This is a genomic window from Methylobacterium sp. E-016, from assembly GCF_022829745.1.
In the GTDB taxonomy this organism is placed as follows: Bacteria; Pseudomonadota; Alphaproteobacteria; order Rhizobiales; family Beijerinckiaceae; genus Methylobacterium.
The window spans coordinates 52,784-108,000 of sequence record NZ_JAKSYF010000138.1 but is presented as its reverse complement, the minus strand read 5'-3'; the positions used below and the strand labels follow the sequence as shown (position 1 = coordinate 108,000).

General features: G+C 72.7%; 55 protein-coding genes (1 of these 55 cut by a window edge). 23 read left to right on the top strand and 32 right to left on the bottom strand.

Annotated features, from left to right (window positions below):
* Window positions 1–115: 115 nt before the first annotated feature.
* The gene (locus tag MKK68_RS20505) at window positions 116–964 is read right to left on the bottom strand and encodes an acyltransferase family protein (RefSeq protein WP_244032712.1); all 849 of its coding nucleotides are present in this window, start codon (window positions 962–964) and stop codon (window positions 116–118) included.
* A gap of 74 nt (window positions 965–1,038) precedes the next feature.
* Between MKK68_RS20505 and MKK68_RS20500 the strand changes: the two genes are divergently transcribed.
* Together MKK68_RS20500 and MKK68_RS20495 are read left to right on the top strand one after the other, a co-directional pair.
* Entirely contained in the window at window positions 1,039–2,343 is a 1,305-nt protein-coding gene (locus MKK68_RS20500) for a polysaccharide biosynthesis/export family protein (protein ID WP_244032711.1), read from the top strand.
* Window positions 2,344–2,494: 151 nt separating this feature from the next.
* On the top strand, window positions 2,495–4,717 hold the full coding sequence (locus MKK68_RS20495) for a GumC family protein (RefSeq protein WP_244032709.1): 2,223 nt from the start codon (window positions 2,495–2,497) through the stop codon (window positions 4,715–4,717).
* A 304-nt stretch (window positions 4,718–5,021) separates the two neighbouring features.
* Here the strand turns inward: MKK68_RS20495 and MKK68_RS20490 are convergent, their stop codons facing one another.
* Entirely contained in the window at window positions 5,022–5,570 is a 549-nt protein-coding gene (locus MKK68_RS20490; protein ID WP_244032766.1) for a phospholipase A2 family protein, read from the bottom strand.
* Between the two features lie 559 nt (window positions 5,571–6,129).
* On the opposite strand from MKK68_RS20490, the gene MKK68_RS20485 reads away from it, so the two are divergent.
* A complete protein-coding gene (locus MKK68_RS20485) occupies window positions 6,130–7,122 on the top strand; it encodes a helix-turn-helix domain-containing protein (protein WP_244032708.1) in 993 nt (330 codons plus the stop codon).
* A gap of 122 nt (window positions 7,123–7,244) precedes the next feature.
* Window positions 7,245–7,658 (top strand): RNA polymerase sigma factor region1.1 domain-containing protein, encoded by a 414-nt coding sequence (locus MKK68_RS20480; RefSeq protein ID WP_244032707.1) that lies wholly within the window; start codon window positions 7,245–7,247, stop codon window positions 7,656–7,658.
* A gap of 264 nt (window positions 7,659–7,922) precedes the next feature.
* On the opposite strand, the gene MKK68_RS20475 is transcribed toward MKK68_RS20480, so the two are convergent.
* From MKK68_RS20475 to MKK68_RS20440, 8 genes are all read right to left on the bottom strand, one after another.
* Window positions 7,923–8,405 carry a YidB family protein gene (locus MKK68_RS20475; protein WP_244032706.1) on the bottom strand — a complete coding sequence of 161 codons (483 nt, stop codon included), beginning with the start codon at window positions 8,403–8,405 and terminating at the stop codon, window positions 7,923–7,925.
* Between the two features lie 157 nt (window positions 8,406–8,562).
* Entirely contained in the window at window positions 8,563–9,009 is a 447-nt protein-coding gene (locus tag MKK68_RS20470) for a BA14K family protein (protein WP_243937926.1), read from the bottom strand.
* Window positions 9,010–9,181: 172 nt separating this feature from the next.
* A complete protein-coding gene (locus MKK68_RS20465) occupies window positions 9,182–9,565 on the bottom strand; it encodes a CsbD family protein (RefSeq protein WP_147859831.1) in 384 nt (127 codons plus the stop codon).
* A 71-nt stretch (window positions 9,566–9,636) separates the two neighbouring features.
* Window positions 9,637–9,840, bottom strand: a complete 204-nt coding sequence (locus MKK68_RS20460) for a CsbD family protein (RefSeq protein ID WP_244032705.1) — start codon at window positions 9,838–9,840, stop codon at window positions 9,637–9,639.
* Window positions 9,841–9,957: 117 nt separating this feature from the next.
* Window positions 9,958–10,878, bottom strand: coding sequence for a PhnA-like protein (locus MKK68_RS20455; RefSeq protein ID WP_244032704.1), 921 nt, complete (start codon window positions 10,876–10,878; stop codon window positions 9,958–9,960).
* A gap of 105 nt (window positions 10,879–10,983) precedes the next feature.
* Window positions 10,984–11,487, bottom strand: a complete 504-nt coding sequence (locus MKK68_RS20450) for a CsbD family protein (protein WP_244032703.1) — start codon at window positions 11,485–11,487, stop codon at window positions 10,984–10,986.
* A gap of 54 nt (window positions 11,488–11,541) precedes the next feature.
* Window positions 11,542–11,703, bottom strand: a complete 162-nt coding sequence (locus tag MKK68_RS20445) for a CsbD family protein (RefSeq protein ID WP_244032702.1) — start codon at window positions 11,701–11,703, stop codon at window positions 11,542–11,544.
* A gap of 94 nt (window positions 11,704–11,797) precedes the next feature.
* Window positions 11,798–13,258, bottom strand: a complete 1,461-nt coding sequence (locus tag MKK68_RS20440; RefSeq protein WP_243946585.1) for a helix-turn-helix transcriptional regulator — start codon at window positions 13,256–13,258, stop codon at window positions 11,798–11,800.
* Between the two features lie 798 nt (window positions 13,259–14,056).
* Between MKK68_RS20440 and MKK68_RS20435 the strand changes: the two genes are divergently transcribed.
* Both MKK68_RS20435 and MKK68_RS20430 read left to right on the top strand, forming a co-directional pair.
* A complete protein-coding gene (locus tag MKK68_RS20435) occupies window positions 14,057–14,728 on the top strand; it encodes a sigma-70 family RNA polymerase sigma factor (protein ID WP_187274894.1) in 672 nt (223 codons plus the stop codon).
* A 434-nt stretch (window positions 14,729–15,162) separates the two neighbouring features.
* A complete protein-coding gene (locus MKK68_RS20430) occupies window positions 15,163–16,536 on the top strand; it encodes a TAXI family TRAP transporter solute-binding subunit (protein WP_244032700.1) in 1,374 nt (457 codons plus the stop codon).
* A gap of 66 nt (window positions 16,537–16,602) precedes the next feature.
* Here MKK68_RS20430 and MKK68_RS20425 read toward each other — a convergent pair whose 3' ends face one another.
* The 3 genes from MKK68_RS20425 to MKK68_RS20415 all read right to left on the bottom strand — a co-directional run bounded on the left by MKK68_RS20425 (window position 16,603) and on the right by MKK68_RS20415 (window position 18,753).
* Complete coding sequence (locus MKK68_RS20425; protein ID WP_243932855.1) at window positions 16,603–16,977, bottom strand: hypothetical protein; 375 nt, start codon at window positions 16,975–16,977, stop codon at window positions 16,603–16,605.
* Between the two features lie 153 nt (window positions 16,978–17,130).
* On the bottom strand, window positions 17,131–17,757 hold the full coding sequence (locus MKK68_RS20420; protein ID WP_244032697.1) for an alpha/beta hydrolase: 627 nt from the start codon (window positions 17,755–17,757) through the stop codon (window positions 17,131–17,133).
* A gap of 66 nt (window positions 17,758–17,823) precedes the next feature.
* Complete coding sequence (locus MKK68_RS20415; protein WP_244032695.1) at window positions 17,824–18,753, bottom strand: ring-cleaving dioxygenase; 930 nt, start codon at window positions 18,751–18,753, stop codon at window positions 17,824–17,826.
* A 250-nt stretch (window positions 18,754–19,003) separates the two neighbouring features.
* Here MKK68_RS20415 and MKK68_RS20410 point away from each other — a divergent pair, with 250 nt between their 5' ends.
* Both MKK68_RS20410 and chrA read left to right on the top strand, forming a co-directional pair.
* Complete coding sequence (locus tag MKK68_RS20410; protein WP_279593214.1) at window positions 19,004–20,266, top strand: hemolysin family protein; 1,263 nt, start codon at window positions 19,004–19,006, stop codon at window positions 20,264–20,266.
* Between the two features lie 49 nt (window positions 20,267–20,315).
* A complete protein-coding gene (gene chrA / locus MKK68_RS20405) occupies window positions 20,316–21,728 on the top strand; it encodes a chromate efflux transporter (protein WP_409567283.1) in 1,413 nt (470 codons plus the stop codon).
* A 73-nt stretch (window positions 21,729–21,801) separates the two neighbouring features.
* Here the strand turns inward: chrA and MKK68_RS20400 are convergent, their stop codons facing one another.
* The 4 genes from MKK68_RS20400 to MKK68_RS20385 form a co-directional block, all read right to left on the bottom strand.
* A complete protein-coding gene (locus MKK68_RS20400) occupies window positions 21,802–22,140 on the bottom strand; it encodes a GCG_CRPN prefix-to-repeats domain-containing protein (protein WP_147843250.1) in 339 nt (112 codons plus the stop codon).
* Window positions 22,141–22,206: 66 nt separating this feature from the next.
* Window positions 22,207–22,485, bottom strand: a complete 279-nt coding sequence (locus tag MKK68_RS20395) for a GCG_CRPN prefix-to-repeats domain-containing protein (protein ID WP_243932851.1) — start codon at window positions 22,483–22,485, stop codon at window positions 22,207–22,209.
* 79 nt (window positions 22,486–22,564) lie between these two features.
* Window positions 22,565–23,782, bottom strand: a complete 1,218-nt coding sequence (locus MKK68_RS20390) for a DUF1501 domain-containing protein (RefSeq protein ID WP_244032693.1) — start codon at window positions 23,780–23,782, stop codon at window positions 22,565–22,567.
* 4 nt (window positions 23,783–23,786) lie between these two features.
* Entirely contained in the window at window positions 23,787–25,175 is a 1,389-nt protein-coding gene (locus tag MKK68_RS20385; RefSeq protein ID WP_244032691.1) for a DUF1800 family protein, read from the bottom strand.
* A 212-nt stretch (window positions 25,176–25,387) separates the two neighbouring features.
* On the opposite strand from MKK68_RS20385, the gene MKK68_RS20380 reads away from it, so the two are divergent.
* Both MKK68_RS20380 and MKK68_RS29790 read left to right on the top strand, forming a co-directional pair.
* Window positions 25,388–26,107 (top strand): response regulator, encoded by a 720-nt coding sequence (locus tag MKK68_RS20380; RefSeq protein ID WP_147844073.1) that lies wholly within the window; start codon window positions 25,388–25,390, stop codon window positions 26,105–26,107.
* Entirely contained in the window at window positions 26,104–27,471 is a 1,368-nt protein-coding gene (locus MKK68_RS29790; RefSeq protein ID WP_244032690.1) for an ATP-binding protein, read from the top strand. Before MKK68_RS20380 ends, MKK68_RS29790 begins: the two co-directional genes overlap by 4 nt.
* Window positions 27,472–27,486: 15 nt before the next feature.
* On the opposite strand, the gene MKK68_RS20370 is transcribed toward MKK68_RS29790, so the two are convergent.
* The 7 genes from MKK68_RS20370 to MKK68_RS20340 all read right to left on the bottom strand — a co-directional run bounded on the left by MKK68_RS20370 (window position 27,487) and on the right by MKK68_RS20340 (window position 34,437).
* Complete coding sequence (locus MKK68_RS20370; protein ID WP_244032688.1) at window positions 27,487–29,196, bottom strand: IlvD/Edd family dehydratase; 1,710 nt, start codon at window positions 29,194–29,196, stop codon at window positions 27,487–27,489.
* Between the two features lie 230 nt (window positions 29,197–29,426).
* Window positions 29,427–30,389, bottom strand: a complete 963-nt coding sequence (locus tag MKK68_RS20365) for an NAD(P)-dependent oxidoreductase (RefSeq protein ID WP_244032686.1) — start codon at window positions 30,387–30,389, stop codon at window positions 29,427–29,429.
* Between the two features lie 27 nt (window positions 30,390–30,416).
* Window positions 30,417–30,974: a 16S rRNA (guanine(966)-N(2))-methyltransferase RsmD gene (rsmD, locus tag MKK68_RS20360; RefSeq protein WP_244032684.1), complete on the bottom strand. Its 558-nt coding sequence runs from the start codon at window positions 30,972–30,974 to the stop codon at window positions 30,417–30,419.
* Window positions 30,971–33,169, bottom strand: coding sequence for a pseudouridine synthase (locus MKK68_RS20355; protein ID WP_244032679.1), 2,199 nt, complete (start codon window positions 33,167–33,169; stop codon window positions 30,971–30,973). The genes rsmD and MKK68_RS20355 overlap by 4 nt, the downstream gene beginning before the upstream one ends.
* A 49-nt stretch (window positions 33,170–33,218) precedes the next feature.
* Entirely contained in the window at window positions 33,219–33,839 is a 621-nt protein-coding gene (locus tag MKK68_RS20350; protein ID WP_147844614.1) for a LysE family translocator, read from the bottom strand.
* Window positions 33,840–33,965: 126 nt separating this feature from the next.
* A complete protein-coding gene (locus MKK68_RS20345) occupies window positions 33,966–34,142 on the bottom strand; it encodes a DUF1328 domain-containing protein (protein ID WP_147729528.1) in 177 nt (58 codons plus the stop codon).
* A gap of 118 nt (window positions 34,143–34,260) precedes the next feature.
* The gene (locus MKK68_RS20340) at window positions 34,261–34,437 is read right to left on the bottom strand and encodes a CsbD family protein (protein ID WP_147729527.1); all 177 of its coding nucleotides are present in this window, start codon (window positions 34,435–34,437) and stop codon (window positions 34,261–34,263) included.
* A 159-nt stretch (window positions 34,438–34,596) separates the two neighbouring features.
* Between MKK68_RS20340 and MKK68_RS20335 the strand changes: the two genes are divergently transcribed.
* Entirely contained in the window at window positions 34,597–35,064 is a 468-nt protein-coding gene (locus MKK68_RS20335; protein WP_244032677.1) for a nucleoside deaminase, read from the top strand.
* Window positions 35,065–35,137: 73 nt separating this feature from the next.
* Window positions 35,138–35,842 (top strand): SDR family NAD(P)-dependent oxidoreductase, encoded by a 705-nt coding sequence (locus tag MKK68_RS20330; RefSeq protein ID WP_244032675.1) that lies wholly within the window; start codon window positions 35,138–35,140, stop codon window positions 35,840–35,842.
* Between the two features lie 13 nt (window positions 35,843–35,855).
* Here MKK68_RS20330 and MKK68_RS20325 read toward each other — a convergent pair whose 3' ends face one another.
* The 3 genes from MKK68_RS20325 to MKK68_RS20315 all read right to left on the bottom strand — a co-directional run bounded on the left by MKK68_RS20325 (window position 35,856) and on the right by MKK68_RS20315 (window position 37,780).
* Entirely contained in the window at window positions 35,856–36,086 is a 231-nt protein-coding gene (locus MKK68_RS20325; protein ID WP_243946555.1) for a hypothetical protein, read from the bottom strand.
* A gap of 114 nt (window positions 36,087–36,200) precedes the next feature.
* Complete coding sequence (locus tag MKK68_RS20320; protein WP_147729782.1) at window positions 36,201–36,599, bottom strand: RidA family protein; 399 nt, start codon at window positions 36,597–36,599, stop codon at window positions 36,201–36,203.
* An 8-nt stretch (window positions 36,600–36,607) separates the two neighbouring features.
* Window positions 36,608–37,780, bottom strand: a complete 1,173-nt coding sequence (locus MKK68_RS20315; protein WP_244032673.1) for an alanine racemase — start codon at window positions 37,778–37,780, stop codon at window positions 36,608–36,610.
* A 95-nt stretch (window positions 37,781–37,875) separates the two neighbouring features.
* Here MKK68_RS20315 and MKK68_RS20310 point away from each other — a divergent pair, with 95 nt between their 5' ends.
* On the top strand, window positions 37,876–38,856 hold the full coding sequence (locus tag MKK68_RS20310; protein ID WP_244032670.1) for a quinone oxidoreductase family protein: 981 nt from the start codon (window positions 37,876–37,878) through the stop codon (window positions 38,854–38,856).
* A gap of 13 nt (window positions 38,857–38,869) precedes the next feature.
* On the opposite strand, the gene MKK68_RS20305 is transcribed toward MKK68_RS20310, so the two are convergent.
* The 3 genes from MKK68_RS20305 to MKK68_RS20295 all read right to left on the bottom strand — a co-directional run bounded on the left by MKK68_RS20305 (window position 38,870) and on the right by MKK68_RS20295 (window position 42,910).
* Complete coding sequence (locus MKK68_RS20305) at window positions 38,870–40,558, bottom strand: thiamine pyrophosphate-binding protein (protein ID WP_243946549.1); 1,689 nt, start codon at window positions 40,556–40,558, stop codon at window positions 38,870–38,872.
* Between the two features lie 71 nt (window positions 40,559–40,629).
* A complete protein-coding gene (locus tag MKK68_RS20300; protein WP_244032668.1) occupies window positions 40,630–41,817 on the bottom strand; it encodes an FAD-dependent oxidoreductase in 1,188 nt (395 codons plus the stop codon).
* Window positions 41,818–42,013: 196 nt separating this feature from the next.
* Complete coding sequence (locus tag MKK68_RS20295; protein ID WP_244032667.1) at window positions 42,014–42,910, bottom strand: LysR substrate-binding domain-containing protein; 897 nt, start codon at window positions 42,908–42,910, stop codon at window positions 42,014–42,016.
* A 193-nt stretch (window positions 42,911–43,103) separates the two neighbouring features.
* Between MKK68_RS20295 and MKK68_RS20290 the strand changes: the two genes are divergently transcribed.
* The 6 genes from MKK68_RS20290 to MKK68_RS20265 all read left to right on the top strand — a co-directional run bounded on the left by MKK68_RS20290 (window position 43,104) and on the right by MKK68_RS20265 (window position 48,932).
* Window positions 43,104–44,405 carry an SLC13 family permease gene (locus MKK68_RS20290; RefSeq protein ID WP_147843279.1) on the top strand — a complete coding sequence of 434 codons (1,302 nt, stop codon included), beginning with the start codon at window positions 43,104–43,106 and terminating at the stop codon, window positions 44,403–44,405.
* Between the two features lie 187 nt (window positions 44,406–44,592).
* A complete protein-coding gene (gene sdhC / locus MKK68_RS20285) occupies window positions 44,593–44,994 on the top strand; it encodes a succinate dehydrogenase, cytochrome b556 subunit (RefSeq protein ID WP_147843280.1) in 402 nt (133 codons plus the stop codon).
* A 12-nt stretch (window positions 44,995–45,006) separates the two neighbouring features.
* The gene (gene sdhD / locus MKK68_RS20280) at window positions 45,007–45,426 is read left to right on the top strand and encodes a succinate dehydrogenase, hydrophobic membrane anchor protein (RefSeq protein WP_147727560.1); all 420 of its coding nucleotides are present in this window, start codon (window positions 45,007–45,009) and stop codon (window positions 45,424–45,426) included.
* A gap of 31 nt (window positions 45,427–45,457) precedes the next feature.
* Entirely contained in the window at window positions 45,458–47,275 is a 1,818-nt protein-coding gene (gene sdhA / locus MKK68_RS20275; protein ID WP_244032664.1) for a succinate dehydrogenase flavoprotein subunit, read from the top strand.
* 96 nt (window positions 47,276–47,371) lie between these two features.
* Window positions 47,372–48,175 carry a succinate dehydrogenase iron-sulfur subunit gene (locus MKK68_RS20270; RefSeq protein ID WP_244032662.1) on the top strand — a complete coding sequence of 268 codons (804 nt, stop codon included), beginning with the start codon at window positions 47,372–47,374 and terminating at the stop codon, window positions 48,173–48,175.
* A 169-nt stretch (window positions 48,176–48,344) separates the two neighbouring features.
* The gene (locus MKK68_RS20265; RefSeq protein ID WP_244032661.1) at window positions 48,345–48,932 is read left to right on the top strand and encodes an AprI/Inh family metalloprotease inhibitor; all 588 of its coding nucleotides are present in this window, start codon (window positions 48,345–48,347) and stop codon (window positions 48,930–48,932) included.
* 24 nt (window positions 48,933–48,956) lie between these two features.
* Here the strand turns inward: MKK68_RS20265 and MKK68_RS20260 are convergent, their stop codons facing one another.
* Complete coding sequence (locus tag MKK68_RS20260; protein WP_409567285.1) at window positions 48,957–50,786, bottom strand: outer membrane beta-barrel protein; 1,830 nt, start codon at window positions 50,784–50,786, stop codon at window positions 48,957–48,959.
* A gap of 207 nt (window positions 50,787–50,993) precedes the next feature.
* On the opposite strand from MKK68_RS20260, the gene mutL reads away from it, so the two are divergent.
* Window positions 50,994–52,946 carry a DNA mismatch repair endonuclease MutL gene (mutL, locus tag MKK68_RS20255; protein WP_244032655.1) on the top strand — a complete coding sequence of 651 codons (1,953 nt, stop codon included), beginning with the start codon at window positions 50,994–50,996 and terminating at the stop codon, window positions 52,944–52,946.
* Between the two features lie 16 nt (window positions 52,947–52,962).
* On the opposite strand, the gene MKK68_RS20250 is transcribed toward mutL, so the two are convergent.
* Window positions 52,963–53,208: a hypothetical protein gene (locus tag MKK68_RS20250; RefSeq protein WP_147844588.1), complete on the bottom strand. Its 246-nt coding sequence runs from the start codon at window positions 53,206–53,208 to the stop codon at window positions 52,963–52,965.
* Window positions 53,209–53,374: 166 nt separating this feature from the next.
* Here MKK68_RS20250 and MKK68_RS20245 point away from each other — a divergent pair, with 166 nt between their 5' ends.
* The 3 genes in view from MKK68_RS20245 to kdsA are tightly spaced (at most 10 nt apart) and all read left to right on the top strand, a layout consistent with a single transcriptional unit that may run on beyond the window.
* On the top strand, window positions 53,375–54,670 hold the full coding sequence (locus MKK68_RS20245) for an aminotransferase class I/II-fold pyridoxal phosphate-dependent enzyme (RefSeq protein WP_244032652.1): 1,296 nt from the start codon (window positions 53,375–53,377) through the stop codon (window positions 54,668–54,670).
* Window positions 54,667–55,191, top strand: a complete 525-nt coding sequence (locus MKK68_RS20240) for a hypothetical protein (RefSeq protein WP_243933823.1) — start codon at window positions 54,667–54,669, stop codon at window positions 55,189–55,191. The genes MKK68_RS20245 and MKK68_RS20240 overlap by 4 nt, the downstream gene beginning before the upstream one ends.
* A gap of 10 nt (window positions 55,192–55,201) precedes the next feature.
* Window positions 55,202–55,217, top strand: partial view of a 3-deoxy-8-phosphooctulonate synthase gene (gene kdsA / locus MKK68_RS20235; protein ID WP_244032650.1) — the beginning only. Its footprint extends 842 nt past the window's final position; the window shows 16 of its 858 coding nt (coding positions 1–16); the start codon lies at window positions 55,202–55,204; its stop codon lies off the right edge, out of view.

Genomic DNA, 55,217 nt, shown 5'->3' with positions numbered 1-55,217 from the left:
CTGGCCCATGGGGTGCCCATCCACGCGGACGTGAGGATGACGCCGCCAAGATCTCGGATCCAACATGCGACGATACTTGATGAAGAGCCATGCCCCAGCCTTCATCGGCAACCGGCTAAGTGTTGGAACCGCCCGTTGCGACGACATCCGCCCGCGGGATGCGGTCTGCCGATCCTCGCGACAGGCGCCGGCCCAACCGGATCATCGGGCGCTCGATGCGCATGTAGACCATCCAGGAGACGACCAGCGTCGACAGCGTGCAGATCGCCATCGTCAGCGCGTCCGGCATCGATCCCGTCAAAGGCATCAAGCGATAGATGGCGACGTTCACGCTCCCGTGAAGGAGATACATGGCGTAGCTGATCAGCCCGATCCGAGCGAGCAGCATCGAACGCGGGCGACGCGCCCGAACGGCGATCCAGAACGTGGCCACCGCGAGCGCGTAGGCGCTCATGACGGGGATGCGTCCGTCGATGACGAACAGGTCGGCACGCGCGAGCGAGTAGTCGGCCACCAGCAGGACGGCGCCCCCCTGCGCGAGGACGAGGAGGAGTACGGCCTCCATCGCCCCCCGGCGCCGCTCGACCATGCCGAGGCGCAGCAGAAGCCCGACGAACAGCCAGGCGAGGTGAAGCCCGAGATACTGCACGGGCAGGTTCGCCAGCCCGTGGATGCGCAGCGTCACGGGCAGCACGGTGGCGGCGATCAGCCCGAGCGCCACGGCGAGAAGCACGCCGACCCGCCGCAACGCGCCCGCCGAGAAGAGCAGCGCGACGAGGAGGTAGAAGACGAGCTCGACGAACAGCGTCCAGTGGATCGGCGACAGCCAGGGCTGCCCGAGGATCGTCGGCGCCATGGTCATGTTCGCGAGGACGGTCGCCGTCGCCGGCGGCTCACCGGAAACCCACGCCGTCGCCGTGAGGACGGCCAGCGTGAACGCAGACGCGATTTCGAGATGATCCATTCGGGTCTCGACGGGAAGACAGGTCGGTCGCCATGCATGAGCTCTCTCGATGGGTCGGCCGCCTCGGCTCGGTGGTGCTCGCCGTCCTGGCGGTGATCGCGGTGGGATGTTCCGCCCACGCGCAGGACGCGGTCTATCGGATCTCGTCCGGCGACAAGATCACCCTGTCCGTGTTCGGTCAGCCGGAGCTGGCCGGGGACTACGTGGTCGGCGGCGATGGCAGCATTCTGCTTCCCATCGTCGGCGACGTCGCGGTCGCGGATCTGACGCTGCCCGAGCTTCAGAAGCGTGTGACGGAAAGGCTCGCCGACGGCTACTTCCATCAGCCGGTCGTGAGCGCCCGGATTTCCGAGATGCGGCCGATCTACGTGATGGGCGACGTCAAATCCCCGGGAAGCTATCCGTTCCGCTACGGTGCCACCGTCCAGAGTGCCATCGCCCTGGCAGGGGGATATGCGCTGCCCGAGCAGGCGCAGATCGGGCTGCGCACGGAGTTTCTCCTGGCCGAGGAGCGCGTGCGAGCGCTCGAGCTGACCCGCCGTACGCTCCTGGTCCGCCGCGCTCGCCTGTCGGCGCAGCTCAACGACGCGCCGAGCTTCGCGCTTCCCGCCGAGCTGACCGAGGACGATGGGACGCGCGCCCTCCTGAAGGCGGAACGCGAGATGCTGGAGACCCAGCAGAAGGCTCTGAAGGCCGAGGTCTCGCTGCTCGAGGAGCAGAAGCCCCGGCTCGAAGCGGAAATCGTGGGAAACAAGGCCCAGTCGGCTTCCGAGCAGGTGCAATTGAACCTGATCCAGGACCATCTTGGCGACTACAACAAGCTCATGAGCGACGGTCTCGCGCGGCGCTACACCGGGATCGAGCTCAAGCGCGAGGAAGCGCGCAACAAGGGAAACATCGCGCGCCTCTCCTCGGAGCTGGCCCGTCTCGAGCTGGGCATCGGCGATCTCGCCGTGCGCGTGCTCGACACGCGGAACACCTACAAGCGGCGCGTCATCGTCGAGTTGCAGGAGCTGCGCTCTCGCCTGGCCGAGGTCGAGACGAGCCTCCCCACGGCGCGGGAGGTCCGCGAAGCGCGCATCCAGCAGGGCGGCACCCTCGGCATCGCCACGTCGCAGGAATTGAGCCGCAGCGCCTTCGTCACCCGGCGCCAGAACGGGAAGGCGGAGACCGTGCGCGTGACGCTGACAACGGTCCTTGCGCCGGGCGAGATCGTCGAGATCCGCCGGGACGGCGCAGCGTCGGATGCCATGGCGCAAGGCGGCGCAAGCAACGGCGTCGCCGCCAATGCCACGGCCTCTGACCGCGCAGCGCAACGCCCGACCACATGGACCTCCGCGGATCCGACCGACAAGTACCCGGGCGCTCTGCTTCGATAACCGATCGGCGCCGCGGGCATCGTCCGACCGCGTACCCGGCCCGACCGCGAGCGGCGCCCCGGAAGGCGCCACCGATGCCAGACCACCGTGCGGCCGAGCGGAAGCTCTACGCCTCGAAGACCATCCGACAGCCTTCAACGACGAGGACGACATGAACCAGTTGCCGCGGTTCGATCCCCACCTCAGGGAGACGAGCGTCCGTGATCACTACGACGGCGTCGCGCAGTCGGCGATCAAGATGATCTTGCGTCGCCGCCGGCTCATCGGGGTGGCGCTGGTGGCCGGGTTCGTGATGGGCATCGCCGGGCTGATCCTCATCAAGAAGACCTATACCGCAGACGCCTTGATCCAGCTGACCTTCAGCCGCGACGAGCAGACGCGGACGGGATCATCGGCGCAATCGACCGGAACGGCGGTCGAAGCGTCGGCCCTCGTGGAGAGCGAAGCGCGCCTGCTCCGCTCCAGGGCCGTCGCCCGCCGGGTCGTCGCCCGCCTCAACTTGGCGGCAGATCCGGAGTTTGCGCCCGCGACCCCGTTCATCCTTCGTTTCGAAAGCTGGCTGCCCGACAATCTCCGCACCATTCGCCCTTGGCAGACGCCGTCCTCGGACCAGACGTTTCGCGAAGACCTGATCGCGCACGCACTTCTTCAGGGGCTCTCCGTCACCAACGACATTCGGTCCTACATCATCGGCGTTTCTTATGCTTCGGCCGATCCGGAGCGATCAGCGAAGATCGTCAATGCGTTCCTGGACGAATACATCAGCAACAACATGGAGACCGGCGTCAGGGCTGCCCAGCGGACAAGCGACTGGGTCGCCTCGCAGATCCGTCAGACCCGCGCGTCGCTCGACATCGCCGAGTCGGCCGTGAACGCGTATCGGCGCCAGTCGGGATTTCTCGAGCTGTCGACCGACGGCGGAATGCCACAGCAGCAACTGCAGAACCTCTCCGCCCGTCTCGATGCGGCGACCGCTTTGCGCCTGGCCGAGGAGGCGAGGGTCGCACACGCCAAAGAGGTCTTCGTCGCCGGAGGCGTTCCGTCCGCGGAAGACCTCGCCGGTGCTCCGGTGATCCGGGAACTCCTGGAGAACCGCGAGAAGCAGCGGAGGGAACTGGCGGAACTCGCCCTCAACGGACCGAAGCATCCCGGCCTCTCGCGCGCGCGATCCGCGCTCGACGACACGGAGACGCGCCTCCACGCGGAGATCGAGGGAGCGATCAAGGAATTGGACGGCCGCTTGAGATCCGCCGCCGACGCGGAGGCAGCGCTCGCGGCTCACATCAGGCAGACCAAGGACACGGCGATCGACTCCAAGAAGCGCGAGACCCAGCTGAAGAGCCTTCAACTCGACGCGACCTCGTTGCGTGACAGGCTGAAGGTGCTCACCGAAAGTTATGCCCAGGCCATCGCCGCAGCGGGCCTGGCGTCCACCAGCGCGCAGGTCGTGATGCGGGCCGAGGCGATCCCGCTTCCCTCGGGACCGAACCCGGTCGTGATCTTCGCCGTGGCGATGCTGGGCGCGACGGCGATCGGGATCGGCGGCGCCTACCTGCTGGAGAACCGGCACGACGGCCTCCGCTCGGAGGCCGAGCTGTCGGCCGAGACGCAGACGCCGTGCCTCGGCATGATCCCCGACCAGCCGAAGCGCCCGAAGCCGAGCGACAAGCGCCTTTTCGAGGAAGCGATCCGGTTCCTGGCGGCCTCGATCGACGTGCAGACCGCCGCCGCCTTCGGCCGCGTCCTCCTCATCACATCGTCGGTTGCCAAGGAAGGCAAGTCGGACGTCGGCCGCGCCCTGGCGACCGAGGCGGCCAGGAACGGCGGGAGAGCCCTCATCGTCGATGTCGCGTCGCGGTCGACCGAGGAAACAGGCACCCTATCCCTGCCGCTCGATGCGGCGGTGAGCGACCCTGATGCCTTCCTGAGGGATTTCGCCGACGATCCGGTCGTCCGTTTGGCAGCGCCACGCTGGATCGCTTCCGACGATCTCACCTGCATGCGTCTCGCAGCCTTCATCGAACGGGTGAGGTCCTCGTTCGAGATCATCATCCTCGAAGCTCCGCCGGTTCTGCAGTCGCTCGACTTTCTGCCGCTCGCAAGGCTGGCCGATCTGGTGGTTCATCTCGCCCGGTGGGGCACGACGCCTCGGGAGACCATCGCGGCCGCCTTCAAGCGGTTCGATAGCCTTTCGGTTCGCGTCTGCGGGACCTTGATGACCCACGTCGATCCAGCGACGAACCAGAGCGCCGGCAGGAGCGGTCGAGGCGCGTCGTCCTGGGACCGAAGGGACTCTGCCGCGAAAGGGCCCTTCCTCGGCTCCATCCGCTCGGCGATGAAGCGCACACGGGCTTCGCAGCTGCTGAAACACTGAGGATTCCGCGCTGCCCACGCGAAGGACGGCACGGCGTCGACGACCGTTCCGCGAGGCCGGTCGCTCTCCACGCCGCGAACGTCCGCGAGGCGAATGCCCCGGCCCCCCGCACCGTCCCCGTCGCCCTCGACCGCGACGGACCGGGCATCCATGGTGCCGCTTCGACCTCGGGCCTCCACCGGACCGGGCGCTCATCCGCGGCGTCTCGACCGGCCCCGACAGGGCGGATGGCGATGCCGGACCGATCCGACCTGTGCCGTCCCAGGGTCCCGGCCGACGAGGGCGACCGCGTGCCGGGCCCGGCTCAGGGCGCCCGGCAATTCATCGCATCGGCGGCCTCGGCGACGCTGAGCGACCGCCGGCGAACCTCGAGCGGGACGTCCGGTCGTTCCGATACCGCCGTCGCCTCGCGCCTGAGTGCCTGGTCGCACGCGCACGAGCGGTGCCCGGCCGCATCGTAGCAGGCGTCGTGGCGCTGGCAGGCGGCGTCGAGGGCGTCGGTCGGCGGCAGGTCGGCGCCGCGCTGGCCCGCACCGCAATAGTTGCCGTGAAACAGTTCCTTGCCCGTGAGCACGTTCGCGAGGTCGCCCTTCGGCGGCGGCGCCTCCTGCGGCGTGCCGCTCGGGTTCAGGTCGTTCGCCGGTCCGCCGGACTTGCTGGCCGACCCACGCAGCGTCTTGGGAATGCCCGATCGCGCATCGGGCTCTCCGAGACTTTCTCCGGTGCGGGAGTTCGGATCGGACAGGTCCGGAAGCGGCGGCGGCGGCCCCGGCCTCGCCTCCTCAGAGCTCGCCGAACCCGGATCGTCCTGCGTCGTCTGCGCCACGGCACCGTGTGCCAGGAACACCGCCATGGAGAGGACCAGCGCAACCAGGGTTTTCAAGTCCGACTCCCGTGGAGCGAGGCGAGCACGTCGTTCGGCGCGCCTGGCCGGCGCCATCGGCCCTCCGAGACGGATCGCCTCGAAATCGAAGTCTCCGAACGCAAGGACGGTCCTCGCCTGGGTAGGGGCGGGACGCGGACCAGATACGGCGACGTCGAGGAAAGCGTTCCACGCCCTGTGCCGGAAAGCGCGATCGAACGGGACGACGGGGGGATCGCCGTCCCGACGATGTCGCTGCGCGTCGGCATGACCGCGACCGCGTCGAGCCCGCGGTGGATGCCAGAGAGCGGCCAGGCTCACCCGTTCGCCGGCACGGAGGCTGCCGACGACAGCCTGCCTGCGCGACGGATGGGAAGCGGGATGCCGGGCATCAGCCGGCTCGCCGACGCCGATTGCGCAGGCCGCACGTGGCTGCCGGCGAGGAAGCCACGATCAGAGATCACGCAAAGGTGAAGTCAGGCTTATCTAAGGTTGCCGATATCAAGCGGAACAATGCCCGAAGCCGTGCCGTTGCTTGCCGTCTGACGGCATGCCTCGGGCGCGTTGGGGTCTGCAGTTGGACGTCGAGAATTTCGAAGCTTATCACCGCCTCTACGGCGGTGTCGCCGACCTGTCGCGGATCGGCGCCGGCTTCAGCGCGCGCCTCAACGTCATCCGCCTCCCGCGCCTGGTGCTGCATGAACGGCGCGTGGAAGGCGTCTTGTCGAACCGCACCTGGGCGTGCGTCGGCCGCCACGGCTTCGATCACATCACGCTCCATCTCCTGAGATCCGGGGATTTCGTGTCCGGTCCGCCCGGTGCCGAGCGGCGGCTTCAGCCCGGCGAGGTCGTCGTGCTCGACACGAGCCGCCCCCACGTCTCCCGCATGACGACGCGGGCGGACCTGCTCACGATTCAGGTGGCACGCGCCCACGTCGCGGAGGTGATCTCCGATCCGGCCGGGATCCACGGCACCGTCCTGCCGGCCGCGGCTTGCGGCCTGCTCACGGATTTCCTGGCCTCGCTCACGCGGCGATCCGCATCGCTGCAGCCGGATCCGTCGGCCCACGTCGCAGCGGCGGCGATCAACCTGCTGAGCCTAGGCCTCAAGGGCCTGCCGGCCTCGGCCGAGGCGCTTCCGGCCGAGGCGGGGGACGCGCTGCGGCGCCGGCGTGCCGAGGCCTTCATCGCGACGCGCCTGCCGGACCCGAACCTCGATGCGCATGCCGTCGCGGACGGGATCGGGATCTCGCGCTCCGTCCTGTACCGGGTCTTCGGAGTGGATGGCGGGGTGAGGCGGTTCATCCAGCAGCGCCGCCTGGACGAGCTGCGCCGCGCCCTCCTGCGCCCCGGCGAGACGCGCCGTCTCGGAAGCCTCGCCTACGCCCACGGATTCGCCACCGAAAGCCATTGCAGCCGAGCCTTCGCGGCGGCCTTCGGCCTCCCGCCGGGGCAGTTCCGGACCGAGCTGACCCGACCGGATGCCGACGAGGCGATCGATCGCGAGGACAGCCTCATCGGCTTGGCCAGGGCGCTGTACTGACGATCGGCCCCGACGCCAGGATCCGCGCACGCGCCGCATCGAGCCCGCGCGAGCCCGCGAAGGTCCGTGAAACCCGCTTGCCCGGCGCCACTTATCGCAGGGGAAACGGCGGGAGGAAACGGATGGCAGGCACGATCGACCGCGCGACGCTCGACCGTCTGATCGCCCTGGGGCGCGAGCGCGGGGAGCTGACCGCGAGCGAGCTTCAGGCGGCTCTGCCGGTCGAGACCTTCGACGTCGACGCCCTCGTCCTGGTGATGCTGGAATTGGAGGTGGCGGGGGTGAGCGTGGAGCCGGATGCGTTCGGCCCGCGCGCCGAGACCGACGCCGCGCCGCGCCTGACCCTCGCGAGCCCGGAGCCCGGCGTGCCCCGCGTGATCGCAACGACCGGCGAGGGCGAGCCGGTCGCGGCCGCCGCGCCGGCGGCCGAGGCGGCGGAGCCCGAGGCCGACGAGACCGAGCCGGTCGGACGCGTCGTCCTGCTCGCCGGCCTCCTGGTCCTGCTGGTACTCGGGACGATCCTGGTCCTGGCCTGAGATGCGGAGCGAGGCGGCCGGGCTTGTCGATCCGGTCCGCGCGCCATCGCGTTGGCCCCACGGAGCCTGCGCTGCGCCGCGCAGGCCGAGACGTCACGAAAGGCTGCGCTTCGCGGCCACCGAGCCGTTGACGCAGTCGACGCACCCTTCCCGCCGTACATCGGACGGCCCCGATCCCGGGCCGCATGCGCGACGATCCACGAGACGACACGGCGCGCCCTGACGGCCGGCGCCTTCGCGCGCCGGCCGCATCGTCGTTCGGCGTCAGGCGAGCTTGCGACCGTCGGCGGCGTAGCGGTCGATGGCCGAGGGCAGCTCGCGCGAGAGGCGCGACAGGAGCGCGGAGCGGCTCAGGCCGGTCTGCTGGGTCAGGTGGTCGAGGGTCTCCGGGCCGATGGCGCGCTCGAGATCGGCCTCGTGGATGTCGCGGTTGGCGCCCTGGTTGATCCAGGAATTCGCCGTCTCGCCGTGGCCGCCCTTGGTGAAGTGGTCGACGAGCTCGCTCAGGCCGCTGGCGATCAGGCCGCCGACGCCGGCCGAGCCGACGCCACCGAGGAGCCCGCCCAGGCTCGAGAGGCCGCCGTTGCCGGACGAGGTCGTGGAGCGGCTCGACACCGGCGGAATCGTCGCGTGCCCCGGCGTCGCATCATGCCCCTTTAGGAGCTCGGCGAGCTTATCGCGGTTCTGGTAGCCGGCCACGGCCAGAAGGCCCAGCAGCGCGGTCATCGAGGGATAGCCCTTGCTCATCGGTCGTCCTTTTGGGTTGTAAGGTGGAAGGTCCGGCACCAGACCGGTGCTCGAAGGGAGCGGGAGCGCGCGCCGCCCGCCGATCCGCGAGGCGTCCCGCGCGCTCAGGATCGGGGGACCGGACCCGCAGCGTTGGCGAGCCCGGCGGGGTCTGCGATCACGGGCAGGGGTGACGGTCGCCGTCGTTGCCGAGGTAGGTCCCGCTGGCGGCATCGTAGGAGCGGAAGCGGCGCGCGCAGGCGGCGACCGCCTCGGGATCCGGGCCGCCCTGCACCACCACCGGCGCGGCCTGCGCCTGCGCGTTCGCGATGGCGCCGCCGATGATCGCCCCGGCCGCCAGGCCTGCGACGCCCGCGCCCACCGCCGCGCCGACGCCGGGCCCGCGACGATGGCCGTAGCCGCGTCCATAGCCGTAACCCCGGCCGTACCCCCGCCCGCCGCGCCAGCCGTGACGATGACCGAAGCGGCGATACTGCACGTAGCCGGTCGGCAGGTCACCGCGCACCAGCGCCTCGACGGGGGCGCTGGATGCCGGGGCGGCCTGGGCCGGCAGACCGACCAGGGTGGCGGCGACGGTGGCGGCGAGGGCGAGGGTCAGCTTCATCGTGGATCGTCTCCTGATGGGCGGGGGAAGGGGGATGCTTCAGTAGCCGCGGCGGTTCGGCGGGGCGGCGGAGCGGCCGGCGAGGCGGCGGCTGACGTAGGCGATGACCTTCGGGAGCAGAAAGGCGGTGAGCAGCTAGCGGATCATGGAATGCGTCTCCGATGGGATGGGTTCAGGACCTGGAACGGGACAGCCAGCCGACCGCGAAGGCGACGGCGGCGAGGCCGACCAGGGCGGAGACGCGGTTGTCGTCGGCGTAGCGCGCCGCCTGCCGGCCGTAGGACGATCCGCGCTTGCGGGCGTGGCGGGTGAGATCGCGGCCCTCGTCGATCCAGCGGCCGGCTTGGTCCTCGACCGCGTGGGCGAGGGCGCGCCCGTCGTCGAGAAGGTCCTCGGCCCGGTCGCGGGCGCGGCCGTAGGCGTATTGCGCGCCGCCGGCCGCCTGGTTCACGGCGCCGCGGACCTGGCGGCCCGGGTCGCCGGTGAGGCCGCCGAGCGCGCTCTGGGCACGGCCCTTGAGGTGGCGCGATGCGCCGCGGAACTGGTCGCCGTTCATGGATCTCTCCTGGCTTTCGAAGTATCGGGCGGCGGTCGGGCCCCGGTCGGGTCGCCCGCCGCCGTGCCGGATCAGCGCTTGCCGCCGACCTTGTCGACCAGCGACGACACGCCGTCCTTGGCCTCGCCGACGGTGCGCTGGGCCTCGCCCTTGAGCTCCTGGGCCTTGCCTTCGACCATCAGGCCGTCGTTGCCGGTGACCTTGCCGGCGGCCTGCTTGATGTTGCCGGCGGCCTCGTTGGCGAAGCCCTTCAGCTTGTCGGTGGTGCTGCTCATGGGATGGCTCCTTGCGCGGGAAGAGACGGGTTCGGGGGGGCCGGCCGGTCGCATGGACCGGCCGGTCGTTCGCCGAGCGTCGGGCTGAGCCGAGCTCGAGTTCAGCCGGGACTCGGCTCAGGCGCGGCGTGCGTCGTAGCCGGCGACCAGGGTCGGCGGCTTCGGGGCGCCGAGGCGGCCGCCGAGGAAGCCGGCGAGCGCGCCGAGGATCAGCGCGAGGGCGCCGTAGAACGCGCCCTGCGTGGCCGCACTGCGGGTGGCCTCGGCTGCGGCGGACGCCTTCTGCTTGGCGTCGGCGAGCGCGGCGTCGTACTGCTTCTCGTAGTTCTGAATCTGCGTCTTGGCCTGGTCGACCGGGATGCCCTGGGCCTTGGCCAGCGCGTCGGCGGCGCGGTTCTCGGCCTGGGCCTTCTGGGCCGGGTCGCCGGACAGCAGGGCACGGACCGCCGAGGCGGCGGCATCGCGCAGGGCCTGCGGGTCCTGGCCGGCCGCCTGCTGGCGCACCGACTTCTCGATCCCGTCGAGCGGGTTCGAGATCTGCGCCAGCGACGGGGCCGCCGCCTGCGCCGCGGTCTTCACGGTGCCGCCGACGAGCGAGCCGGCGCCACCGAGCGTGCTGGTCACGCCCGAGAAGGCGCCGCCGACGAGGCCGCCTGCGGCCGAGGTGAGCAGGTACAGCACGACGAGGGTCGTCACCGCCCAGGCGACGAGGCCGTGCAGGCCGGCAGCCCCCGTGACGGGCTTGCCCGAGAGGCGCCCGGCGATGAGCCCGCCGGCGAGCGAGGCGACGATGCCGGAGCCGACGAACCAGAGGCCGGCGCCGAGCGACAGGGTCGAGGCGGTCGGGTTGTCGACCGCCGGGCCGCCGACGCTGGACAGGCCGACGCCGACGCCGAGCATGTTGAGGATGACCTGGGTCACCAGCGCCGTCGCGGCGCCGGCGAAGATCGCACCCCACGACACCTGGTTCAGCAGGACGGTTCGGACGTCGGCCGAGGCCGCGGCGGGAGGGGTCGCGAGGAGGGGGGAAGTAGACACGTACGGGTACTCCGGGTCGTCGGTCGTCCGAGAAGCTCGGTCGTTCGAGGGGTCGGTGGGTGGAGGCGGGATGAGCGGCCGCGCGAGCACGCGCGGCCGGGCCGATCAATCGCGGCCGTGGATCAGCAGGCCGAGGCCGTAGCCGAGGAGGCCGGCCACGAGCAGCGCGGCCATCGGGTGCTCGGCGATCCGGCCGGCGGCCTCGCGCCCGCCCTGGCGCAGGGACCGGGCGCCGGTCTCGTAGGCGTCCTCGGCCCGGTCGTAGGCGTTGCCGCCGGCGCTGCGGACGTAGCGCTCGCCGCGCTCGTAGCCGTCCTCTGCGGCGCCCTGCGCCCGGCGCGCGCGGTCCTCGACGTCGTCGGAGCCGACGAGGCTTCCGACCGCGTCGCGCACCCGGCCGCCGATGTCCCGGGCGGCGTCGGCGACGTGCTCGGCGGCGTCGCGCACGGTGTCCTTGGCCTGGCCGTAGAGGTTCTCGGCGGAGCCCTGCGCCTCGCGGGCGCGGCCCTCGACCGAGTCCCGCTTCGAGCCGGTGAGGTCGCCGACGGCGCCCTGCACCTTGCCGCCGAATTCCTTGGCGGCACCCGTGACCCGATCCGTATCAACCATGATGTCCGTGTCCTGAGTTAAAAACGTTGCAGGAGATGCGCAGTGTCGTCGATGCTACGTCTTGGGCCCGACGTTCGGTTTCACCGCATCACTCGGTAATTTCTGCTGAGCCTTGCCTTCAGTCTCGGCCTTTTCGTCGCCGATCAACTTGCCGATGGCTTCCTTGACCGAGCCCTTTATCTTTTCCGAAGCCTCGGATGACTTTTGTACGCTCATCGGTGTCTCCGCAGCGACCGAGACGAAGTTCGTTGCCTGAGATGGTCGGCCGATCCGGCGGGACAATGATGCAGACGTACCAGTCGGGCAGTCTTTATTTCTCGGTCGGCGACAGCGGGAACCCGTTGTCCCGCCCCCAGACGATGGCCTCCGTGCGCTTGTGGACGTTGAGCTTCCGGTAGAGCGACGCGGAATGGTTGCGCACCGTGTTCTTGGAGAGGTTGAGCCGCTTGGCGATCGCCTCGTCGCCCTGGCCCTGGCAGATCAGGTCGAGGATCTGGCGCTCCCGGACGGTGATGTTCGGGGCGATGCCGTCCTTGTGACCGGTCCCCGGTCGCCGGAGGTTGGCGAGCTTCTCGATCAGGCCGCGGCTGAACCAGGAGGTGTCGGCCATCACCGCCTCGACCGCCTCGAACATGTCCCGCTCGCTGCGCTTGCGGTCGGTGATGTCCTGCAGGACGAGCAGGGCGAAGACGGCGTCCCCGATCTCGACGCGCTCGGCCGAGGCGAGGCAATCGAGGTTCGTCCCGTCCTCGTGGCGCAGGCAGACCTCCAGACCGAGCACGAAGCCGGTGCGCAACAGGGCGGTCTCGAACTTGGACCGCGCCGCATCGTGGACCCACAGGCCGAACTCGGCGGGCGAGCGTCCCAGGACGGCGTCGGCGGCGTAGCCGAAGACGCGCGCGAAGGCGTCGTTCACGCCGGTGATCCCGAAGCCGTCGGCGCGCGCGAGCAGGGTCGGCACCGGCGTCAGCCGGAACGCCTTGGCGAAGCGCTCCTCGCTCTGGCGCAGCGCCGTCTCGGCCTTCTTGCGCAGCTCGAGGTCGGCGAAGGTGAACAGCATGCACGGCTCGTCGCCCAACTCCATCGGCTGGCCGGCGACGATGACGAACCGTGTGCCGCCGTCCGGCAGGTCGAGGCACGCCTCCATCTGCGGGATCGTGGCGCCGGCGTTGAGCCGGTTGACCGCCAGGTCGCGGTTGCGGGCGTTGGCCAGTACGTCGACCTCGTAGACGCTGCGACCGATCACGGCATCGCGGGTGTAGCCGGTCATCTCGAGGAAGCCGGTGTTGACCTTGACGTGACGCAGGTCGGACAGGCGGCAGATCACCGCCGGGGCCGGGTTGGCGTTGAAGGTGGTCTCGAAGCGGTCCTCGGCCTCGAACTGCTCCGAAACGTCCTTGAGGATCAGCGCGAGGCAGCTCGGCGTGCCCGCGTGGTCGGTCGCCACGAGGCTGCGCAGGGAATGGACGAAGTCGACACCGGGCCGGTCGGTGCGCTTCACGTCAACGATGACGTCGTGGAAGCGCTCTCCGGAAACGACCCGCTCCATCGGATACTGGTTCGGGGTGTGGTTGTTGCGGTAGCGCAGGGCGAAGCGCTCGCGGTAGATCTCCACCGTCTCGCCGAGCTCGCCGAGGGATTCGGCACCGTGCATGGCAAGCGCTGCCGCGTTGGCGTAGGCGATGGTCTGGTCGGGCTCGACCAGGATCACCCCTTCGCTGAGGCCGGCGACGATCTGCCGGAGCTCGTGCCTGTCGACGCCCGCAACCACCCTGCCCACCTTCTCGACCGCCAGAAAACCGAAGCGCGAAACAGCGACGTCCGCCCGCGGTTCCAGGATTTGTTTTCGGGCGAACTGGTACAGTCGGACGCCTGTGCTGGATGCGCGCCGCCAGCCGCCCCGCCTCATCCTTCGGGGCGTCGCCTGGACGACCGCCTCGACCGGTCGGCCGCGCCTCTCGTCCTTCTCGGCCATCTTCGCGTCTTCGCCCGGCCGCACGAAGATCTGCCCGGGATCGATCAGGCCGGGATCGCGGATCTGGCTCCGGTTGGCGTCGTCGATCACCGCGTACCGGTCGCCCGCGCCGCAGGTGCGCCGGCCGATCTTCCACAGGCCGTCGCCGCGACCTGATCGAGCCGGACCGTGCAGGCCCCCGGCTCGACGCCGCGCCCCCGTGCCGATCCCGACAAGCAGGCCGATGAGCGAAAGCAAGGCCGCGTCCCTGCACCGCGGTCCTCGTCGCCGGCCGGCAACGTCAGAACGCAACGAACAGGAGCGGCATGCAAACCGATCGGCAGGCCGCACCATGCCCCGTGGGCGCCGTCGTCGGCGCTCGGCTGTCCCGGCGAACGCGTGCGCCAGGGGCATCGGCGTCGGCGTCGCCCGCGGTCCGAGCGATGCCCGGGACGACGTCGCGATGCCGGGGTTCCGCGGCCGGGCTCGGCGTGAACTGGTATAGCCGGATCATTGACGTGAACGTGATCGATCATCCAGAACCCGGGGCACGAGCCGGACCGTAGAGGGGCAGGCAAAGCGACTTCCTCTACGAACAAAGGACGCCCCCTCCTCATGCACATCAGTACTGCGTCCGAAGAACTCTCGCCGAACGAGGGGTTGCCCCGTCATGTCCAGGACATGATCGGCCGGCGACTGGACGAGCTCTTCCCAGCGGTCGCCGACGCCGACCCCGAGACGAGGCTCGGCCAGGTCCTGCTTCGGCTCAGGGCCGCCCTGCTGGACGCCCAGGCGGAACGGCAGGTCTCGAAGGCGTTCAGCGACAGCCTGATCGCGGCGGTGCCGCGCCTGCGCCGCTTCGCGATGATGCGCACCCGGAGCGCGGCCGAGGCCGACGACCTGGTCCAGGCGACGCTGCTGAAGGCGTGGGAGCACCGCTCCCGCTTCCAGGCCGGCACGAACCTCGTCGCCTGGCTGTTCACGATCCTGCGCAATGCGCACATCAACCAGGGCAAGCGCTACCGGCGCGAGGTCCGCGACGTCGACGGCGCCTTCGCCGCGGCGCTGACGTCGCCGGCCGAGCAGGAGCATCGGATCGGGCTGATCGAGCTGCAGACCGCCCTGGCCGAGCTCCCCGTCGAGCAGCGCGAGACCCTGCTCCTCGTGGTGCTGGAGGGCCTGCCCTACGAGGAAGCGGCCCTCGTCCTCGGGTGCCAGCCGGGCACGGTGAAGAGCCGGGTCAGCCGGGCGCGCGAGCGCCTTTCGCAGATCCTGGGCATCGCGTGAGGGATGCGGCGGCCGAGGGAGCGCGCGAGCCGACGGCCCCGTTCGATCCGACAGCCGCCTCCACGCAGGACCGGGCGGGCGTCGACGGCGACCTCGCGCAAAGTGCGCCCGCGTTGCGAGAAGCCTTCTGAAAGCGGTCGCCCTCGTCTACGGCGGCGCCGCGTTCGGGTTCGGGTTCGGGTTCGGGTTCGGCACGGCGTGCGATCCGTCAGGCCCCCCGGCAAGCAGGCATCGTGACCGTCGGAAGCTCGCGGGTCCGCCGCGAGCCCCGACGCCGCTTCACGTTTTCTCGATCTGACCACATCGTCCGTTCCGCGGCGGAGCCGATGCCGCCCCCGGTCGTTCAGGCGATCGGGGCATTCTCCGTTTCCCGTGGATCGATCGCGACGATGCCGAAGGCTCCGCCATGGCTGCTCACGCGCGGCACGCTCGCCGTGTCGGCCATCGCCGTCCTCCTCGCGGCCGCCGCGCTCGCGATCTACCTCGCCCAGGCGACCACGCTGGTCATCGCGGTCGCCCCGCGGGACGGCACCGAGCCCGGGCTGATCAAGGCCTATGCCGACGCCCTCGACGCCGGCGGCGAGAACGTCCGCCTCAAGATCATCCCGTTCGACGACGTCCGCGAGAGCGCTGCGGCGCTCCAGGACGGGCGCGCCGACCTTGCCGTGGTCCGGCCCGACGTCGACCTGCCGACCAACGGCCTGACCCTCGCGATCCTGCGGGACCAAGCCATGATCATCGTCTCGCCGGAGGCGGCCGGGATCGACGACTTCCCCAAGCTCGGCGGCAGGCGCCTCGGCATCGCCGCGCACAAGGACGCCGACTTCTCCCTGCTGAAGAGCCTCCTCGGCTATTACGGCCTCACCCTGGAGACCGAGGTCGCCGGGGCGAAGGTCCCGGCCCATTCCGTCCTGCTCGTCCCGGTCGAGGCGACCGAGGTCGGCACGGCCGTCCAGGCCAGGAAGGTCGACGCGGTCGTCAGCATCATCGCCCCGTCGGCGCCGAAGGCCTTGGCCCTCGTCGAGGCGGTGAAGGCCGTCAGCAAGGGCGGCAAGGTCAACTTCGTCGGCGTGTCCGACGACGCCGCCCTCATCGAGCGCTTCCCGCGCCTGCAGGCCGTCACGGTCCCCGGGGGATTGTTCGGCGGCAAGCCCAAGCTGCCGGGCGACGACGTCAAGACGGTCGGCGCCTCGTACCGGCTGATGGCCCGAGCCTCCCTGAGCCGGGTGGTCGCGGCCGACGTGACCCAGCACCTGTTCGAGCTGCGCACCGCCGCCGCCAAGACCAGCGACGCGGCCGAGTACGTGCTGGCGCCGGCCTACGACACGACGGTCGCGGCCACGAGCGCGCGAATCCCGATCCATCCCGGCGCGATCGACTATTACGAGCGCGAGCAGCACAGCTTCGTCGACCGCTACGGCGACACCCTCTACCTGCTGGCGGCCCTGGCCGGCGGCCTGTTCTCGGCCGTGGCCTGGCTCCGCCAGCGGTTGGCCGGCCTGCGCCGCGAACGGATCGACGAGGTGACCGATCGGCTGCTGGCGATCATCGACGAGGCCCCGACGCTGCGCGACCCGGCCGCCATCGAGGCCCTGAACAGCGAGATCGACCGGCTCGCGACGGACGTGGTCCGCTACGCCCGCGAGCGCGCGCCGGAGATGCGGACCATGGCCGCCGTCGGCATCGCCATCGAGACCGCGAAGGCGACCGTGGCCGATGCCCGCAACGCGGTGTCCGGAGGCGACGCCCCCGGCAGCAAGCCGCCCTTCAAGCCGAGGCTTCACCTGGCGGGCGGCGGCGAGGGCTGACGGCGATTCGCGCCTGCCGAGGATGCCTGAAAGGATGTCGGCGAGACCCCGGCTTCGGCGGCGACGTCACGTCCTCGCGGTCACCGGCTGGCCGGCCGAGCCGAAGCCGCGCTTCGCGCCGGCGCGGTTGACGACGCCGAACCGCAGCACCGCCTGCTCCAGGTAGTCGATCGCCGCCACCAGGTGATCGCGGGCCGCCTCGATCGCCTCGGCCCCGTCCTCCGGCCGGGTGTCGGCGAGCTTCACCGCGGCGATCAGCACGCGGTCGCGCTCGTCCTCGATCCGCCGGTCGCGCTCGACCGAGCCGCGGATCTCGGCATCGAAGGCATCGACCACCGACCACGGGAGGGCGTCCGCGCCGACAGGGCCGACGAACTTCTCGGCGTGGCGCCGGGCGGCGGCGGTGGCCCGTCGCAGGCTGGAGGCGAGCTCGGCGTCCATGGGGTTGTTCCGATCCTTGTACGCTGCACCGACGGTTTCAGCGCGCGCGCGTTCCCTCCCTACACCCCGACGCGCCGTCATGCAGGCGCCGCCCCGAGGCGGAGCCTGACGACGGGATGGCCCTGGGCGGGCGCAACGCGCCCGGCCCGAGCGTCAGGGCAGGGGCGCCTCGCGCGTCATCCAGGCCTCGATCCGGGTGACGTCGGCCTGCGACAGGCCGTGGCCGCCCGGGAGGACCGCGTGCTCGACGCGGGCGCCGGCCGCGGCGAGCAGCGCGGCCAGCCCTGCCGCGTTGTCGCCCGGGACGATCGGGTCGGCCGCGCCCGAGAGCATCAGCACCGGCCGGCCCGAGAGGTCCGCCGGCGCGGGGTCGGACAGCGGCATCATCGCCCGGAGCAGCACGGCGCCCGCCAGCGCCTCGGGGTGCAGCAGCAGTATCGCGGCGGCGATGTTGGCGCCGTTCGAGAAGCCGAGCGCCAACGGCGCCGGAAGCCCGTAGCGCGCCCGCGCCGCGGCGACGAACCCCGCGAGGTCGGCCGCCCGGCGCCGCACGTCCGCAGCATCGAACACGCCCTCGGACAGCCGGCGGAAGAAGCGCGGCATGCCGTTCTCGAGGACCGGCCCGCGCGGCGACAGCAGGGCCGCGCCGGGAGCGACCATGCGACCGAGGGGCAGCAGGTCGGTCTCGTCGCCGCCGGTGCCGTGCAGGAGGAGGAGGGGCCGGACGGGGGCGCGGCCCGGCTCGAAGCGGTGGACGAAGCCGAGATCGGGGTTGGGCATGTTCGGGCTCCCAAAGCGTGGGGCAGGACGATCCCGCCCCGCATTCGCGCGGGGCGGGACGACGGATCAGGCGAGGTCGGGCAGCGCGGCCGCGATCCGCGCCCGGTGCGGCTCGAGGCCGGCGGGCAGCTTCAGGGCGCTGCCCAGGGTGGCGAGCGGCTCGTCGACGGTGAAGCCCGGCACGTCGGTCGCGATCTCGAACAGCACGCCGCCGGGCTCGCGGAAATACACCGAGCGGAAGTACTGTCGGTCGCGCTGCTCGGTCACGGCGAGGCGGTGGTGGGTCGCGAGCCGGTCCACCGTCGCCGCCTGGGCCGCGTCGTCGGCCGCCCGGAAGGCGATGTGGTGCACCGATCCGGCCCCCGGCCGCCCGCTCGAACGGTCGGCCGCCGTGGCGAGCGTCACGAACCCGCCGGCCGCCGCGCTGCCGGCGTAGCGGATCGATGCGCCGTCGCGTGCGGCCTCGCGGAACCCGAGGCCGTCGGTGAGGATCGCGGCCGTCGGGCCGGCCTCGGCCAGGAGCAGCGTGACGCCGTGAAGGCCGCGCAACGCGTGCTCGGCCGGCACGTCGCCGCCGTCCCGGGTCGGCGCCGGGCCGGCCTCCTCGACGCCCACCAGGGCCAGCCGCATCCCGTCGGGATCGCGGAAGCGCAGGGTCGGCTCGCCGAACGCGCTCGACGGCGCCTGGTGGTCGACATTCATCGCGACGAAGCGATGGATCCACCAGCCGATCGAGGCCCGCGGCACCCGGAAGGCGGTCTCCTGCGTCTCGCCGACCCCGACGCGGCCGGCGGCCGCATGCGCGATCGGGAAGAAGGTCAGCAGCGTGCCGGGCTGCCCGGCCTCGTCGCCGTAATAGAGATGGTAGGTGCCCGGGTCGTCGAAGTTGACGGTCGTCTTGACGAGCCGCAGCCCGAGCACGCGGGTGTAGAAGTCGCGGTTGCGTGCCGCCGGGCCGGAAAAGGCGGTGACGTGGTGGAGGCCGATCTCGGACATGAGGCTTCTCCTGCCTGGCGCCCCTGGGCGCTGATGGATCTCACTTGAGGATTGCGCCGTCCGATTGAAATCGAAACGGTGGAAACGCATCGTTTCTGATTTTACATCGAACGGTCCGCCCGCCTTCCGCGACCTTCGGCGTGGCCGGGCGACGCTCCGGCTGCTATGGCGGGGCGTTCGACACGCGGGGAGACGGCGAATTTCCGACGATGCATGGGCGACCGCGCTGGGGCTGCTCGCGGTCCTCGTCCTGGTGCTGGCCAACGGGTTCTTCGTGGCGGCGGAGTTCGCCCTGGTCTCGGTACGCCGGAGCCGCGTCGCCGAGCTCGTCTCCGAGCGGCGCGCGAACGCGACGGCGCTGCAGCGGGCGACCGACCGCCTCGATGCGCATCTCGCCGCGACGCAGCTCGGCATCACCCTGTCGTCGCTGGCGCTCGGCTGGGTCGGCGAGCCGGCGCTCGCCCACCTGATCGCGCCGGCGGTCGACGGGCTGCCGCTGTCGCTCGGGCCGGTGGCCGCCCACTCCATCGCGGTGGCGATCGCCTTCGCCCTGATCACGTCGCTGCACATCGTGCTCGGCGAGCTCGCGCCCAAGAGCCTCGCCCTCCAGCGCAGCGAGCGCACCGCGCTCGCGGTGGTCCGCCCCCTGGCCCTGTTCCTGTTCGTGTTCCGGCCGGCGATCCTGTTCCTCAACGGGCTCGGCAACGGCGTGCTGCGGCTGTTCGGCCTCCAGCCGGGCCACGGCGAGGGCTCGCTGCACTCGACCGCCGAGCTCAACCTGCTGATCCAGGCGAGCCAGGAGGCCGGCCTGATCCGCGAGGTCCAGCAGGAGGCGGTGGAGCGGATCTTCGCCATCGGCGAGCGCCGGGTCAGCGACATCATGACCCCGCGCCACGAGGTCGAGTGGGTCGACGCCGACGCGGAGCAGGAGGCGATCCTCAAGGCCATGCGCGCCTGCGGGCACGCCCAGGTGGTGGTCAGCCGGGGCCAGGTCGACGAGCTCGTCGGCGTGGTCCGCAAGCAGGACCTTCTCGATCAGGTGCTCGACGGGCGGGCGATCGACATCGCCTCCGCGACGCAGGCGCCGATCGTCGTCCACGAGAGCATGACGATCCTGGCGGTGCTGGAGACCTTCCAGAGCCAGCCGATGCGCATGGCCGTGGTCGTGGACGAGTACGGCACCCTGGAGGGCATCGTCACCCAGACGGACCTGCTCGAGGCGATCGCCGGCGACATCCCGGAGCCCGGCGAGGAGCCCGACGTGGTCGAGCGGGCCGACGGCTCGCTCCTGATCGACGGGATGATCCCGGCCCGCCAGGCGTTCGAGCGGCTCGGGCTCGCCGAGCCGCCGGATTCCGACGACTTCACGACGCTGGCCGGCTACGTGATCTACCAGCTCGGCCGCATCCCCGCGGCGGGCGACGCCTTCGAGGCCGGCGGCTGGCGCTTCGAGGTCATCGACATGGACGGGCGCCGGATCGACAAGGTGCTGGCCTCCCGCGCCACCGCGTAGCACACCGGACGCCCCGGCCGAGGCGGCGGGGTGGGAGGCGAACCCCGACATGGCCGACGGCCCCGAGATCCCGATGCCCGGCCGCGCCGCGCCGCCCCGCACGGCCCCGCCGGCGGTCGGCCTCGCCGAGGCCGTCCCCGTCTGGGGCCGCATCGCCGCGCTCTCCTTCGGCGGCCCGGCCGGGCAGATCGCGGTGATGCACCGCATCCTGGTCAAGGAGCGGCGCTGGATCTCCGAGGACCGCTTCCTGCACGCGCTGAACTTCTGCACGCTGCTTCCGGGGCCGGAGGCGCAGCAGCTCGCGACCTATATCGGCTGGCTGATGCACGGCACGCGCGGCGGGCTGGTCGCGGGCGGCCTGTTCGTGCTGCCGGGCCTCGTCGCGATCATGGCGCTGAGCTGGGTCTACGCGCTGTCGGGCAACGTCGGCGTCGTCGCCGGCCTGTTCTTCGGGTTGAAGGCGGCGGTGCTGGCCATCGTCGCCGAAGCGGTGCTCCGCATCGGCCGGCGCGCCCTGAGGAGCGCACCGATGGTCGCGCTGGCGGCGGCCTCGTTCGTCGCGCTGTTCCTGTTCGACCTGCCGTTCCCGCTGATCGTCCTGGCCGCGGGCCTCGCCGGCTATCTCGGGGGCCGGGCCGGCCTGCCGCAGTTCCGGGTCGGCGGCGGCCACGGAGCGGCCGGCAGGACGGATGCCGGACCGTACCTCATCGGCGACGCGGCGCTGCCGCAGGAGCGGGACGCCCCCGCGCGCACGCTCCTGACGGCGGTTGTCTGGGCCGCCCTCTGGCTGGCGCCGGTCGCGGCGATCGTCGCCGTCCTCGGGCCCGACAACGTGTTCGGGCAAATCGCCCTGTTCTTCTCGAAGATGGCGATGGTGACCTTCGGCGGCGCCTACGCGGTGCTGGCCTACGTCGCCCAGCAGGCGGTCGGGCAGTTCGGCTGGCTCCGGCCGGGCGAGATGCTCGACGGGCTCGGCATGGCCGAGACGACGCCGGGGCCGCTGATCATGGTCACGCAGTTCGTCGGCTTCCTCGCCGCGTTCCGCAATCCGGGCAGCCTGCCGCCGCTGCTCGCCGGCACGCTCGGGGGCCTGCTCACCACCTGGGTCACCTTCGCGCCGTGCTTCCTCTGGATCTTCGTCGGCGCGCCCTACGTCGAGCGCCTGCGCGGCGACCGGGCGCTGGCCGGCGCGCTCTCGGCGATCACGGCGGCGGTGGTCGGGGTGATCCTGAACCTCGCGGTCTGGTTCGCGCTGCACACGCTGTTCGCCCGCCTCGAACCCGTCGCCCTCGGGCCGATCCGCCTCGAGCTTCCGGTGCTCGCGAGCCTGAATCCGTGGGCGCTCGTCCTCGCCGTCGCGGCGCTCGCCGCCGTGTTCCGGCTCAAGGCCGGCGTGATCCCGACGCTGGCGGCCTGCGCGGCGGCCGGCATCCTCCTGCACCTCGCCGGCCTGGTCGGATAGGCTGCGCGCGCGTCGTCGGGAACCGCGCCGCTGCGAAGGCGGCGACGCGGCTCAGGTTCACGTGCACCGGCGATCACCAGCGATGATGCCAGCCGCCGTGGTGGCCGCCCCATCCGCGATGGCCGCCCCATCCGCGGTGCCAGCCGCCCCAGCCGACGTGACGGTGGCCGCCCCAGCGATGCCAGCGCGGGCCGTAGGCGAAGCGCCGGTAGCCGTAGAAGGCGGGGCGATGCACGAAGCGACGGTAGACGAACGGCCGGTAGCCGAAGTTCGGGCGGCAATAGCCGTAGAACCCGCGGTGGAATCCGGGGCCGCAGCCGTCGCGGGCCTCGGCGACGCCGGCGCTCGCGCCGACGAGGCCGAGGGCGACGATCCCCGCCGCGACCGGGGTGGTGATGAACGATGCCTTCATGGGATCCTCCTGTGACGGGTGAGGGCCGGCGGCACGCCGCCGGCATCGGTCGTTCGTGACGGGTCGTCAGAAGCGGTTCGGCCGGCAGCGTCGGCCGGCCGGGCCGATGTGGAAGCCCGGCGGGCACGAGCGGCCGCGGACGTAGCCGCCGGCCTGCCCGCCGGGTCGGCAGCCGCCGTAGGGTCCGCGATGGCCGAAGGGGCCGCAGCCGCCGTAGACTTGGACGATGGTCGCGTCCGGGCCGGCGAGCCCGGCGAGGGGAAGCGCCGAGGCCGGGGCGGCCGCGGCCAGGGTGCCGGCCAAGCTGCCGGCGAGGATGCAGGCGCCGAGACGTCGTCTCACCATTCGAGTCTCCTGGACATGGAAGGCGCGGCCCGTCCGGCCGCACCGGGATCTTCCGGGTTCGAACCCCGGAAACGGGGGATCAGGCGAGGAGGTCGCGCGTCGGCGCGACGCCTCCGCTGCCCGGGAAGACGGTGTCGGCCAGCGCCCGGTCGGGGAGGCCGAGATGGTCGCGCAGGACGCCCTTCAGCACGGCGCGCAGGTCCGTGGTCGGGCGCAGGTCGCGGCCCTCGAGCAGGGCCGCGGGTGCGAGGCCCGGCCAGTCGGCGACGACCCGCCCGCCGGCCACCGCGCCGCCGGCGAGGAAGGCGGCCGCCGCGGTGCCGTGGTCGGTCCCGTCGGTGCCGTTGGCGTGCGCGGTGCGGCCGAACTCGGTGGCGACCGCGACCACGGTGTCGCCCCAGGCGGGGCCGAGCTCCGCCTTCAGCGCCGCCAGCGCGTCGTCGAGCGCCTTGAGGAGGTGGGCGAGGCGGCCCGAGGCCGGCCCCTCCGCGGCATGGGTGTCCCAGCCGTCGAGCGCCAGGGTCGCGATCCGCGGCCCGTCGGGGCGGGCGAGCATCCGCCCCGCCGCCGCGGCCAGGGTGGCGTAGATGCGGCCGGGACCGCCGACCGCTTGCCCCCCCTCCGGCAGCATCGCGTCGAGACGGTTGCTTTCGGTCAGCGCCGCCAGCAGGGCCGGATCGCGCTCGCCGTAGAGACGCTCCAGCCGCATCACCGTGTCGTCGAGCGGCGCGCGCAGGTTGCCGGGCGACCAGCTCATCACCGGGGCGGGCCCGCGCATCACCAGGGGCACCGTCGCGCCGCAGGCGAAGAGGTCGCGTCCGCGGGCCGGGCCGGCGGACGGCAGCAGGGCGGCCGCGCGATTGAGCCAGCCGGTCCCGCTGCCGTTCGGGCTCGGGGTGCCGTTCTCCAGGACGTCCTGCCCGTCGAAATGCGAACGCTCGCGATAGGGCGTCGCCACCGCGTGCAGCATCAAGGCCTCGCGGGCATCGAACAGCCCCTTGAGGAACGGCAGGTTCGGGTTGAGGCCGAACAGGCCGCCGAGCGGCAGCGCCGCGCCGGCGCCCGACGCCGGCAGCGCCAGCGGGCCGCGCAAGGCGGCATAGGCCGGATCGCCGATCGCCGGGAGGAAAGCGAGACCGTCGAGCGCGCCGCGCAGGATCACGAAGACGAAGCGCGGGTCGCGGGTCGCGGCCGAAGCGATCCGCGGCATCAGGCCGGCGGCCGCGAGCGTCGAGCCGGCGGCGAGCAGGCCGCGACGGGTCGGCAGGCTGCCGCAGGTCGGTGGGTTGAGCCGCATCGCGCTATCTCCGCTGGAATTCCGGGCTCATCAGGAGCAGGGCGAGGCCCTGCGCCCCGGTCTCGGCCCGGGCGATCTCGCGCCGGGTCGGCGCGGAGAGCAGCGGACCGAACGCGTCCTCGGCGAGCGCGACCGGGTTGCCGGCGGGCGGCGCCCGCTCGCAGGCTTCGGCGGCCCAATCGATCCGGGCCTTGAAGGCGTGCGGCGCGAGCCATTCGGCGGCGGCGTCCGGCCAGCCGCGGGGGCTCGGCGGCGCGAAGGTGCGCTGCCCGAAGGCGGCGAGCGCCCGCGGCACGTGGCCGTCGCGTCGGTCGGCACCGGGGACGAGCCGGAGCGCGCTCAGCACGAACTCGTAGGGCGTCTTGAACTTGCGCGGCGCCGGCTCCCACGCCTCCGGCGTCGCGACCAGCTCGGCGGCCATCGCGGCGAGATCGCCGTCGCCGTCGCGATAGGCGGCGGCGAGCCGCGCCACCGCGCCCTCGGGCGGATCGTCGGCGATGAAGTGGGTCGCGAGCTTGCGGGCGAGATGGCGGGCCGTCGCCGGATGGCGCGCGAGCGCGTCCAACACCGCGTCGCCCTGCTCCAGGCCGCCCGGTTCGTAGGTCCGGCCGAGGATCGTCGCCGGGCCGGGCTCGTGCCGGCTCGCGGCGAACAGGAAGCGCCCGGCATCCGGCCGGTCGGCCCGCGGCGGCACCCAGCCCCGGCCGGTGAGAACCCCGGCCAGCGCCGTGACGTCGGCCTGGCCGTAGCCGCCGTCGACGCCGAGCGTGTGCAGCTCCAGCGTCTCGCGGGCGAGGTTCTCGTTGAGGCCGAGGCCGCGCCGTGCCCCGGCCGGGGAGCCGGGGCCGACGGAGCGCTGATTGTCGAGGTAGACCAGCATCGCCGGGTGGCGCTGCACCGCCCGCAGCATGTCGGCGAAGCGCCCGAGCACGTGCGGGCGGATCGCCTCGCGCTCGAAGGCGCCGGCCAGCACGCGGACCGGCCCCTTGTCGCTCGAGACCGCGAAGTGGTTGGCGAAGAAAAGCGCCAGCCGCTCGACGAAGCCGGCCTCCGTCGCCGCGCCGTGCGCGAGCCGGGCCTCGACCTCGGCGCGCTCGATGGTTCGCCGGACCTGCCCGGGGTCGGCGGACGGCGGAGGCGCGGGCTGGGGGGGCGCAGCCGGCATCGAAGCGGGTTCGGCCGCTGCCCGGTCCCGCTTGGCGTTCCGGGCCTGCGCGAGGCTGCGAGCCGCCGCATCGGACGGCAGGAGCGCGGGATCGTCGATCAGGGCCGCCGCGGGCTGGGACAGCTGCGCGGCGAGCCATCCGCGCGGATCGCCGGCGATGCGGGCGGTCTCGCCCGGCCGTGCGCCGATCCCGAACCTGTTGAGTGCAAGGACCGCATCCGTGGTCATCGCTTCGATCCCTCGCGGCGCGCCGAACCGGCGGCCTGGATCGGACCGTCGCGCCCGCCTGTCGCGCAACGATCCCAGGTTCGAAGACTTTCTTGCCGAGCTGTCGCAGGCCCGGCGGGCGGTTACATCTTGCGACGTTGTTTCCGCGCGGTCCGGCCGGCCCGGCCGCTAGGATCGGCCGGCGGAAGGCCCGACGACGAAGGCTCGACGACATGGACGCTGCCCACCTGCTGGTCGTCGACGACCACCGCGACATCCGCGATCCGCTGGCCGCCTACCTGCGCCGGCACGACCTGCGGGTGAGCGTGGCGGCCGACGCCGCGGCGGCGCGGGCGATCCTCGGCACCAGCGCCATCGACCTCGTCGTCCTCGACGTGATGATGCCCGGCGAGGACGGGCTCTCGCTCTGTCGCCACATCCGCGAGGTGCACGACACGCCGGTGATCCTGCTGACGGCGATGGCCGAGCAGACCGACCGCATCGTCGGGCTGGAGATCGGCGCGGACGACTACGTGACCAAGCCGTTCGACCCGCGGGAGCTGCTCGCCCGGGTGAAGAACCTGCTGCGCCGGGCCGCCGCCCTGCCGCGCGAGCGCGCCGAACCCGGCGCGCGGCGCCTCGCCTTCGACCGCTGGATCCTGGATAGCGACCGGCGCGAGCTCGTCGACGGGGCGGGCGAGGCGGTCGTGCTCAGCACCGCGGAGTTCCGCCTGCTCGCCGCGCTGGTGCGGCGCCCGCGGGTGGTGCTGTCGCGCGACCAGCTCCTCGACCTGACGAGCGGCCGCACCGCCCAGGCCTTCGACCGCAGCATCGACAACCAGGTCAGCCGGCTTCGGCGCAAGCTCGAGCGCGATCCCGCCCATCCCGAGCTGCTCAAGACGGTGTGGGGCGGCGGCTACGTCTTCGCCACCGACGTGCGGGAGGTCCGGTGAGCCGCCTCGTGCCGCGCTCGCTCGTCTGGCGGCTGGCGCTGCTCCTGGTGCTGGCGGTGGTGGCCGCGCAGGCCGCGGCCTTCGCGATGTTCGCGAGCGAGGCGACCCGCGTCGGGCGCGCCGCCGGCCGCACCCAGGTGATCGACCGCATCGCCATCCTCGTCCGCCTGCTCGACACGGTGCCGGCGGACGCGGTCCCAGGAACCATCGCGGCCTTCAACTCGCCCAGGCACCACTTCTCGATCGGCCCGGCGAGCCTCGTCCCCGACGGGGCGATGGACGCCGACGAGGCCCGGCTGGCGCACGGCCTCGACCGCCGCCTGCAGGCGGATGCGACCGAGGCGCGCCTGCTCCTGGTCAAGCGCGACTCGGTCAGGCGCGACGTCGCCGACGACCCGCCGGCCGAGGGGCGCCGGGCCAAGCCGGAGGCGCTCCAGGTCTCGGTGCACCTCGCCGACGGGCGCTGGCTCAACGGCGAGGCGCCGGTCGCGCTGCCGACGCCGCCCTGGATGCGGATCGGCCTGTTCCAGATCGCCGCCAGCGTCGTCGCCGTGCTCGCCGTGGTCGGTCTTGGGCTGCGCGGGGTGGTCGGGCCGGTGACAGCCCTGGCGCAGGCCGCCGAGGAGGCCGGGCGCGGCACGATGGTCGCGCCGTTGCCGGAATCGGGCCCCGCGGAACTGCGGACGATGACGATCGCCTTCAACCGGATGCAGGCACGGCTCCGGGCCTACGTCGACGATCGCACCCGGATGCTCGCCGCCGTCAGCCACGACCTGCGCACGCCGATCGCCTCGCTGTGGCTGCGCGCGGAGATGGTGGAGGACGAGGACCTCCGCGCCGGCATGGTGCGGACGCTGGGCGACATGAAGCGGATGGTGGAGGCGACGCTGTCCTTCGCCCGCGACGACGCCGCCTCGCAGGCGAGCGGCCCCCTCGACCTCGCCGAGCTCGCCCGCACGCTGGCCTCGGACCACGCCGCGCTCGGCCGCGACGTCACCCTGTCGGCCCCAGAAGCCCTTCCCTTCGCCGGCCGGCCCGACGCCCTGAGGCGGGCGCTCGACAACCTCGTCGAGAATGCGGTCCGCTACGGGCGACGCGCGCGCCTCGCGCTCGATCGCGACGGCGCGGACGTGCGCATCCGGGTCGAGGACGACGGGCCGGGCATCCCTGCCGACCGGGTCGAGGCGATGTTCGAGCCCTTCGCCCGGCTCGACGATTCGCGCAGCGACGAGACCGGCGGCACCGGCCTCGGGCTCGCCATCGCGCGCTCGGCGATCCGCGCGCATGGCGGCGAGATCCGGCTGCACAACCTGCCGCAAGGGGGCCTGCGCGCGGAGGTCGTCCTGCCCGGGGCGGGACGCTGACGCCGGTCGCGGCGTTCAGCCGGTCTCCGGCGACGCGCGCATGAAACCGAAGTCGCAGCCCGCGTCGGCCTGCTCGACCGTCTCGTAGAGCAGGCGCGCGTAGCCGCGGGCGGCCCAGGCCGGGCGCTCGGCCGGACCCGCCTCGGACCGGCGCCGCTCCAGCTCGGCGTCGTCCACCAGGAGATCGATGCGACGGGCCGCCGTGTCGAGGCGGATGCGGTCGCCGGTGCGGACGAGCCCGAGCGGGCCGCCGTCGGCCGATTCCGGGGTGACGTGCAGCACGATCGTGCCGAAGGCGGTGCCGCTCATCCGCGCATCGGAGATGCGGACCATGTCCTTCACCCCAGCGGCGAGGATCTTCTTCGGGATCGGCAGGTAGCCGGCCTCGGGCATGCCGGGCGCGCCCTTGGGGCCCGCGTTCTGCAGGACGAGCACGTCGTCGGGGCCGACGTCGAGGTCGGGATCGTCGATCCGCGCGGTCATGTCGGGGATCGAGGCGAACACCACCGCGCGGCCCTCGTGCTGGAGCAGCGCCGGGCTTGCGGCGCTGTGCTTGATCACGGCGCCCCGCGGCGCGAGGTTGCCGTGCAGCACCGCCATCGCGCCCAGCGGCTTGATCGGGTTGTCCCGCGACCGGATCACCGTCTGGCCCGGGACGTCCTCGGCCGCCGCGGCCACGTCGCGGAGCGTCCCGCCGGCCACCGTCCCGGCGTCGAGGTCGATCAGGTCCCCGAGCTGCGCCATCAGCTTCGGGACGCCGCCGGCATGGTGGAAATGCTCCATGTAGTGGTCGCCGGACGGCTTCAGGTCGACCAGCACCGGCACCGCACGGCCGAGCCGGTCGAAGGCGTCGAGGTCGATTCCGTGCGGCGTGCGGTTGGCGATGGCGGTGAGGTGGATCAGCCCGTTGGTCGAGCCGCCGATCGCCTGGAGCACCACCTGCGCGTTGCGGAAGGCGTCCGGCGTCAGGAGCTCGCTCGGGCGGGGAGCGCCAGAGGCCGCCATCTCGGCGGCGCGCCGGCCGCTCGCCTCGGCGAGGCGGATGCGCTCGGCGTGCGGGGCGGGGATCGTCGCCGACATCGGCAGCGACAGGCCGAGCGCCTCGGCGATGCAGGCCATGGTGCTGGCCGTGCCCATCACCATGCAGGTGCCGACGGAGGGCGCGAGCCGGCCCTCGACGGCGGCGATCTCGGCCTCGTCGAGCTGGCCGGCGCGGTGCGCGCTCCAGAGCCGGCGGCAATCGGTGCAGGCGCCCAAAACCTCGCCCTTGTGGTGGCCCACCACCATCGGCCCGGTCGGGATCACCACCGTCGGCAGGTCGGCGCTGGCCGCGGCCATGATCTGAGCCGGAAGCGTCTTGTCGCAGCCGCCGATGACGATCACCGCGTCCATCGGCTGGGCGCGGATCATCTCCTCGGTCTCCATCGCCATCAGGTTGCGCAGGAACATCGAGGTCGGGTGCGCGAAGCTCTCGTGGATCGAGATGGTGGGGAACACCATCGGCATCGCGCCGGCGAGCATGACACCGCGCTTGGCCGCCTCGATCAGCGCCGGCACGTTGCCGTGGCATGGATTGAAGTCGCTGGCCGTGTTGGTGATGCCGACGATCGGCCGGTCGAGGGCGTCGTCGGAATAGCCCGCCGCCTTGATGAAGGCCTTGCGCAGGAACAGCGAGAACCCGGCATCGCCGTAGCTGGTGAGACCCTTTCGCAGACCCTTGCTCATCGTGCCGTTCCTCGCTCCGATCCAGGTTCACACACTCGGCGGCTCGGTTTCGGATCGGGGGCCGACCGGCTCCCTCTCCCTTTGGGAGAGGGTTGAAGTGAGAGGCGTGACCTCTCCGGAAAGCTCACGCCCCTCATCCTGTCCTTCTCCCCCATGGGAGAAGGGACCCGCGCGATGTCACGGCTCCCAAGCGCCGTGTGCGCCCGCCTCCGCGCGCGCACAGCCAGCCGTCAGCGTTCCAGCGCGGCCGGGTTCACGAGGTTCCGCGGCCGCTCGCCGGACAGGATCCTGAGCATCTCCTCCACCGCCCCGAGGCCCATCGCGCGCAGGCTCGTGGCGGTGGTTCCGGCGACGTGCGGCGTCAGCAGCAGGTTCGGGCAGGCGTGGAGCGGATGGTCGGGCGCCAGCGGCTGATGCTCGAACACGTCGAGCGCCGCGCCGCCGAGCCGGCCGGTGTTCAGCGCCGCCACCACCGCGTCGGTCACGACGATCGGCCCGCGGGCGACGTTGATCAGCACCGCACCCGGGCGCATCCGCCCGATCAGCGCGGCGTCGACCAGCCCGCGCGTGGCGTCGGTGAGCGGGCAGGCGATCACCACCGCGTCGCTGCCCGAGAACAGCGTCGCGACGTCCACCGGCTCGACGAGCCCGCCATGGTCCGATGCGATCCGCGACGCCCCGAGCACGCGCAGGCCGAAGCCGTGGCGGGCGATTCCCGCGACGCGGCGGCCGATCTCGCCCATCCCGAGGATGCCGAGCGTGGTGCCGCCGATCTCGGCGAGGTCGTTGGCGCGGGTCTTGGCCGCGAGCCAGCCGTCCCGGCGCAGGCCGGCATCGACGTCGGCGAGCCGCCGCCGCAGGGCGAGGAGGGCGGAGAGGACGTACTCGGCTACCGCCCCGGTGTTGCTGCCGGGCAGGTTCGCCACCGGGATCCCGCGGGCGGTGGCGGCCGCCAGCGGCACGAAGTCCAGCCCGACGCCGTGGCGGACGATGCCGCGAAGCTTCGGCGCGTGGTCGAGGATGTCGTCGGGCAGCTGCGCGCGCACGATCATCCCGGCGGCGTCGGGGGCGAGCGCCCGCAGGGAGGACGCCGCCGTGTCGGGGGCGACGAAGACGCGGGCATGGGGCGCCAGCATCGCGACCGCGTCGGGGTGGATCGGGTTGGTGAGGAGGACGAGGGGCAGGGGGGTCAAGGAACGGCCTTTCTCGCCTTGGGCAACTCAGCCCGTGAAGCGCGCCAGCGTGACCGCCGTGTCGCCGTAGGTCCGCCGTTCCAGGTCCGTGAACCCCGCCGGCAGAGCGACGACCGCGTCGGCGGATTCTTCGATCACCACCAGGGCGTCGGGCGTCAGCCAGCCGCCCTGCGCGGCCGCCGTCAGCGCTGCGGGCGCCAGGTCGTGGCCGTAGGGCGGATCGCAGAACACCAGGGAGAAGCGACCGGTGGTGCCCGAGGGGCCGAGCTTGGTCGCGTCCCGCCGGAACAGGCGGGTGCGCCCCTCGGCGCCGAACTGCTCGATGTTCTCGCGGATGACGCCGCGCGCCTCCGCCCCCTCGTCGACCAGCAGCGCGTAGGCCGCGCCGCGGGACAGCGCCTCGAAGCTCAGCGCGCCGGTGCCGGCGAACAGGTCGAGGATGCGGGCGCCCGGCACCGCGTCGTCGTAGGCGTGGGCCAGAACGTTGAACAACGCCTCCCGCAGGCGGTCCGAGGTCGGGCGGATCGCGTCGGAGCGCGGGCTGGCGAGGCGCCGGCCGCGCCAATCCCCGCCGACGATCCTCACCGCCCGCCGCGGCCGGGCGGACGGCCGCCGCCGCCGGGCCGGCCGCCGGGCTTCGCACCGAACCCGCCGGACGGCTTGCCCCCGAACCCGCCGGGCTTGCCGCCCGCCGGACGACCGGCCCCGCCGCCGGGTCGGCCCTGGCCGCCCTTGAACCCGCCCTCGCCGCGCGGCTTGAAGCTGCCCTCGACGCGGCCCTTGTAGCCGGTCTCGCGCTCGCCGCCGGGCTTGCCGCCGAACCCGCCCGACGGCTTTCCGCCGAAGCCGCCGGGCTTCGCACCGAATCCGCCGGGCTTGCCGCCGAACCCGCCGGGTCGATCGCCCGGCTGCCCGGCCGGCTTCTTGCCCTGGTAGCCGCGCCCCTCCGGGCGGGCACCCTCGGCGCGGCCGCCGTCCCGGCGCTCGCCCTGGTACCCGCGCGATTCACCGCGGTCGCCGCGCGGGCGCTCGCCGGACTCCTGCCCGCGGAACCCCGTGCCGCGATCGCTGCGCGGGGGCCCGCGATCCGCGCCCTCGTTGAAGCGCGGGGTGTAGGGCCGCTCCGGGCGGGCGCCCGCGTCGCGATCGTCGCGCCTGCGCTGCGGCTTCGCGCCGTTCTCGTCGCGGGCGTAGCGGCGCTGCGGCTGCGCCTCCTCGGCGGGCGCCGGGCTCGCCGACAGCCGCTCGACGAGGACGCGCCGGTCGCCGGTGTTGATCGCCCCGACGCGCTCGCGCCCGCGGCTCTCGGCCGCCGCCGCCCGCTCGGCCTTCGGGTCGGCGCCGCGGCGCGGCACCTTGGAGGGCCGGAAGCCCTCCGGATTGTCGGATTCGCCGGCGCGCCAGACGGACCGGCGCGGACCGGCGCCCATGCCGCCGGTGGGCACGCGGGCCGGCGCGGCCGGGCGCACCGGGCGCCCGCCGGAGGGCGCGCGGCCGCGGGGCGCCTCGTCCCGGCGCGAGCGCTCGGCCTGGGCCTCCTTCTTCGGCCCGCCGAAGGGCGCGATCGGCTCGCGCACCGGGCTCTCGAAGTCGACGCCGGCCTGACTCGCGAGGCCCTTGCCGAGCTGCTCCTTCAGGACCTTGGTCTTGATCTCCTCGGTCAGCCCGACCTCGAGGTCGCCGAGCTGGAACGGCCCGAACGACAGCCGGATCAGCCGGTTCACCGACAGGCCGAGATGCTCGAGGATGCGCTTGACCTCGCGGTTCTTGCCCTCGCGCAGGCCGAGCGTCAGCCAGACGTTGTCGCCGCTGGCGCGATCGAGGGTCGCCTCGACCGGGCCGTATTCCATGCCGTCGATGGTCACGCCCTTGCGCAGCTGGTCGAGCTCCATCTGCGTGATGTCGCCGAAGGCACGCACGCGATAGCGGCGCAGCCAGCCGGTATCGGGATGGGCGATCACCTTGGCGAGGCCGCCGTCGTTGGTCAGCAGCAGCAGGCCTTCGGTGTTGATGTCGAGGCGGCCGATGGCGACGACGCGCGGCATCTCCTCGGGCATCACCTCGAACACGGTCTGGCGCCCTTCCGGGTCGCGCGCCGTGGTGACGAGGCCGCGCGGCTTGTGGAAGATCCAGAGCCGGGTGCGCTCGCGCGTCGGCAGCGGCTCGCCGTCGACGGTGATGGCGTCGGAATCCGTCACGTTGATCGCCGGCGTGTCGAGCACGCGGCCGTTCAGCGTGATGCGGCCTTCCGCGATCATCGCCTCGACGTCGCGGCGCGAGGCGATGCCGGCGCGGGCGATCGCCTTGGCGATGCGCTCGCCCTCGTAGGTCTCGGGCGCAGCGGGGGCGGCCTTCGCCGGCGCGGTCTCGGGGGCCGCGATCTCGGAAGCCGTGGCCTCCGGCGCGGCGGCCTCGAGATCCTCGAGCTCGGCCTCATCGACGGGGGCCGACGCTGCCGGGGTCGGCTCGGCCGCGGCCGGGCGGCGGCGCAGGGGGGCGTCGCCGCCGCGCTCCTTCGAAACCTTCTCCTTGGCCGGGCGCTCGTTGGCGTGCCGGTCCTTGGGTCGGTCGCGGGCCACGCGCTCCCGCGGCGCCTCGTCGTCCGCGGACCGGACGTTGGCGTCGGTGGCCGGGCTCCAAGGCTCTGGACGGGAAGGCTCGTCCTGAGAGGCCGCCTCACGGCGTGCGGGCTCGGCGTTCGCCGGGGTCTCGGGCGCCTGCGTCGTCTCGGGACCGCGGACGGGCTCGTCCGCGGAGGGGGTGGTCGGATTGTCGCTCATCGGCAAGCCCATAACAGAGCGGGCCCCGCCGCGCGAGACGGATCGTCGCTCAGGGGCGTCCGGCCAGCAGGCCGAGCCCGAAGCCGACGAAGATCGCACCGGTGGCCCGGTCGAACAGGCGCCGCAGCGCAGGCCTGGCGAGATGGCGCGCGAGCTGCCGGCCGCCGAGGGCGTAGACGGCATACCAGAACGCCTCGGCGGCGGCGAAGGTCGCGACCAGGATCGTCAGCTGCAACCCCTGATCCGCGGCGGGATCGATGAATTGCGGCAGGAACGCCGCCGCGAACAGCAGGAGCTTCGGGTTGCTCGCCCCGATCAGGAACCCGCCCCGGAACAGGCCGCCGGCGGAGGGGGCGATCGGTCCCGTTCCGACCTGCGGCACCCCGCCGGCCCCGCGCCACGCCTGAATCCCGAGGAGGACCAGGTATGCGACGCCGGCATAGCGCAGCCCTGCGAACAGGTTGGGCGAGGCGGCGAGCACGGCGCCCAGCCCCGTCGCCGAGGCGCAGAGCACCAGCACCACGGCCGACAGGCACCCGGCCATGGCGAACAGGCTGGCTCCGAGGCCGAAGCGAAGGCTGCGCGTCATCACGTGCAGCATGTTCGGGCCGGGGGTGCCGGAAAGCAGGAAGACGGCGCAGAGGAAGAGCGCCCAGGTTTGGGGATTCATGGACCGGACAGGGTGAGGTGAGGGCACCTGAGGCTACGCCCGCACGCGTTCCAATGCACCCCGGCACGCGAGAAGGGCGGCCCGATCCGGGCCGCCCTTCTCACAACGCAGAACTAGTCCGGCCGGTCAGAGCCGCGGCGCGCGTCCGCGCATCACGCCGAACACGGCGGAGACCAGGAACAGGGCGATGGCCACGAAGAAGACGATCTTGGCCGCCTCCATCGCCGTCCCGGCGATGCCGCCGAAGCCGAGGAGCGCCGCGACCAACGCGACCACGAGAAAGGTGATGGCCCAACCGATCATGCAGACCTCCTGGAAACGAATGCGTTGATGCAAGGCCGGGGGACGCACCGACCGGCCGACCGAACCCCGATGCGGAACGAAACCCGCATCCGCACCGGGGGATGCGTTGCTGCGAGGCTTACTTGCCGACGGCCGACTTGACGTCGCCCTTGACGCCTTCGGCCTTGCCCTTGGCTTCCTGCGCGGCGCCGTCGGCCTTCAGGTTCGCGTTGTCCGTCGCGTTGCCGATGCCCTGCTTGGCCTTGCCGACCGCCTCGTTGGCGGCGCCCTTGATCTTGTCGGTGGTGCTGCTCATCGCCGGCTCCTCATCCTGAATGCGGCCGTGCCGCGTTGGATGAGAAACGGCCGGCCCCAGCTGAATGTTCCGCCGATTAACATTGATCGGATTGGGGTCGATGTGTCGGCCGGTGCGGCGCGCTTTGCGGCGGCGGTGCCGGCGGCTAGGAACGTCCTCGTGCCCGACTCGATCCCTCCCGCGAAGACGTCGCCGTTCGATCTCGCCTTCTCCGCGGCGCGCCGCGCGGCGGAGGCCGGCGAGGTGCCGGTCGGTGCCGTCATCGTGCGCGGCGGCGTCGTGCTGGCGGTGGCGCACAACCGGCCGCGGGCGCTGAACGATCCGACGGCGCATGCGGAGATCCTGGCGATCCGCGCCGCCTGCGCCGTCCTCGGCGACGACCGGCTGCCGGGCTGCGACCTCTACGTGACCCTGGAGCCGTGCCCGATGTGCGCGGGCGCGATCGGCTTCGCGCGGATCCGGCGGCTCTATTACGGCGCCGCCGACCCCAAGGGCGGCGGGGTCGAGAACGGCGCCCGCGTGTTCAATCATCCGACCTGCCACCACGCGCCGGATGTGTATGGCGGCTTCCGCGAGGACGAGGCGGCGGCATTGCTGCGCGCCTTCTTCCGCGAGCGGCGGGACTGACCCGTCGCCCCTGCGCGCGAACCGGCCCCGCCCGCCCGACGTTGCCCCGTCGGACAACCCGGAAGCCGCCTCCATGAGACCGACCTATCATCGCGCCATGATCGTCGGGGCCGGCTCGGGCCTCAGCGCGGCGCTCGCCCGGCAACTCGCCGCCGACGGCCTGCGGGTTGGGCTGGCGGCCCGCGACGTCGGCAAGCTCGACGCGCTCGCCCGCGAGACCGGCGCGGCGGTCCACGCCTGCGACGCGAGCCGGCCGGACGACGTCGAGGCGCTGTTTGCCGCGATCGAGCCGGCGCTCGGCGGCCCGCCGGACGTGGTGGTCTACAACGCCAGCGGGCGCGTGCGCGGCGCGATCGCGGAGCTCGACCCGGCGGCCGTCGCCCAGGCGCTCGCCGTCTCGGCCTTCGGCGGGTTCCTGGTGGCGCAGGCGGCCGCCCGGCGCATGCTGCCGGCCCGGCACGGCGCGATCCTGCTCACCGGGGCCTCGGCGAGCGTGAAGGGGTTCGCCGGCTCGTCGGCCTTCGCCATGGGCAAGTTCGCCCTGCGCGGCCTGGCCCAGAGCCTGTCGCGCGAGCTGCAGCCCCAGGGCATCCACGTGGCCCACTTCGTCATCGACGGCGCGATCCGGAACCCGGCCCGCGCGCCCGAGGCGCCGGATGCCCCCGACAGCCACCTCGACCCGGAGGCCATCGCCCGCAGCTACCGCGACGTGCTGCGCCAGGATCGCAGCGCCTGGACCCAGGAGCTGGAGCTGCGCCCCTGGGTCGAGCGGTTCTGAGAGACCTGCGGCCTCACCCGTGCCGCAGGTCGCCCACCGGCGCCGGCGGGGGCCGGAAAGGTTGCGCGGTCGCGGGGATCTTGAACGGCAGGACGTTCGAGGGACGCTCGTCCGCGACCGGGGGCGACGGCCGCCGGCGGCCCAACCGGAGGATCAGGCCGACCACGAGCCGGCTGCAGCCGCGCGCGGCGTGACGCTGCGCCCGGCTTCGCGTCCAGATCGGAAAATCCTGGCGGTTTCGCATGTCGGGCTCCCTCGTCAGGCTCGGACACGAGAGAACACCGCGATTCCGATGACCCGCACATCACCCGTTTGGGGGATGCCCCCGGCGATCGGTAAACGGCCGCGATGGGTCGGCTCAGGCCGGGTCCGGGCGCGCGGCGACGGCCTCGATCTCGACGAGGTAGCCGTGGTGCAGGCCCGGCACCGGCACCACGGCGCGGGCGGGGCGGGCCGCGCCGAACATCTCCGCGTAGATCCGATCGAAGGCCGGCCAGTTCTCGACGCCGACCAGGTAGGCGGTGACCTTGAGCACGCGCTCCGGGCCGCATCCGGCCGCGCCGAGGATGGCGAGCACGTTGGCCAGCGCCTGCCGGGCCTGCTCCTCGAACGGGCGGTCGAAGGTATGGCTGCCGTCGGGGCGGGGCCCGAGCTGGCCCGAGACGAAGACGAGGTCGCGCCATGCCGTCGCCTGGGCATAGTGCCCGGCGGGCTCCGGCACGGCCTTCGTCGCGATGCGCTCGATCGGATCTGTCATGGGGAGGATCACCAGCCGGCGATGCGGGGCCACGTGGCGGAGACGCGCCCGGCGGCGTCGAGCACGTGGTAGCTTCCGTGCTGCGCGGCGGTGGCGCAGGCATGGTTGGGCAGGATGCGCAGGCGCGCGCCCAAGGCAAGGTCCGGCAGCGCGGCTGCGGATCCGGGGCGGAGGGCGACGATGCCGTGCTCCTGGTTGGCGTCGCGCACGATCAGGTCGGGGTAGGGCGTCCCCGCCGGATCGCAGACGATCCCGTAGCCCTGGTCGACGGCTTGGCGCGCGGTGCCGCGGTCGCGCGACAGCGCCATCCATCCGGCGTCGACGATGATCCAGCCCTTCGCGCGCTGGTGCCCGATCACCGTCGCCAGCACCGACAGGACGATGTCCCCGGTTGCGCAGGTGCCGATGCCGGCCTGGAACAGGTCGCCGAACATGAAGACGCCGGCCCGCACTTCGGTCACGCCGTCGAGCGCCTCGGCGAACCGCGCGGTCGGGGTCGAGCCGATGCTGACCACGGGGCAGGGGAGGCCGGCGGCCCGCAGGTGCCCGGCCGCCGCGACGCCGGCCGCGCGCTCGGCCTCCGCCGCCGCCGCGATCCGCTCAGGCTCGCTCAGGCCGTAGCTGTCGCCGGCATGCAGCAGCACCCCGCGCAGCACCGCGCCCCCGGCGACGAGGACGCGGCCGATCGCCGTCAGCGTCCCGGCGTCGTCCGGCGCGACCCCCGAGCGGTGCCCGTCGGCGTCGACCTCGATCAGGACGGGCAGGGGCGCGCAGACGGGATCGCGGTTGGCCGCCACCCACGCCGCGACGGCCTCGGCCTGCGCCACGCTGTCGAGGATGATCGCGAGGTCGGCCCCGTATTGCCGGCGGATGCCGCCGACCCGATCGAGCTTCTGCGGCGCGATGCCGACGCCGTAGGTGAGGTCGGTCACGCCGCCCTCGGCGAAGTAGGCGGCCTCGCGCAGCGTCGAGACCATGGCCGGCCCGCGCGGGCCGGTCATCGCGCGGCGCGCCACGTCGAGGGACTTCGCCGTCTTGAGATGGGGCCGGAAGGCGACGCCGAGGCCGGCGAGCCGCGCCCGCATCCGCGCGACGTTGGCGGTCAGGCGCGCCTCGTCGAGGAGCAGGCAGGGGGTGTCGAGGGCGGCGAGCGAATCCGCGGCGAGGTCGGTGACGGCCATCGCGACCCCTTTCCGATTCCGGTCCCGGCCTTCTAGGCAGATGCCGGGCGCAGGGCTAGGTGGTCGAGACCGTCGCCCGGCCTCGGAGAACCGCCATGACAGACGCGAACGCCGTCATCCTCCGCGCGTTCGGCGCCCCCGAGGCGATGCGCCTCGAAGCCGTCGACCTGCCCCCGCCCGGACCGGGCGCGGTGCTCCTGCGCCAGACCGCGATCGGCTTCAACTTCATCGACGTCTACCAGCGCAAGGGGGTCTACCCGCTGCCGCTGCCGACCGGGCTCGGCCACGAGGCCACCGGGCGGATCGAGGCGCTGGGCGAGGGCGTCGCGGGGTTCCGGGTCGGCGACCGGGTCGCCTATATGAACGCGGGGCTCGGCAGCTACGCCGACCGGCGCGTCGTGCCGGCGGACAAGCTGGTGGCGATCCCCGACGCGGTCTCGGACGAGGACGCCGCCGCCCTGCTGTTCAAGGGGATAACCGCGCAGTACCTGCTCCGGCGCACCCACGCGGTCCAGCCGGGCGAGGTGGTGCTGGTCCATGCCGCGGCCGGCGGCGTCGGGCAGATCCTGTGCCGCTGGGCCAAGGCGCTCGGCGCCACCGTGGTTGGCACCGCGGGATCGGCGGAGAAGTGCGCGGTGGCGCGCGAGGCCGGCTGCGACGTGGCGATCGACTATTCGCGAGGGGGCTGGCCCGAGGCACTGCTCGCCGCCACCGGCGGCCGCAAGGCGCGGGTCGTCTACGATTCGGTCGGCCGCGACACCTTCCTGCATTCGCTCGACCTCGCCGCGCCCTTCGGCCTCGTGGTGCTCTACGGCGCCGCCTCCGGGCCGGCGCCGGCGATCGAGCCGGAGCTGCTGAACAAGAAGGGCTGCCTCTTCCTCACCCGCCCGTCGGTGTTTCCGCACAATGCCGACCCCGCGGACCTGCGGGCCAACGCGGCCGAGGTCTTCGCCGCCATCGCCTCGGGGGCGATCGTCGCGCGCATCGGCGCGCGGTTCCCGCTCGCGGAGGCGGTCGCGGCGCACCGCGCGGCGGAGGCACGCGAAACGACGGGATCGATCCTGCTGCTGCCGTGAGGCACGCCGCCCGTCAGGTCGCCCGCACCACCACCTCGACCAGGTTCGGCGCGCCCGACCGGATCCCGTGCTCGATCGCCGCCGCGATGTCGGCCGCCCGGGTCACGCGCCGCGCCGGCACGCCCATCGAGGCGGCCAGCGCGACGAAGTCGATGCGCGGATCGACGAGGTCCATGGCGATGAAGCGGTTGGCGCGCACCGACGCGTAGTGGGATTGCGACTTCATGTAGTTCTTCAGGATGTTGTACTCGGCGTTGTTGATCACCACGAAGGTCACCGGCAGCGCTTCGTGGGCGGCGGTCCACAGCGCCTGGGGCGAGTACATCGCCGCGCCGTCGCCGACGACGCAGACCACCGGCGCGCGGTCGAGGCCGAGCGAGGTGCCGACCGAGGCCGGCATTCCCCAGCCCAGGACGCCGCCGCGCATCGAGGCGTACTGGTGCGTCTTGTCGCTGTGCAGGAAGGTGCGCAGATGCGCCATCGTCGCCGGCGCCTCATCGACGATGGCGGTGTCGGCGCCGACGGCGCGGGCGATCTCGCGGGCGGCGACCAGCGGCGCGATCACCGGGTCGGCGAAGGCGGCATCGGCCGCCTCGGTCAGCTTTCCGCGACGGGCCGCGTAGATCCGCGCGGCCGCGACCCGCAGCTCGGCATAGGCGTCGGCCCGCTCCGCGAGGCGCGGCCTCAGGAGCGGCAGCAGCGCGTCGAGGGAGGCGCGCACGTCGCCGACCATCGAGAGGGTGGTTTCGTAGGTGCGCCCGAGGTCGCGCACGTCCGCCGAGAGCTGGAACACCTGCGTGCCGGCCGGCACCGCCGAGCCTTCCGTGTAGAGCACCGTGATCAGCGACTTGCCGCCGAGCGCGAACACCGCGTCGTAGGCGCCGAGGATGCCGGCGATCTCCGTGGCCTTGGTCGGCAGGTTCCCGGCCCAGAGCGGATGCGCGGTGGGGAAGGGGATGTGGGCCGGCCAGGACGAGCCGTAGACCGGCGCGCCGAGGAGGTCGGCGAGCGCCACGGCCTGGCCGGAGGCGTCGCTGGCGTCGATCTCGTCGCCGGCGATGACGGCTAGGCGCCCGGGCGCCACCGCGGCGAGGTGGTCGGCGAGCCGCTCGAGCGAGCCCGCCACGGCGCAGCGGTCGATCGTCGAGACGCCGCCGGCGGGCGCGGCGGTCATCGCCTCCATCACGTCCATCGGCAGCGACAGGAAGACCGGGCCCGAGGGCGCGGCCGAGCAGTCGTGGAAGGCGCGCCGCAGCAGGATCGGCAGCTGGTCGGCGTTGGTGACCTCGCGCGCCCACTTCACGGCGGGCGTGGCGAGGCTGACGAGGTCGCCGAACAGCAGCGGATCGGTGATCGCGTGACGCGAATCCTGCTGGCCCGCCGTCACCACCAGCGGCGTGCCCGAGACGTGGGCGTTGATCAGGTTGCCGAAGCCGTGGCCGAGGCCGCCGGCGGTGTGGAGGTTGAGGAAGGCGGGCCGGCGCGCGGCATGCGCGTAGCCGTCGGCCATCGCCACCGCACTCGCCTCCTGCAGCGCCAGCACGTAGGCGATGTCGGGGGTCTCGGTGAGCGCGTCGATCAGCGGCAGCTCGGTGGTGCCGGGATTGCCGAAGATGTAGCGGACCCCCTCCGAGCGCAGCACCTCGAGCAGCACCATCGCCCCTCGGCGGCTTCCGAGCGCGTCCACCGTCGCAATCGCCATGGCCGTCCTTTCCGTCCCGTCGCGCGGCCGAGGCTACGCCGATGGCCGCACGGGGCAACCGCCCGGCGCGGTCAGAGCGCCAAGTGGGCCGCGACCGCCGAGGCGGCGCGCACCGCTCCCTGCGAGGCGCCCGTCGCGTAGCGGATCGCGTGGCGCGCGACGCGGTTGCGCACCCGGCGGACCGCCCAGGGCAGGGCGGTCTCGGTGGCGAGCGCGCGGGCGTAGAGGCTGGATCGCAGGCTCGCCGCGTCGCAGGCGACCTTGACCGGGTCGGCATAGAACGCGGCGACCTTGTCGGCACCCATGCCGGGCGTCGCGAGCCAGCCCGGCAGGTGGGCGTCGGCCAGTTGCCGCACGTCGGTCAGCACCTTGCCGATCCCGGTCCCGGGAATCGGGCACGCGGTCTGGAACGCGTCGCCGACGAGGACCACCCCGTCGCGAACGTGGCCCTCGGCCCGCATCAGGTCGATCGGGCGCACCTCGACCGAGCCGGCGACGGCGAGGTCCGGGCAATGGGCCGCGAGCCCCGGCATCAGCGCGCGCAGGGCCGCCTCCGGCTCGGCGCGAAACGCCTTCGTCCAGGGGGCGTTCGGCTGCTGGTAGCCGAACAGGTTCGCCCGCATGGTCTCGCCGAGCGGGAACAGCGTCAGGTAGGCGTCGCGCCCGCCGAACCGTTCGGAGAAGTAGGTCATCGCCCGAAACGGGAAGGCGTCGCGCGGCGCCGCCATGTCGAAGCCGACGGCCAGCGAGTGGCGTTCGCCGATCACGCGCCGGACGATCCCGGCCTTGCGGCGCAGCACGTCGCCGAGCCCCGTCGCCAGCACCACGAGGCGGCCGGCGAACCGGCGCCCGTCGCCGAGGGTGACGACCTGCCGCTCCGGGCCGAGATCGAGGTCGGCGACCCGGCCGACGGTGAGCAGCCCGGCGGGCAGGTCGGCCCGCAGGGCGTTGATCAGGTCGGGATAGGCGGCGCCGTACTCGGTGTTGCGCTCCCAATGCGCGAGGCTGCCGAAGCGCACGACCCGGACGGTGTCGGTCCTCGTGGTGCACCCGCGGGCGGCGGCGCCGAACCCGAGGGACTCGAACAGCGACATCTGCGCGGAGCCGTACTTCTCGGCGCGGAAATCGTGCGGGTGGACGGCGTGGGTGTCGATCAGCGCGACGCTGCGGCCGTCGCGGGCGAGGCGGCCGGCCAGGCAGGTTCCGGCCAGGCCGGCGCCGATCACCACGACATCGAAGCAGTCCGTCTGAGCAGGCATGGCGAGCACATCCCTCCGGCAGGGGCGCCTTCGACACGCCCGCACGGTACAGAAGTCGCAACCATCCCGAAAAGAAGATCCTTGCGTAGTTCTTCGCGATCAACCCTTCGTGACCAGCGAGAAACATCGTGGCAATGTTCTACCGAAGGTAGAGATCGCGTCGCGCCTTCATCGACGACGACATGATGCGGTCTGTTCAGGCGTCGCAACCGTCGCGCAAGTGCGTCACGAATTCCTGCGCGAAGGTCGGCAAGCCTTCGTAGCTGCGCAGGCACAGGGTCAGGGCGCGCGTCGCCCACGGCTCGATCAGCGGCACGACGGCGATGTCGAGGCCGCGGGCGACCCGCCGGGCCATGCTCTCGGGCACGATGCCGACGCCGACGCGGGCATCGACGAGGCGGCAGACGGCGTCGAACCCGCGCAGCTGCACGCGCAGGCGCATCGGGCGCCCGACGCGCGCCGCCTTGTCGGCGAGAAACCGGGTGAGCGCGCTCGCCCGGTCGAGACCGACGAGGTCGTGCGCCAGCACCTCGGCGAAGGCGACCGCCCCGCGCCCGGCCAGGGCGTGCCCGCGCGCCGCCACCAGCACGAAGCGGTCCTGCCGGAACGGGAAGGTCTCGAGGTCGCCGGTGTCGACCGTGCCCGACAGGATGCCGAGGTCGGCCTGCCCGTCCGCGACGAGGCCGACGATCTCGTCCGAGGTGTGCTCGTCGATCTCGACGCTGACCCCGGGGTTCTTCGCCAGGTAGGCGGCCAGCGCATCCGGCAGGAATTCGGTGAGCGCGTTGGTGTTGGCCAGGACCCGGATCTGCCCGACCGTGCCGCCGGAGAAGGCCGAGAGCTCGCCCTGCATCCGTTCGATCGCGGCGATCAGCCCGCGGGCATGCGCCAGCAAGGCCCGCCCGGCCGGGGTCGGCGTGACGCCGAGACGGGTGCGGGTGAGCAGGGCGGCGCCGAGCGAGGTCTCCATTGCCCGGATCCGCGTCGAGGCGGCGGCGAGCGCGAGGTTCGCGCGCGCCGCCCCGTGGGTGATCGAGCCGGCCTCGACCACGTGGCGGAAGAGGGTGAGGTCGGACAGGTCGAAGCGCATCATCGCCCGGCTTCCTTACGCGGGCCGCGAAGCCGCTGCCGGCGCCACCGCGATGCACGAGCGACTGCGAAACGCGCGCTCCCGACGCTCAGCCTTCGCCGATCGCGAAGGCACCATCAAGGAAATCCGTATTGCGAACCGTTCCAATCGGGCCCCTAACCATCGGGCGGATCGAACAGGGTAGGGGCAGGGCGGCATGGGAGGCGGGACGACGATCTGGGCGACCGGCGCGCTGCTCGTGCTCTGCATGGGCCTGTGGGCGACGGCGCTGCTGCCCGAGATCGTCACCGCGCTGCTGTTCTTCGCCCTCGCCATGCTGCTCAAGCTCGGCACGGCGGCGACGGTGTTCTCCGGCTTCGCGGCCTCGGCCTTCTGGCTGGTGATGTCGGGGATGGTGGTCGGCCTCGCGATGACGCGGACCGGCCTCGGCGCACGCCTGGCGCAGGGGCTGAGCGGCCGGCTCTCGGGCTCCTATCCGCGCCTCGTCGCCGGGCTCGTGGGGTTCAGCTTCCTGCTCGCCTTCGTGATGCCGTCGAACCTCGGGCGCATCGCGCTGATGATTCCGGTGACCCTGTCGCTCTGCGACGCGTTCGGGCTGGCGCCCGGGCGGAAGGGCCGGATCGGCGCGGTGATGGCGGTCGGGCTCGCGACCCCGATCCTGTCGGCGGCGATCCTGCCCGCCAACGTGCCGAACCTGGTGATGGCCGGCGCGGCCGAGCGGCTCCAGGGCCTGCACCTCACCTACCTGCCCTATCTCTGGCTGCACGCGCCGGTCCTGGCGCTGGTGAAGGGCGTGCTGCTCGTGGCACTCCTCGTGACGCTGTTCCCCGACCGGCTCGAATCCGGTGCCGCGGCGCTGCCGGCCCTGCCCCCGGCCTCGCCCGCCGAGCGCCGGCTGGCCGCGATCCTCGTCGGCACGCTGGCGCTATGGATGACCGACGGGCTGCACGGCATCGCCCCGGCCTGGGTCGGGCTCTCGGCCGCGGTGATCTGCCTAATGCCGCGGATCGGCGTGCTGCCGGCGGACGCCTTCGCGCAGGTCTCGCTGCGCACCTGCTTCTACATCGCCGCGCTGCTCGGCCTCGTGGCGGTCGTCAACGAGACCGGCTTGGGCGAGCGGCTCGGCCACGCGCTGCTGGCGGTCGCGCCCCTGAGCCCGGGCGCGACCGTGCAGAACTTCGCGGTGCTGACCGGCGTCGCCACGGCGCTCACCCTCGTGGTCACGGCCAACGGCGCGCCCGCGCTCTACACGGCGCTGGCGGGCGAGATGGCGCAGGCCAGCGGCTGGCCTGTGCTCGACGTGGTGATGGTGCAGGTTCTCGGCTACGCGACGCTGTTCTTCCCGTATCAGGCGCCGCCCATCGTGTTCGCGCGCGAGCTCGGCGGCGTGTCGCTGAAGGACGCGACGCGCGCGACCTTCGCCTACGGGGTCGCGACGCTGCTGGTCGCCGCGCCGCTCGACTACCTCTGGTGGCGGCTGATCGGGCGACTGCCATGAGAAGGATACGTGTCGCGAGAACGGCGCCCGCCGTGCCCGGCGGCAGGCGATATCCCGACGAAATCGTCATCTCCGTCCTGCCATGCCGCATTGCGGCGAAACGCTCGGGCCTCTAGCGCTACAGATTAGAGACGGTCCAATTCCAAGATCGACCCGGTTCCGAGAACGACACGAGGCCTCCCGCACGATGGCACCCACCGCACGCCCCACCGTCGCCCAGCCGCTCTCGCCGCATCTCCAGATCTATCGCTGGACCTGGACGATGGCGATGTCGGTGTTCCACCGCGTCACCGGCACGGCGCTCTACGGCGGCACCGCGCTCGTCGCGATCTGGCTCGTGGCGCTCGCCTCCGGCCCGGCGGCCTACGCCTGGGTGGCGTGGTTCTTCGGGTCCTGGATCGGGCGGATCGTGCTGTTCGCCTACACCTGGATCCTGCTGCACCACATGCTGGGCGGCCTGCGGCACTTCGTGTGGGATGCCGGATACGGCTTCGACCGCGACAAGCGCATGGCGCTGGCCCGCGCCACCCTGATCGGCTCAACGACGCTGACCATCGTCGTCTGGGCCGTCGCCCTTCTGGCGCGCTGAGGAGTTCCCGCCATGGCCAAGGCCAAGATCCTCCAGAACCCGCAGGTCTCGATCCGCACGCCCCGCGCCCGCGTCCGCGGCCTCGGCGTCGCCCACCACGGCGTCGGGCATTGGTGGATGCAGCGGCTGACCGCCGCCGCCAACGCGCCGCTGATGCTCGCCTTCGTGGTGATCATCGCGCTGATGGCCGGCCGCTCCTACGCGGAGGCGGTGGCCCTGGTGTCGCACCCCTTCGTCGCGATCGTCCTGATCCTCGCCGTGACCTCGGTCGCGATCCACATGCGTCTCGGGATGCAGGTGATCATCGAGGATTACGTCCACAGCCCGGGGCTGAAGATCGCCGCGGTGTTTGCCAACAACTTCTACGCGGTCGTCGTGGCCGTGGCCTGCCTCTACGCGATCCTGCGCGTGGGGCTCGGCCGCCTCGTCTGACCTGCCACTCGCGATCTTGAAGGAGCCTTCCATGGCCGTCAACGGACAGAACGGGCAGGGACCCGCCTATCCCATCACCGACCACACCTTCGACGTGGTGGTTGTCGGCGCGGGCGGCGCGGGCCTGCGCGCCACCGTCGGCTGCTCCCAGGCGGGCCTGCGCACCGCCTGCATCACCAAGGTGTTCCCGACCCGCTCGCACACGGTGGCGGCGCAGGGCGGCATCTCGGCCTCGCTCGGCAACATGGGCCCGGACGACTGGCGCTGGCACATGTACGACACCGTGAAGGGGTCGGACTGGCTCGGCGACCAGGATGCGATCGAGTATCTCGTGCGCAACGCTCCCGCGGCCGTCTACGAGCTCGAGCACTGGGGCGTGCCGTTCTCGCGCACGGAAGAGGGCAAGATCTACCAGCGCCCGTTCGGCGGCATGACCACCGATTACGGCAAGGGCACCGCGCAGCGCACCTGCGCGGCCGCCGACCGCACGGGGCACGCGATGCTCCACACCCTGTACGGGCAGGCGGTGAAGAACCAGACCAACTTCTTCATCGAGTACTTCGCCCTCGACCTGATCATGGACGACGAGGGCCGCTGCCGCGGCGTCATCGCCATGGACCAGGCCACCGGCGAGATCCACCGCTTCCGCGCGCAGATGGTGATCCTCGCCACCGGCGGTTACGGCCGCTCGTACTTCTCGGCGACCTCGGCCCACACCTGCACCGGCGACGGCAATGCCATGGTGCTGCGCGCCGGCCTGCCGCTGCAGGACATGGAGTTCGTGCAGTTCCACCCGACCGGCATCTACGGCGCCGGCTGCCTGATCACCGAGGGCGCCCGCGGCGAGGGCGGCTACCTGACGAATTCCGAGGGCGAGCGCTTCATGGAGCGCTACGCCCCGTCGGCCAAGGATCTCGCCTCGCGCGACGTGGTCTCGCGCTCGATGACCATGGAGATCCGGGCCGGCCGCGGCGTCGGCAAGGGCGGCGACCACATCTTCCTGCACCTCGACCACCTCGACCCGGCGATCCTCCACCAGCGCCTGCCGGGCATCTCGGAATCCGCCAAGATCTTCGCCGGCGTCGACGTCACCAAGGAGCCGATCCCGGTGCTGCCGACGGTGCACTACAACATGGGCGGCATCCCGACGAACTATCACGGCGAGGTGCTGACCTTGCGCGACGGCAACCCCGACACCGTCGTGCCCGGCCTGATGGCGATCGGCGAGGCGGCCTGCGTCTCGGTGCACGGCGCCAACCGCCTCGGGTCGAACTCGCTGATCGACCTCGTGGTGTTCGGCCGCGCCGCCGGCCAGCGCTGCGCCGAGATCGTCGAGCCGAACGGCCGGCCGATGGACCTGGCCAAGGATTCCGCCGACAAGGCGCTGACCCGCCTCGACCGCTTCCGCTACGCCGACGGCTCCACGCCGACCGCGGACCTCCGCCTCGAGATGCAGAAGACGATGCAGAACAACTGCGCCGTGTTCCGCACCGGCGAGGTGCTGGAGGAGGGCAAGGGCCTGATCCACAAGGTGTGGTCGGCATCCGCCGACATCCGCATCACCGACCGGTCGCTCGTCTGGAACACCGACCTGCTCGAGACCCTCGAGTTCGACAACCTGATCGGCCAGGCGGTCGTCACCATGGAATCGGCCGCCAACCGCGAGGAATCCCGCGGCGCGCACGCCCGCGAGGATTTCCCCGACCGCAACGACAAGGAGTGGATGAAGCACACCCTGTCGTGGCTCGACGAGAGCGCCCACCGGGTGAGCATCGATTACCGCCCGGTCCACACCTACACGATGTCGAATGAGATCCAGTACATCGAGCCGAAGGCGCGCGTTTACTAAGCTGCGCGCTTCGGAAAGCCGATCGGCGGGACCGCGTTCCCGATGCGTCTTGCCGATCGTTGCTTCGATCGACTCTAGCGGAAGCCAACGACAGCCATGGCCGAATTCTCCCTCCCCAAGAACTCCCAGATCACCGAGGGCAAGTCCTGGCCCGCGACGACGGGGGCCAAGAACCTCAAGGAGTTCCGCGTCTACCGCTGGAACCCGGACGACGGGAAGAACCCGCGGATCGACACCTATCAGGTCGACCGCGACGATTGCGGGCCGATGGTGCTCGACGCGCTGCTGTGGATCAAGAACAAGGTCGACTCGACGCTGGTGTTCCGCCGCTCCTGCCGCGAGGGCATCTGCGGCTCCTGCGCCATGAACATCGAGGGCCAGAACGCGCTCGCCTGCACCATGGGCATCGACGAGTGCCAGGATCACGCGAAGGGCCGCAAGACCGCAGCGGTAAAGATCTATCCGCTGCCGCACATGCCGGTGCTGAAGGACCTCGTCCCCGACCTGACGAACTTCTACGCCCAGCACGCCTCGGTCGAGCCCTGGCTCAAGACCGACACCCTGGCCCCCGAGAAGGAGTGGCCGCAGACGCCCGAGGACCGGGCCAAGCTCGACGGGCTGTACGAGTGCATCCTGTGCGCCTGCTGCACCACCTCGTGCCCGAGCTACTGGTGGAACGGCGAGAAGTTCCTCGGCCCGGCGGCGCTGCTGCAGGCCTATCGCTGGCTGATCGACAGCCGCGACGAGAACACCGGCGACCGCCTCGACGCGCTGCACGACCCGTTCAAGCTCTATCGCTGCCACACGATCATGAACTGCGCCAACACCTGCCCGAAGAGCCTGAACCCGGCCAAGGCGATCGCCGAGATCAAGAAGATGATGGTCGAGCGCACGGTGTGATCCGGCGGGGCGGCCGACTGAGGCCGCCCCGCCACACTCGGCCCGAAAAGCCTCGCGCGCGGGCCCTCCGAAGACCGTTCCCCGACCGGCCGCCTTGCGGGCATCGCAATTGCCCCCGACGCAAGGGCTCGCAAGGGGCGCCGCACGTGCGCCGGGGAAGCCGAGATCGATGCCGCGTCAGTACCGTTCGACGATCGCCCTCCTCGCGCTGGCGGCAGGGCTCGGCGCCTGCGCGTCGCAGCGCTTCGACGGACCCCGCGTCCGCGGGCCGGCACAGCAAGCCGCCATCGACAACATCGCCCCGGCGATGCCCTCCGGCGCCGTGACCTCGGCGCCGCTCGCGCCGCCGCCCGGCGCCACCGCCGCGCCGGACGAGGCACCGATCGGCGCGCAGGCGTCGATCGCCCCGCCGCCGGCCTCCAACGTCATCCCCGAGCCGGTGGTCGCCCCGCCCCCGGCCCCGCCGGTGGTGGCGAGCGGGCGGGCCTCGGTGGTCGGCGCCTGGGACGCCAAGGACGCGACCGGCGGAAGCTGCAAGGTGACGCTCTCGAGCGCGCCGGCCCTCGACCTCTACAAGGCCTCCGCCGCCGGCTGCCCGAACAAGGATCTGGCCAAGGTCACGGCCTGGGATTTCCGCGACGGCGAGGTCTACCTGTACCAGCAGGGCGGCACGGTGGCCGCCCGCCTGCGGCAGGGCGGCGGCGCCCTCGACGGTGCGCTCACCAAGTCCGGCGCCTCCCTCGCGCTGGTGCGCTGAACCGGGAGGGCCCGCGCACCGGGGCTACGGGTTCACCCGCAGCCCGAGCAGGAAGGTGTTGTCGGAGAAGCTCGCCGTCGCCGCCGTGCTGGTGATCTCCTGGTAGAGGTAGGTGCCGCGCAGCGTCAGCCAGCGGTTGAAGCGGTAATCGAGCCGGGCGGTGGCCGAGAAGCCGGTCTCGCGGATCGACACCCCCTGGTAGTCGTTGCGGAGGTAGGCGCCGCCGACGATGATCGAGAGGTTGCGCAGGAGGTCGTGCTGCACCTCCAGCGTCGCCGTCTGGGTCAGGATGCCGCTGGAGCCGGGGACCGTCGTCTCGGTGACGCCGGCCTGCGCGTTCAGGCGCACGGTGGTCAGCGGCGTCGCCGCCCAGACCAGGGCGGCTGCGAGGATCGGCGCGTCGAGGCCGCGCAGGCTCGGGTCGACGTAGGTGCGGTGCTGCAGGCCGCCCGAGATCTCGCCGCTGATCGAGCGGGTGAAGTTCACGGTCGCGCCGACCGAGGCGGCGATGCCGTCGGAATCGCGGCGCAGGCCGCTGGTGTCGCGGCGCAGGTCGTAGACCCGCGTGTCGGCGAGCAGCTCGACGAAGGGGCTGATCTCCGGCGTCACCTCATAGGCCGTGCGCAGGCGCATGCTGTACTGGTTCTGGTTGCGGTCGGCCTGGCTGATCACCGTCCCGTCCGACAGCCGGGCATCCTCGAACTCGGAGCGGTCGACCGAGCCGCGCAGGGACACCGAGAGCCGGTTGAAGGTCTCGGTCGCGCCGAGCGAGGTGCCGTAGGTCGCGACGATCGGCCGGTTGGTCGCGGTCACGGCCTGGAGGTTGGGGCTGCCGGTGCGCTGAGTGTCGACGAGGAAGCGGGTCTCGGCGTCGATCCGCAGGTCGCGGTTGGCGTCGATCCGCAGGCGCACGGTGCCGGCCGCGTTCGGGCGGCTCGCCGCCTCGTTCTCCGGGGTCTCGAGGTAGCCGGCGCGCAGCTCGCCGGCGAGCTCGCTCCGCGACCAGTCCGAGCGGAAATTCAGCTCCCCCTCGCTCCGGAGCGCGACCGAGCCCTTGGCGAGCGACGGCGTGGTCTGGTCCGGGTTGGTGTCGTAGCCGAGGCTCTGGGTGAAGGACGGAAGCACCGTGAAGCTGCCGAGCCTGATCCCGAGCGGCGCGTAGGCGTCCTCGGTGGCGATCGGCCGCCGCAGGCTGTTGGTCAGCAGCGCCCCCGGCGTGAGGACGCCGCTCAGCGGGTTGATCAGCGGCAATCCCGGCGCCTGCGGCCGCGGCGCCTCGGCCGGCAGCGGCACGCCGACCACCGGGTTCTGGATCACCGGCGAGAGCCGCAGGGCCGGCGCGGGGATCTGGGTGACGTCCTGGGTGTAGCGCTTGGTCGCCGTCCCCAGGCGCCGGGGCGGCGCCGCGCGCTGACGCAGCAGGCTGATCGGGGCGCGGTTGTTGGTGCCGGACGTGGCGCCGCCGGTGCGGCCGCCGGAGGAGCGGACCCGGGTGTCGAGATTCGAGGCGCCGGCTTCGGCCCCGGTCGGCCCCGATAGGCTGGCGCCGCCGGAGGTGAGGCCGCCGGAGGATTCGCCGCCCGCCGCCTCGCCGGAATTGCCGTTGCTGAGGCGGGGCGGGCCCTCCGACAGGCGGTTGCGGCGCAGCACCGGCAATCCGTCCTGGCCGGGATCCTGCCCGATGCCCGGGTTGTCGGGCTGGCCGGCGACGGGGCTCAGGGATTCGAACCGCGTTGCCTGCGCCTGCGCCGGGCCGGGGAGGGCGATCGCGACGGCGGCCGGCAGGCCCGCGAGCAGCAGCGCGAGGCCGCAGGCAAGGCCCGCCTCCCGTCGCGCATGCCCCTCGCCCTCCAAGCCCAGCACCGGATCCCGACTCCCCTGGCTGGGCGCGTGCGAAGACGACCGTCGCACCGCTTCCGCGTGGTTAACGAAGGCTAGCCGGGCGTGGTTAATGCAGCGTCAACGGCACGGGGCGGCGGAGCATCGGAGGAGACCGGATCCACCGGCGGATCGCCGCCGCCGATGGATCGAGGCGCGGGCAGGGTCTATAAGCGGCCGGACATGTCCGCCCCGCAGCCCGTCCGCCGTCTCGACCCGGTCCTCGTCGACCGCATCGCCGCGGGCGAGGTGGTCGAGCGGCCGGCCTCGGCGGTCAAGGAGCTGGTCGAGAACGCGATCGATGCCGGCGCCCGCAGCATCGCGGTGACGATCGAGGCCGGCGGCCGGCGGCTGATCCGGGTGGTCGACGACGGCGCCGGCATGTCGCCGGACGACCTGCTGCTCGCCGTCGAGCGCCACGCCACCTCGAAGCTGCCGGGCGGCGACCTGACCCGGATCGACACGCTGGGTTTCCGCGGCGAGGCGCTGCCTTCGATCGGCGCGGTCTCGCGGCTGTCGATCACCACCCGCACGGCGGACGCGGATTCGGGCGCGGCGCTCACCGTCGAGGCGGGCCTGCGCGGCGCGGTGCGCCCGGCGCCGGCGGCGCGCGGCACCCGGATCGAGGTCACCGACCTGTTCTCGGCGACGCCGGCGCGGCTGAAGTTCCTGAAATCCGACCGCGCCGAGAGCGCGGCGGTCTCCGACATCCTGCGCCGGCTCGCGGTGGCGCAGCCCGCGATCCGCTTCACGCTGACGAGCGAGAACGGCACGCCGCTGGTGCTGCCGGCCCTCGCCGGGGCCGAGCCGGACGACGCGACCGCGAGCCTCGCCCGGCTCGCGCAGGTGCTGGGATCGGACTTCGCCGCGAACGCCCTGCCGGTGGCGATGGCGCGGGAGGGCTTCTCGCTCACCGGCCATGTCGGGCTGCCGACCTTCCACCGGGGCGCGGCCAACCACATCCACTTCACGGTGAACGGCCGGCCGGTGCGCGACCGCCTGCTGCTCGGCGCGGTGCGGGGCGCCTACGCCGACACCCTGCGCTCCGACCGGCATCCGGTGCTCGGGCTGGCGATCGCCTGCGAGCCCGGCCTCGTCGACGTCAACGTCCACCCGGCCAAGACCGAGGTGCGGTTCCGCGATCCGGGGCTGGTGCGCGCGCTCGTCGTCAGCGCGATCCACGAGGCGCTGCGCCGCGGCGGGGCGCGGGCTTCGACCGGCGTGGCGGCCCGCACCCTCGAGGCCCTGCGTCCCTCGGGCGGCATCCCGTTGACGCAGCATGGCGGGACGGCGAGCCCGAGCCTGTTCCAGGGCGCGCGGACCGGCCTGTTCCGCCCGGGCACCCCGTCCGTCGCGGCCCCGTCCGGCTTCCACCGGCCGGCGCCGGATCGGCCGCACGGCTTCGGCGAGGCGGCGCAGGCATCGCTGGCGCCGGACGGCGCGGCCGACGCCTTTCCGGACCCGATGGCCGACCTGGCGCCGCCCGCGGCCGACCTGCGCAGCCGCGACGGCGCCGAGGATGCCCTCGACCATCCCCTCGGCGCCGCGCGGGCGCAGCTGCACGAGACCTACATCGTCGCGCAGACCCGCGACGGCGTGGTGATCGTCGACCAGCACGCGGCGCACGAGCGCCTCGTCTACGAGCGGATGAAGCGCGAGCGCGCGGCGGGCGGCATCCTGCGCCAGGGCCTCTTGATCCCCGACGTGATCGAGATGGCGCCCGAGGCCGCCGAGCGGCTGGCCGCGGCCGCCCCCGAGCTCGACCGGCTCGGCCTGACGCTGGAAGCGTTCGGCCCCGGGGCGGTGCTGGTGCGCGCGGTGCCCGCGGCTTTGGCCGGCGCCTCGGTGCGCGACCTCGTCGCCGACATCCTCGACGCGCTGGACGACAGCGGGGTCGAGGAGGGCGGGGCCGGGGCCCTGGAGGACGGCCCGCTCGGGCGGCGCCTCGACGCGGTGCTGTCGCGGATGAGCTGCCACGGCTCGATCCGCGCCGGAAGGCGCCTGCGCCCGGAGGAGATGAACGCGCTCTTGCGCGCCATGGAGGCGACGCCGAATTCCGGCCAGTGCAACCACGGCCGCCCGACCTACGTCGCCCTCGGCCGCCACGACATCGAGCGGCTGTTCGGGAGACGCTGAGCGGGGTGGCGCCCGGTCAGTCCGGGATCGCGAACCCGATCGACTGGCACAGGATCGCGACCATCGTCACGCCGCCGGCGACGAGCCCCATCCGGTCCGGGCGCGCGGGCGCCGACGGCGCGGCGCCGAGACGCAGCTCGTCCTCGTAGCGTGCCAGGATCCAGGCCTGCAGCGACGGTGCGGTCAGGGCGAGCCAGGCCCACAGGCCGATCGCCACGAAACCCAGGGCCTGTCCGCCATAGGTGAAGACGTCGTCGATCATGGCGCTCTCGGAGCGAGCACCCCCTCGCCGCGAACCTAGCCCAGCCGTCCGGCACCTGGAAAGCCCGGTCGGGGTTCGACCGCGTCGCCGACGCGCCTTTCGCGTGCGCTCGCACACGGATCGGCCTATGACACGCCCGACATCCGAACAACCCGGCGCCTTCCCGATGACCGCACTCGCAGATCTGTCCCCCGCCGAACTGGCCGCGCGCTACGCGCAGGCGCAGGGCGCCTACGAAGCGTTCCGCGCCCGCGGGCTCAAGCTCGACATGACCCGGGGCAAGCCCTCGCCCGAGCAGCTCGACCTCGCGTCGGGCATGCTGGCGCTGCCCGGCAACGGCGACCACACCACGGCGTCGGGGGAGGATGCCCGCAACTACGGCGGCCTGCAGGGCCTGGCGGAGGCGCGCGCGCTGTTCGGGCCGGCGCTGCTCGGCGTGCCCGCGGAGCAGGTGGTGGTGGCCGAGAACGCGAGCCTCGCCGTGATGCACGACTGCATCGTCTGGGCGATGCTGAAGGGCGTGCCGGGCTCGGAGCGCCCGTGGTCGCGCGAGGAGGCGCCGGCCTTCCTCTGCCCGGTGCCGGGCTACGACCGCCACTTCGCCCTATGCGGGGAATTCGGCATCCGCATGCTGCCGGTGCCGATGACGCCGGACGGGCCGGACATGGAGGTGGTCGAGGCCCTCGTCGCCGACCCGGCGGTGAAGGGGATGTGGTGCGTCCCGAAATACTCGAACCCGTCCGGCGAGATCTATTCGGAGGAGACCGTCCGGCGGCTCGCCGCGATGAAGGCCGGCGCCCCGGACTTCCGCCTGTTCTGGGACAACGCCTACGCCGTCCACCACCTCACGCCCGAGCACCACGCGATCCCCGACATCTTGGAAGCCTGCCGGGCGGCCGGGCATCCGAACCGCGCCTTCATCTTCGCCTCGACCTCGAAGATCACGCTCGCCGGCGCGGGTCTGGCCTTCTTCGCCGGCTCCCCCGACAACGTGCGCTGGTACCTCGCGCGGGCGGGCAAGCGCACGATCGGCCCGGACAAGCTGAATCAGCTCCGGCACGTCCGCTTCCTGCGCGACGCAGAGGGACTCACCGCCCACATGGAGCGCCAGCGCGAGCTCCTCGCCCCGAAGTTCTCCGCCGTCACCGAGGCGCTCGCGCGGCACCTGACCGAGACGGACGTGGCCTGGAGCCGGCCCGAGGGCGGCTACTTCGTCAGCGTGGACGCCGGCGTCGGCACCGCCGAGCGCATCGTCGAGCTGGCCAAGGGCGCCGGCATCGGCCTGACGCCGGCCGGCGCGACCTTCCCCTACGGCCGCGACCCCCGCGACGCGGCGCTGCGGCTGGCGCCGTCCTATCCGAGCCTGTCCGAGGTCCGGGAGGCGGCGGAAGGGATCGCGCTCTGCATCCTGCTCGCCGCGCTCGAATCGGAGCGGGCGGTGCGCGCGGCGCCGCAGGAATGAGCGGCCTGCTCCGGGCGGCCGGCTTCCTCGTCCTGGCGGCGACGCTGCCGGCCTGCGCCGCGCCGCGCGCCGCGCGCGTCGCGTCCTGCGACGGGCTGACCGCCGCGATGATCCGCGCCACCGGCGCCTCGCTCGCCGGCCGCGCCGGCACACGCGCGGTGTTCCGCGCGACCGATGCCGAGCGCATGAGCCTCGATTGCCGGGCGCCGGCGCGGATGGTGTTCGCCTCCCGCGACCGCGAGCCGGAGCGCGGCTTCTACGAGCTGATCGGCCGGGCGGCGCGTGCGCTCGCCGGCGCGGACGCCGAGACCGCCGAGGTGCTGGCACGGCAGGTCCACCAGGATTCGCTGCTGGCCGACGCACCGCGCCAGGGCGTCGCCGGCAAGGCGGCCCTGCGCTGCGAGACCGGGCCGCGGGCCGACGCGCTGGCCGGCGACCTCACCGTCTGCGTGCTGGTGCCGAACCGGCCGCCCGCCCTGCGCCGCAAGGCCGGACTTTCGCGGGAGGCTCCGGCGGGCTAAGCCTCCGGCCATGCCCGATTCCACCG

Coding starts and splice junctions, on each gene's coding strand:
- MKK68_RS20370 (WP_244032688.1), bottom strand. CDS start 29,196: ATGAGCAAGGGTCTGCGAAAGGGTCTCACCAGCTACGGCGATGCCGGG.
- MKK68_RS20420 (WP_244032697.1), bottom strand. CDS start 17,757: ATGCCCAACCCCGATCTCGGCTTCGTCCACCGCTTCGAGCCGGGCCGC.
- mutL (WP_244032655.1), top strand. CDS start 50,994: ATGTCCGCCCCGCAGCCCGTCCGCCGTCTCGACCCGGTCCTCGTCGAC.
- MKK68_RS20310 (WP_244032670.1), top strand. CDS start 37,876: ATGACAGACGCGAACGCCGTCATCCTCCGCGCGTTCGGCGCCCCCGAG.
- MKK68_RS20325 (WP_243946555.1), bottom strand. CDS start 36,086: ATGCGAAACCGCCAGGATTTTCCGATCTGGACGCGAAGCCGGGCGCAG.
- MKK68_RS20470 (WP_243937926.1), bottom strand. CDS start 9,009: ATGAAGCTGACCCTCGCCCTCGCCGCCACCGTCGCCGCCACCCTGGTC.
- MKK68_RS20380 (WP_147844073.1), top strand. CDS start 25,388: ATGGACGCTGCCCACCTGCTGGTCGTCGACGACCACCGCGACATCCGC.
- MKK68_RS20340 (WP_147729527.1), bottom strand. CDS start 34,437: ATGAGCAGCACCACCGACAAGATCAAGGGCGCCGCCAACGAGGCGGTC.
- MKK68_RS20505 (WP_244032712.1), bottom strand. CDS start 964: ATGGATCATCTCGAAATCGCGTCTGCGTTCACGCTGGCCGTCCTCACG.
- MKK68_RS20245 (WP_244032652.1), top strand. CDS start 53,375: ATGACCGCACTCGCAGATCTGTCCCCCGCCGAACTGGCCGCGCGCTAC.
- MKK68_RS20350 (WP_147844614.1), bottom strand. CDS start 33,839: ATGAATCCCCAAACCTGGGCGCTCTTCCTCTGCGCCGTCTTCCTGCTT.
- MKK68_RS20270 (WP_244032662.1), top strand. CDS start 47,372: ATGGCCGAATTCTCCCTCCCCAAGAACTCCCAGATCACCGAGGGCAAG.
- MKK68_RS20250 (WP_147844588.1), bottom strand. CDS start 53,208: ATGATCGACGACGTCTTCACCTATGGCGGACAGGCCCTGGGTTTCGTG.
- MKK68_RS20290 (WP_147843279.1), top strand. CDS start 43,104: ATGGGAGGCGGGACGACGATCTGGGCGACCGGCGCGCTGCTCGTGCTC.
- MKK68_RS20475 (WP_244032706.1), bottom strand. CDS start 8,405: ATGAGCAAGGGCTATCCCTCGATGACCGCGCTGCTGGGCCTTCTGGCC.
- MKK68_RS20495 (WP_244032709.1), top strand. CDS start 2,495: ATGAACCAGTTGCCGCGGTTCGATCCCCACCTCAGGGAGACGAGCGTC.
- MKK68_RS20465 (WP_147859831.1), bottom strand. CDS start 9,565: ATGAACGGCGACCAGTTCCGCGGCGCATCGCGCCACCTCAAGGGCCGT.
- MKK68_RS20355 (WP_244032679.1), bottom strand. CDS start 33,169: ATGAGCGACAATCCGACCACCCCCTCCGCGGACGAGCCCGTCCGCGGT.
- MKK68_RS20400 (WP_147843250.1), bottom strand. CDS start 22,140: ATGAAGGCATCGTTCATCACCACCCCGGTCGCGGCGGGGATCGTCGCC.
- MKK68_RS20435 (WP_187274894.1), top strand. CDS start 14,057: ATGCACATCAGTACTGCGTCCGAAGAACTCTCGCCGAACGAGGGGTTG.
- MKK68_RS20315 (WP_244032673.1), bottom strand. CDS start 37,780: ATGGCCGTCACCGACCTCGCCGCGGATTCGCTCGCCGCCCTCGACACC.
- MKK68_RS20445 (WP_244032702.1), bottom strand. CDS start 11,703: ATGAGCGTACAAAAGTCATCCGAGGCTTCGGAAAAGATAAAGGGCTCG.
- MKK68_RS20300 (WP_244032668.1), bottom strand. CDS start 41,817: ATGCCTGCTCAGACGGACTGCTTCGATGTCGTGGTGATCGGCGCCGGC.
- MKK68_RS20415 (WP_244032695.1), bottom strand. CDS start 18,753: ATGTCCGAGATCGGCCTCCACCACGTCACCGCCTTTTCCGGCCCGGCG.
- MKK68_RS20425 (WP_243932855.1), bottom strand. CDS start 16,977: ATGGACGCCGAGCTCGCCTCCAGCCTGCGACGGGCCACCGCCGCCGCC.
- MKK68_RS20490 (WP_244032766.1), bottom strand. CDS start 5,570: ATGGCGGTGTTCCTGGCACACGGTGCCGTGGCGCAGACGACGCAGGAC.
- MKK68_RS20345 (WP_147729528.1), bottom strand. CDS start 34,142: ATGATCGGTTGGGCCATCACCTTTCTCGTGGTCGCGTTGGTCGCGGCG.
- MKK68_RS20480 (WP_244032707.1), top strand. CDS start 7,245: ATGGCAGGCACGATCGACCGCGCGACGCTCGACCGTCTGATCGCCCTG.
- MKK68_RS20305 (WP_243946549.1), bottom strand. CDS start 40,558: ATGGCGATTGCGACGGTGGACGCGCTCGGAAGCCGCCGAGGGGCGATG.
- MKK68_RS20330 (WP_244032675.1), top strand. CDS start 35,138: ATGAGACCGACCTATCATCGCGCCATGATCGTCGGGGCCGGCTCGGGC.
- MKK68_RS20395 (WP_243932851.1), bottom strand. CDS start 22,485: ATGGTGAGACGACGTCTCGGCGCCTGCATCCTCGCCGGCAGCTTGGCC.
- MKK68_RS20390 (WP_244032693.1), bottom strand. CDS start 23,782: ATGCGGCTCAACCCACCGACCTGCGGCAGCCTGCCGACCCGTCGCGGC.
- MKK68_RS20450 (WP_244032703.1), bottom strand. CDS start 11,487: ATGGTTGATACGGATCGGGTCACGGGTGCCGCCAAGGAATTCGGCGGC.
- MKK68_RS20320 (WP_147729782.1), bottom strand. CDS start 36,599: ATGACAGATCCGATCGAGCGCATCGCGACGAAGGCCGTGCCGGAGCCC.
- sdhC (WP_147843280.1), top strand. CDS start 44,593: ATGGCACCCACCGCACGCCCCACCGTCGCCCAGCCGCTCTCGCCGCAT.
- chrA (WP_409567283.1), top strand. CDS start 20,316: ATGGCCGACGGCCCCGAGATCCCGATGCCCGGCCGCGCCGCGCCGCCC.
- MKK68_RS20265 (WP_244032661.1), top strand. CDS start 48,345: ATGCCGCGTCAGTACCGTTCGACGATCGCCCTCCTCGCGCTGGCGGCA.
- MKK68_RS20240 (WP_243933823.1), top strand. CDS start 54,667: ATGAGCGGCCTGCTCCGGGCGGCCGGCTTCCTCGTCCTGGCGGCGACG.
- MKK68_RS20460 (WP_244032705.1), bottom strand. CDS start 9,840: ATGAGCAGCACCACCGACAAGCTGAAGGGCTTCGCCAACGAGGCCGCC.
- sdhA (WP_244032664.1), top strand. CDS start 45,458: ATGGCCGTCAACGGACAGAACGGGCAGGGACCCGCCTATCCCATCACC.
- MKK68_RS20295 (WP_244032667.1), bottom strand. CDS start 42,910: ATGATGCGCTTCGACCTGTCCGACCTCACCCTCTTCCGCCACGTGGTC.
- MKK68_RS20485 (WP_244032708.1), top strand. CDS start 6,130: ATGCCTCGGGCGCGTTGGGGTCTGCAGTTGGACGTCGAGAATTTCGAA.
- sdhD (WP_147727560.1), top strand. CDS start 45,007: ATGGCCAAGGCCAAGATCCTCCAGAACCCGCAGGTCTCGATCCGCACG.
- MKK68_RS20385 (WP_244032691.1), bottom strand. CDS start 25,175: ATGACCACGGATGCGGTCCTTGCACTCAACAGGTTCGGGATCGGCGCA.